49 protein-coding genes (2 of these 49 running past the window's edge) are annotated in these 57,671 nt (G+C 60.2%); 18 read left to right on the top strand and 31 right to left on the bottom strand.

The features are described from left to right. The 7 genes from RA21_RS15945 to RA21_RS22385 all read right to left on the bottom strand — a co-directional run. Positions 1-1,126, bottom strand: the 5' portion of a protein-coding gene (locus RA21_RS15945) for a tripartite tricarboxylate transporter permease (RefSeq protein WP_039150637.1). It extends 401 nt beyond the left edge of the window; 1,126 of the gene's 1,527 nt are visible here — the first part of the coding sequence; the start codon lies at positions 1,124-1,126; its stop codon lies off the left edge, out of view. 7 nt (positions 1,127-1,133) lie between these two features. Then, a complete protein-coding gene (locus tag RA21_RS15940; RefSeq protein ID WP_039150635.1) occupies positions 1,134-1,673 on the bottom strand; it encodes a tripartite tricarboxylate transporter TctB family protein in 540 nt (179 codons plus the stop codon). Between the two features lie 60 nt (positions 1,674-1,733). Further along, positions 1,734-2,663: a tripartite tricarboxylate transporter substrate binding protein gene (locus RA21_RS15935; protein WP_039150633.1), complete on the bottom strand. Its 930-nt coding sequence runs from the start codon at positions 2,661-2,663 to the stop codon at positions 1,734-1,736. A gap of 29 nt (positions 2,664-2,692) precedes the next feature. Beyond that, entirely contained in the window at positions 2,693-3,940 is a 1,248-nt protein-coding gene (locus RA21_RS15930) for a Tm-1-like ATP-binding domain-containing protein (protein WP_039150748.1), read from the bottom strand. Positions 3,941-3,965: 25 nt separating this feature from the next. Then, the gene (locus tag RA21_RS15925; RefSeq protein WP_039150629.1) at positions 3,966-6,428 is read right to left on the bottom strand and encodes an FAD-dependent oxidoreductase; all 2,463 of its coding nucleotides are present in this window, start codon (positions 6,426-6,428) and stop codon (positions 3,966-3,968) included. A gap of 165 nt (positions 6,429-6,593) precedes the next feature. After that, the gene (locus tag RA21_RS22050) at positions 6,594-7,355 is read right to left on the bottom strand and encodes an IclR family transcriptional regulator (RefSeq protein ID WP_193748081.1); all 762 of its coding nucleotides are present in this window, start codon (positions 7,353-7,355) and stop codon (positions 6,594-6,596) included. A gap of 511 nt (positions 7,356-7,866) precedes the next feature. Beyond that, positions 7,867-8,205: a c-type cytochrome gene (locus RA21_RS22385; RefSeq protein ID WP_082008972.1), complete on the bottom strand. Its 339-nt coding sequence runs from the start codon at positions 8,203-8,205 to the stop codon at positions 7,867-7,869. A gap of 276 nt (positions 8,206-8,481) precedes the next feature. On the opposite strand from RA21_RS22385, the gene RA21_RS15910 reads away from it, so the two are divergent. Further along, positions 8,482-9,501 carry an IS110 family transposase gene (locus RA21_RS15910; protein ID WP_039150627.1) on the top strand — a complete coding sequence of 340 codons (1,020 nt, stop codon included), beginning with the start codon at positions 8,482-8,484 and terminating at the stop codon, positions 9,499-9,501. Between the two features lie 229 nt (positions 9,502-9,730). Next, positions 9,731-10,762 carry an IS110 family transposase gene (locus RA21_RS15905; protein WP_039150625.1) on the top strand — a complete coding sequence of 344 codons (1,032 nt, stop codon included), beginning with the start codon at positions 9,731-9,733 and terminating at the stop codon, positions 10,760-10,762. Positions 10,763-11,348: 586 nt separating this feature from the next. On the opposite strand, the gene RA21_RS15900 is transcribed toward RA21_RS15905, so the two are convergent. Both RA21_RS15900 and RA21_RS15895 read right to left on the bottom strand, forming a co-directional pair. Next, positions 11,349-11,897: a hypothetical protein gene (locus RA21_RS15900; RefSeq protein ID WP_039150622.1), complete on the bottom strand. Its 549-nt coding sequence runs from the start codon at positions 11,895-11,897 to the stop codon at positions 11,349-11,351. A gap of 26 nt (positions 11,898-11,923) precedes the next feature. After that, positions 11,924-12,490: a hypothetical protein gene (locus RA21_RS15895; RefSeq protein ID WP_152610573.1), complete on the bottom strand. Its 567-nt coding sequence runs from the start codon at positions 12,488-12,490 to the stop codon at positions 11,924-11,926. Positions 12,491-12,703: 213 nt separating this feature from the next. On the opposite strand from RA21_RS15895, the gene RA21_RS15890 reads away from it, so the two are divergent. After that, on the top strand, positions 12,704-13,687 hold the full coding sequence (locus RA21_RS15890) for a LysR family transcriptional regulator (RefSeq protein WP_039150617.1): 984 nt from the start codon (positions 12,704-12,706) through the stop codon (positions 13,685-13,687). An 11-nt stretch (positions 13,688-13,698) separates the two neighbouring features. On the opposite strand, the gene RA21_RS15885 is transcribed toward RA21_RS15890, so the two are convergent. The 4 genes from RA21_RS15885 to RA21_RS15870 all read right to left on the bottom strand — a co-directional run bounded on the left by RA21_RS15885 (position 13,699) and on the right by RA21_RS15870 (position 17,054). Then, the gene (locus RA21_RS15885; protein ID WP_039150614.1) at positions 13,699-14,169 is read right to left on the bottom strand and encodes a RidA family protein; all 471 of its coding nucleotides are present in this window, start codon (positions 14,167-14,169) and stop codon (positions 13,699-13,701) included. 22 nt (positions 14,170-14,191) lie between these two features. Beyond that, complete coding sequence (locus tag RA21_RS15880; protein WP_052257682.1) at positions 14,192-15,391, bottom strand: MalY/PatB family protein; 1,200 nt, start codon at positions 15,389-15,391, stop codon at positions 14,192-14,194. Positions 15,392-15,468: 77 nt separating this feature from the next. Continuing rightward, on the bottom strand, positions 15,469-16,272 hold the full coding sequence (locus RA21_RS15875) for an amino acid ABC transporter ATP-binding protein (RefSeq protein WP_039150735.1): 804 nt from the start codon (positions 16,270-16,272) through the stop codon (positions 15,469-15,471). A gap of 2 nt (positions 16,273-16,274) precedes the next feature. Beyond that, positions 16,275-17,054, bottom strand: coding sequence for an amino acid ABC transporter permease (locus RA21_RS15870; RefSeq protein WP_152610575.1), 780 nt, complete (start codon positions 17,052-17,054; stop codon positions 16,275-16,277). Here RA21_RS15870 and RA21_RS23050 point away from each other — a divergent pair. After that, positions 17,034-17,186, top strand: coding sequence for a hypothetical protein (locus tag RA21_RS23050; RefSeq protein ID WP_206540063.1), 153 nt, complete (start codon positions 17,034-17,036; stop codon positions 17,184-17,186). The genes RA21_RS15870 and RA21_RS23050 overlap by 21 nt on opposite strands. Positions 17,187-17,313: 127 nt before the next feature. Here the strand turns inward: RA21_RS23050 and RA21_RS15865 are convergent, their stop codons facing one another. Next, a complete protein-coding gene (locus RA21_RS15865; protein ID WP_039150611.1) occupies positions 17,314-18,162 on the bottom strand; it encodes an ABC transporter substrate-binding protein in 849 nt (282 codons plus the stop codon). A gap of 558 nt (positions 18,163-18,720) precedes the next feature. Here RA21_RS15865 and RA21_RS15860 point away from each other — a divergent pair. Then, entirely contained in the window at positions 18,721-20,949 is a 2,229-nt protein-coding gene (locus tag RA21_RS15860) for a hypothetical protein (protein ID WP_039150608.1), read from the top strand. A gap of 106 nt (positions 20,950-21,055) precedes the next feature. Here RA21_RS15860 and RA21_RS15855 read toward each other — a convergent pair whose 3' ends face one another. The 3 genes from RA21_RS15855 to RA21_RS23445 form a co-directional block, all read right to left on the bottom strand. Beyond that, positions 21,056-21,973, bottom strand: coding sequence for a pPIWI-associating nuclease domain-containing protein (locus tag RA21_RS15855; RefSeq protein ID WP_039150605.1), 918 nt, complete (start codon positions 21,971-21,973; stop codon positions 21,056-21,058). Between the two features lie 82 nt (positions 21,974-22,055). Then, positions 22,056-22,322, bottom strand: coding sequence for a hypothetical protein (locus RA21_RS15850; protein WP_039150603.1), 267 nt, complete (start codon positions 22,320-22,322; stop codon positions 22,056-22,058). A gap of 479 nt (positions 22,323-22,801) precedes the next feature. Next, complete coding sequence (locus RA21_RS23445) at positions 22,802-23,092, bottom strand: LysR substrate-binding domain-containing protein (protein ID WP_206540068.1); 291 nt, start codon at positions 23,090-23,092, stop codon at positions 22,802-22,804. A 235-nt stretch (positions 23,093-23,327) separates the two neighbouring features. Between RA21_RS23445 and RA21_RS15845 the strand changes: the two genes are divergently transcribed. The 4 genes from RA21_RS15845 to RA21_RS15830 are packed head-to-tail and all read left to right on the top strand — an operon-like array spanning position 23,328 to position 29,597. Then, entirely contained in the window at positions 23,328-24,296 is a 969-nt protein-coding gene (locus RA21_RS15845; protein ID WP_029204994.1) for a carbon-nitrogen hydrolase family protein, read from the top strand. 50 nt (positions 24,297-24,346) lie between these two features. Beyond that, the gene (locus RA21_RS15840; protein ID WP_237754644.1) at positions 24,347-27,091 is read left to right on the top strand and encodes an aminotransferase class I/II-fold pyridoxal phosphate-dependent enzyme; all 2,745 of its coding nucleotides are present in this window, start codon (positions 24,347-24,349) and stop codon (positions 27,089-27,091) included. Positions 27,092-27,147: 56 nt separating this feature from the next. Next, the gene (locus RA21_RS15835; protein WP_039150600.1) at positions 27,148-28,599 is read left to right on the top strand and encodes a biotin carboxylase; all 1,452 of its coding nucleotides are present in this window, start codon (positions 27,148-27,150) and stop codon (positions 28,597-28,599) included. A 5-nt stretch (positions 28,600-28,604) separates the two neighbouring features. Continuing rightward, complete coding sequence (locus RA21_RS15830) at positions 28,605-29,597, top strand: C45 family autoproteolytic acyltransferase/hydolase (protein WP_193748080.1); 993 nt, start codon at positions 28,605-28,607, stop codon at positions 29,595-29,597. 257 nt (positions 29,598-29,854) lie between these two features. On the opposite strand, the gene RA21_RS15825 is transcribed toward RA21_RS15830, so the two are convergent. Then, positions 29,855-30,376: a winged helix DNA-binding protein gene (locus RA21_RS15825; RefSeq protein WP_039150598.1), complete on the bottom strand. Its 522-nt coding sequence runs from the start codon at positions 30,374-30,376 to the stop codon at positions 29,855-29,857. Positions 30,377-30,582: 206 nt separating this feature from the next. Here RA21_RS15825 and RA21_RS15820 point away from each other — a divergent pair, with 206 nt between their 5' ends. The 6 genes from RA21_RS15820 to RA21_RS15795 are packed head-to-tail and all read left to right on the top strand — an operon-like array spanning position 30,583 to position 36,008. Then, entirely contained in the window at positions 30,583-31,554 is a 972-nt protein-coding gene (locus tag RA21_RS15820; RefSeq protein ID WP_039150596.1) for a TRAP transporter substrate-binding protein, read from the top strand. A gap of 58 nt (positions 31,555-31,612) precedes the next feature. Beyond that, positions 31,613-32,161 carry a TRAP transporter small permease gene (locus RA21_RS15815; RefSeq protein ID WP_039150594.1) on the top strand — a complete coding sequence of 183 codons (549 nt, stop codon included), beginning with the start codon at positions 31,613-31,615 and terminating at the stop codon, positions 32,159-32,161. Between the two features lie 9 nt (positions 32,162-32,170). Beyond that, positions 32,171-33,466, top strand: coding sequence for a TRAP transporter large permease (locus RA21_RS15810; RefSeq protein ID WP_039150590.1), 1,296 nt, complete (start codon positions 32,171-32,173; stop codon positions 33,464-33,466). Beyond that, positions 33,466-34,212 (top strand): 5-oxoprolinase subunit B family protein, encoded by a 747-nt coding sequence (locus RA21_RS15805; protein ID WP_019297914.1) that lies wholly within the window; start codon positions 33,466-33,468, stop codon positions 34,210-34,212. Before RA21_RS15810 ends, RA21_RS15805 begins: the two co-directional genes overlap by 1 nt. Next, entirely contained in the window at positions 34,209-35,225 is a 1,017-nt protein-coding gene (locus RA21_RS15800) for a 5-oxoprolinase subunit C family protein (protein WP_039150587.1), read from the top strand. The genes RA21_RS15805 and RA21_RS15800 overlap by 4 nt, the downstream gene beginning before the upstream one ends. 9 nt (positions 35,226-35,234) lie before the next feature. Then, the gene (locus RA21_RS15795) at positions 35,235-36,008 is read left to right on the top strand and encodes a LamB/YcsF family protein (RefSeq protein WP_019297912.1); all 774 of its coding nucleotides are present in this window, start codon (positions 35,235-35,237) and stop codon (positions 36,006-36,008) included. A 399-nt stretch (positions 36,009-36,407) separates the two neighbouring features. Here the strand turns inward: RA21_RS15795 and RA21_RS15790 are convergent, their stop codons facing one another. Then, on the bottom strand, positions 36,408-38,060 hold the full coding sequence (locus RA21_RS15790) for an ABC transporter substrate-binding protein (protein ID WP_039150584.1): 1,653 nt from the start codon (positions 38,058-38,060) through the stop codon (positions 36,408-36,410). Positions 38,061-38,176: 116 nt separating this feature from the next. Continuing rightward, positions 38,177-39,835 carry a BCCT family transporter gene (locus tag RA21_RS15785; protein WP_039150581.1) on the bottom strand — a complete coding sequence of 553 codons (1,659 nt, stop codon included), beginning with the start codon at positions 39,833-39,835 and terminating at the stop codon, positions 38,177-38,179. A 119-nt stretch (positions 39,836-39,954) separates the two neighbouring features. Between RA21_RS15785 and RA21_RS15780 the strand changes: the two genes are divergently transcribed. Together RA21_RS15780 and RA21_RS15770 are read left to right on the top strand one after the other, a co-directional pair. Next, on the top strand, positions 39,955-40,887 hold the full coding sequence (locus RA21_RS15780) for a LysR family transcriptional regulator (protein WP_082008969.1): 933 nt from the start codon (positions 39,955-39,957) through the stop codon (positions 40,885-40,887). 100 nt (positions 40,888-40,987) lie between these two features. Then, a protein-coding gene (locus RA21_RS15770) for an IS3 family transposase (protein ID WP_152610572.1) occupies positions 40,988-42,075 on the top strand; the annotation gives its coding sequence in 2 pieces (ribosomal slippage) (positions 40,988-41,249 and positions 41,249-42,075; 1,089 coding nt in all). Between the two features lie 341 nt (positions 42,076-42,416). Here RA21_RS15770 and RA21_RS15765 read toward each other — a convergent pair. From RA21_RS15765 to qhpG, 10 genes are all read right to left on the bottom strand, one after another. Continuing rightward, a complete protein-coding gene (locus RA21_RS15765) occupies positions 42,417-44,111 on the bottom strand; it encodes an AMP-binding protein (RefSeq protein ID WP_039150578.1) in 1,695 nt (564 codons plus the stop codon). Positions 44,112-44,179: 68 nt separating this feature from the next. Then, positions 44,180-45,583 carry an aldehyde dehydrogenase family protein gene (locus RA21_RS15760; RefSeq protein ID WP_039150575.1) on the bottom strand — a complete coding sequence of 468 codons (1,404 nt, stop codon included), beginning with the start codon at positions 45,581-45,583 and terminating at the stop codon, positions 44,180-44,182. A gap of 15 nt (positions 45,584-45,598) precedes the next feature. Then, positions 45,599-46,591: a helix-turn-helix domain-containing protein gene (locus tag RA21_RS15755; protein WP_039150572.1), complete on the bottom strand. Its 993-nt coding sequence runs from the start codon at positions 46,589-46,591 to the stop codon at positions 45,599-45,601. Beyond that, the gene (locus RA21_RS15750; RefSeq protein WP_019297903.1) at positions 46,588-47,244 is read right to left on the bottom strand and encodes a hypothetical protein; all 657 of its coding nucleotides are present in this window, start codon (positions 47,242-47,244) and stop codon (positions 46,588-46,590) included. Before RA21_RS15750 ends, RA21_RS15755 begins: the two co-directional genes overlap by 4 nt. Further along, complete coding sequence (locus RA21_RS15745) at positions 47,241-48,977, bottom strand: ABC transporter ATP-binding protein (protein ID WP_052257680.1); 1,737 nt, start codon at positions 48,975-48,977, stop codon at positions 47,241-47,243. Before RA21_RS15745 ends, RA21_RS15750 begins: the two co-directional genes overlap by 4 nt. Continuing rightward, the gene (gene peaD / locus RA21_RS15740; protein WP_039150722.1) at positions 48,974-50,053 is read right to left on the bottom strand and encodes a quinohemoprotein amine dehydrogenase subunit beta; all 1,080 of its coding nucleotides are present in this window, start codon (positions 50,051-50,053) and stop codon (positions 48,974-48,976) included. The genes RA21_RS15745 and peaD overlap by 4 nt, the downstream gene beginning before the upstream one ends. A 13-nt stretch (positions 50,054-50,066) precedes the next feature. Then, positions 50,067-50,390, bottom strand: coding sequence for a quinohemoprotein amine dehydrogenase subunit gamma (gene qhpC / locus RA21_RS15735; protein ID WP_019297900.1), 324 nt, complete (start codon positions 50,388-50,390; stop codon positions 50,067-50,069). Next, positions 50,387-51,811: a quinohemoprotein amine dehydrogenase maturation protein gene (peaB, locus tag RA21_RS15730; RefSeq protein ID WP_039150569.1), complete on the bottom strand. Its 1,425-nt coding sequence runs from the start codon at positions 51,809-51,811 to the stop codon at positions 50,387-50,389. The genes qhpC and peaB overlap by 4 nt, the downstream gene beginning before the upstream one ends. A 17-nt stretch (positions 51,812-51,828) precedes the next feature. Beyond that, positions 51,829-53,352 (bottom strand): quinohemoprotein amine dehydrogenase subunit alpha, encoded by a 1,524-nt coding sequence (gene peaA / locus RA21_RS15725; RefSeq protein ID WP_039150566.1) that lies wholly within the window; start codon positions 53,350-53,352, stop codon positions 51,829-51,831. Beyond that, positions 53,328-54,686: a flavin-dependent monooxygenase QhpG gene (gene qhpG, locus RA21_RS15720; RefSeq protein WP_019297897.1), complete on the bottom strand. Its 1,359-nt coding sequence runs from the start codon at positions 54,684-54,686 to the stop codon at positions 53,328-53,330. The genes peaA and qhpG overlap by 25 nt, the downstream gene beginning before the upstream one ends. A 160-nt stretch (positions 54,687-54,846) precedes the next feature. Between qhpG and qhpR the strand changes: the two genes are divergently transcribed. Then, positions 54,847-55,902: an AraC-like transcriptional regulator QhpR gene (qhpR, locus tag RA21_RS15715; RefSeq protein WP_039150563.1), complete on the top strand. Its 1,056-nt coding sequence runs from the start codon at positions 54,847-54,849 to the stop codon at positions 55,900-55,902. 596 nt (positions 55,903-56,498) lie between these two features. On the opposite strand, the gene RA21_RS15710 is transcribed toward qhpR, so the two are convergent. Beyond that, on the bottom strand, positions 56,499-57,671 hold the 3' portion of the coding sequence (locus RA21_RS15710) for an NnrS family protein (protein ID WP_193748079.1). It continues 63 nt past the right edge of the window; only the last 1,173 of its 1,236 coding nucleotides appear in the window; its start codon lies off the right edge, out of view; it ends in the stop codon at positions 56,499-56,501.

Below are 57,671 nucleotides of genomic sequence, written 5' to 3'. Positions count from 1 at the left end.
GGTTGGTGGAGAACAGCAGGAACACCAGCACAATCACGTTGAGCAGGATCAGGGACAGATAAAGCGCCATTACAAAATCCAACTGGGTTTCAAACAGCTGCGGACCCGGGATCACGTTGTGGACGTAGAACACCGATAGCATCATCGCGGTCAGCGCTTCGCCCGGAATGCCAAGCGCCAGCAGCGGGATCATTGCCGCACCTGGGACAGCGTTGTTTGCTGCCTCAGATGCGACAAGGCCTTCGGGAGAGCCGTTGCCGAAGGCGTCCGGAGTTTTCGAGGTCTTCTGGGCGTAAGTGTAGGACAGGAACTGTGCGGTGAACTCACCGACGCCGGGGATCATGCCCATCAGCACGCCAAGGGAGGACGAGACGGTTGCGATGCGCTTGATCCCCAGCAGCTCCTTCATGCCCGCAAGCATGCTGCCCTGCACATGGGCTTCACCGGGGGCGTGGTCCTTTTCGATCAGCAGCAGGAAGGCCTGGCTGAGGGCAAACAGTCCCAGCACGACGACAATCAAGTCAAAGCCGGAGGACAGCCAGCTTTGGTCGAAGGTGAAGCGTTTGGTGTATTTGACTGGCTCCAGCCCGACAGTGTTCAGGAATATGCCGAAACAGGCCAGCATTCCGGCGGCAAAAGTTTGCCCGCGGTGTGCTACCACCACCAGCAGGATGCCCATAAAGGCGGCGAGAAAGATCTCGCGGCTGCCGAAATGCGGGGCGATCAGCGCCAGCAGCGGTGACAGCACTATCAGGCAGACGACCGAGAAGATGCCGCCGAAGAAGGACGCCGAATAGGCCAGTGACAGCGCCCGGTGGCCTTCCTTGCGCTTGGTCATCGGATAGCCGTCATAGGTAGTCAGTGCATTGACCGGCGTGCCGGGGGTGTTGATCAGGATGGCCGGAATGGCGCCGCCGTACATCGAGCTGCCGTAGATCCCCAAGAGCAGGGTCAGTCCGACGATGGGCTCAAAGGCAAAGGTGGCCGGCAGCAGGATGGCGATGGCAACCGCGGGCCCGACCCCCGGCAGCGCGCCGATGATGACGCCGCCGATGGAGCCGATGGCAAGTGCCACGAAGACTTCCCATTGGGCAAGGATCTGAATACCGGAAAGAAGCGGTTCCATGGCAGCCTCACAAATAGGTCAGCGCAAAGGCGCGCAGCGCATCTGGCAGATGCTGATAGATTTCGCCTGCGGGTATTTTCACCTGCAAAAAGCCCCGGAAGATCAGCGCGACGCAGGTGGCAAACAATGACGCAAGCACCAGATGCTGCGGGCGGCGGAAGCCTGCACGCAAGGTCAGGAACAGGGCGAACAAAATGGTTGAAGGCAAGTAACCGCAAAGCGGGACAATGGCGACATAGGCCAGGAAATAAAGCACGTATTCCAGGGATTGGAGCCAGAACACCACCTCCTTCAGGCGGCCGGGAATGCGGGGGGAGACCATTGAGCCCAGCAAATGGAAGGCGCCGAAAACCGCCATCCCCCAGACCGCAATGCTGGGCCACAGCGACGGCTGGCCGTACCATTTGGTGCGTTTCACCCATTTGGTCTGCTCGCCCAGCTGGCTCAGCAGGAACAGCGCGAACAGCAAGAACGCCACAGCAAAAACCAGATCGCCCGGCCGCCGGTAGCGCTGAAACAGTTCCTGAAAATACTTGGTGCGTGCCATCGCTGCGCCCTCCTCCTGCCGCGGCGGATGCCGGGGCGCAATGAAGCGCCCCTGGCTGAATTATTCGCCGACCAGGGCGTTGACCTCGGCCAGATCGGTGATGTCTTTCTCGATCTGCCGGGCAGAAGCTTCGGCGTCCTTCCAGTAGAGCAGTACGCCGGTTTCCTTCATCAGGTTCTGCGCGGCTTCTGTCCCCAGCGCAGCCTGGGCGGCGGTGGCGATCTTTTCGCGCGCGTCCGCCGGGGTGTCCTTATGAACGAAAAGCCCGTTCCACAGCGACAGCTCCAGGCCCGGAACCACCTCGGCCATGGTCGGGACATCCGGGGTAAGCGAGGTGCGCTCGGAGCCGATGCTGGCCAGGATCTTAATACTGTCCATGCAGGGCAGAAGGGTTTGCAGGGTGCCGTTCACCACATCCACGTCGCCCGAAGCCAGCACGTTGCAATCCAGCAGGTCGTAGGCCGCCTCGCTGGCGAAATCGAAACCGGACTTGATGGCGGCGGCAAAGGTCACCTTGGTTGGTGCCAGGAAGGTGCCGTAGTGGCCCAGCGAGACGTCATTTTCCGCACCATAGGCTGACAGTTCCTCCCAGGTGCCGTAGGGTTTGTCCGCCAGGGTTGCGACCACAAACGGATAGGTCAGGAAGATGCCGACCGGATCGAAGGGATTGGGGTTCAGCTCCGGAATGCCGATTTCAGGGCCAACCACGGGAACCCCGATCACGAAGGAGCCGACCGTATAGCCGTCGGCCGGGGCGCCAGCCACTTCGACGGCGCCAGGGAACGGCCCGCCGCCGCCGCCCGGCTTGTTCACCACTGCCGCGGGAACGCCGTACATTTCCTGGAACTTGTCGGCAATCATCCGGGTCAGCACGTCCTCCAGGTCGCCCGGAGGCCAGGGCACCACGAAGGAGACCGGTTTCTCCGGATACTCCGCCATGGCGGCGGTTGCGCTGAGAAGTGCCGCAGCGGCTGCGAGTTTGAGTTTCATGTAATCCTCCCTTGATGTGTTCCGTTGCTTCAGTTGCTAGCCTTGCCGGGCGGCACGGTCCCCTCCGCCACCCAGCGGTCGAGGATTTCCAGCGCCGTTTGCGCGAAGGCAGGGTCGTTGATATGCGCTTCCAGCTCTGTCGCTTGGACGGCAGGGGCAACTGTCGCGCTCAGTTCGGTGATGAAGGCTTCCAGCCCCTCCGGATCGTGGCAGTCGCCGCCGGGGCGGTCCCATTCCTCGATCCCGCCTTTGGGGATAATCAAATGAGTAGGGGCCTTGCTTTCGCCAATCCGCCGGTTCAGTTCGCGGGCGATGCCGCGGCGTTCTTCGGCGTTGTAGAATGTGTTCTTCACGAGCTTGTTGTGGGTGTGGATCGGGCGGCCCCGGAACCGCTCCGGAATTTCCTGCCAGCCGGCAAAGTCGATCAGGTCCATGCAGCCGGGCGCGACGATCTGCGGAATGCCCGCGCGGCCTGCCGACAGGTGTCGCTCGCGGCCTGCATTGACCACCGAACCGGCCATCAGGTTGCCCAGCTCGCAGCCCGCAAAATCCATGACGCAGACAAAGCCGTTCTGCGCCGCGATCTGCTCAAACGCCATGCCGCCCATGCCCATGGCATGGAACACCGCCACCTCATAGCCGCGCTGTTCCAGCTCCGGCTTCAGGATCTTGATGTATTTGAGGCAGGAGGTGCCAAGCGATGTAACGCCGATCACCGGCCGCCCGCTAACCGCAGGCTCAGCCGCCCGCGCAGCCCCCAGGACAGCCCCCGCCGCCTGGGCCAGCGAGGACCGGCAAATGCTGTTCAGCCCGTAAAGCCCGCCGGCCCAGAGGATCATCTGGATGTCCGGCGACAGACGTTCAGAAGGGATCAGCGCCGAGAAGGAAACGGTGGAAACCACATATTTCGGCACCCCCACCGGCAGGGCCTGGCAAACATCCAGCGCCAGATCGGTGCCCATGGTGCCGCCCAGGATGATCACCCCGTCGATACCGCCGTCGCGGTGCAGCTCCCGGACCAGCGCGCAGGCGCCCGCCGACATGATATTCATCGCCACATGCTCGCTGCCGCTGCCGATCGCCGCCTGGATCGAGCTGCTGCCGGCCTTGGCAACATCGTGCTTGGAGAAATCCGTCGGCTGCTCCGGGTCGCCCAGCACACTGACATCCAGGGTCAGCACGCCGCCGCCCAGGCCGCTGATTTTCTGCGCCAGAAAGTCCAGCTCGGCGTTCTTGGTGTCGTATGTACCGATGACCAGTATGACCTTGTCAGCCATGGTGTTCTCCCTCCCGCTGATGGCTTCAGCCACGCATGATTTCGCCCTTGGGGTCATAAAACGGGGCCAGCTGCACCTTCAGCGGATACATCCGGCCCGCGATCTGCACCTCAAATCCACCCTCATCGATCCAGGCCTTGCTAACGCCGCCATCGCGGTGGAGGCTGGCGAGCCCGACCATCGCCTGCAGCCGGAAGCCCCAGTCGCCGGAGGTCACATGACCCACGATCTCCCTGTTCTTCCAAACCGGTTCGTTGTGGATTAGGTAAGGGCCGTCCTTTGCGCTGACGCCTTCGGCGATACAGGAAACCGTCCTGTACTGGGTCGCCGCTCCACCAGCTTTTTGCGCGGCGAGCCTGGCTTTGCCGAGGAAATCACCCGCCTTGGCAAGCGCCACCGCAAAGCCAAGACCGGATTCATAAGGTGTGTCGTCTTCGGCAATGTCGTGTCCGAAATGGCGGAAGCCTTTCTCCAAGCGGCAGGCATTCATACCGTACATGCCCATATGGCGCAGGCCCAGCGGTTCCCCTGCTTCCATCAGCGCCTCATAGACACCGGCCGTGAATTCCGTCGGCATCATCAGCTCATAGCCGAGCTCGCCTAGGAACGACCGGCGAATGGCCCAGCCGCGGGCATAGCCCATGTCGATCTCCTGCGCCGCGCCAAAGGGGAAGGCTTCGTTCGACAGGTCATCGCCCGAGATTGCAGACAGGATTTCGCGCGACTTCGGCCCGTGGATGGAAATCAGGCCGTAGGCTGAGGTCGCATCGAAGATCTCGAACCGCCACTCCGGGTCCGCATGGTCGCGGATCCAGGCTTGGTCGCGGATCTGGCTGGGGTGGCCGGTGATCACCATGAAGCAGTCCGGCGCGGTGCGGGTGATGGTGACATCCGCCTCAATGCCGCCGCGGGAGTTCAGGAACTGGGTATAGACCGAGGTGCCGGTTTGCACATCCATTTCCGCACCGCTGACCCGGTTCAGCGCACTCACCGCATCGGGGCCTTGCACCTGGATCTTGGCATACATCGACTGATCGATCAGCACCGCCGCGTCCCGCGCCGCCAGGCATTCCGCCTCGACATGCGGCGACCAGTCCTTCCACCACAGGTTCGGCTCCTCGTTCCAGCCCTTGCACTCCGGGTCGAAATACATGGGAACCTCCCAGCCGATCCGTTCGGCAAAGGCGGCGCCCGCCGCCGTGAGGCGATAATGCAGCGGCACCCGCCGCACGCCGCGGGCGCTGTGGATCTGGCGGCCCGCCCAGGAGACGCCATAGTGGAAGCCCACCGATTCCGCGCTGCGGTCGTGGTTGTATTTGGTATTGCGTTGGAACGGGTGCGCCCGGCGCGCCAGCATTGGCCCCATCCCGCGCGAGGGGGAGCCGTCGGTCATCCATTCCGCCATCGTCAGCCCGACGCCGCCGGAGTTGAGGATGCCGTTGGAGTTCATCCCGGTGGCGATAAACAGGCCCTTGATCTCACTGGTTGGCCCCAGGTAGGGGCGGCCGTCGGGGGTGAAGCTCTCAGGGCCGTTGAAGAAGGTCTGGATGCCCATCTCGCCCAGGGGTGGCATCCGCTCGAACATCTTCTCCAAGTTCGGCTCTACGTGCTCCATGTCGAAGGGCAGCTCGTCGAACTCGAAATCCTCAGGGATGCCATCGGCGCCATAGGGCTTGCCCAGCTTCTCGAAAGAGCCGATCAGCAGCTTGCCGGTGTCTTCCTTCCAATAGGTGCGCTCCTCGGCGATGTTCAGGATCGGCTGATCCTTCGGCAACCCCTCGACCGGCTCGGTCACGATATAGAAATGCTCGGTCGCGTGCAGCGGCACGGTGACACCATGCGCCTTGGCAAACAGATGGCTCCACATGCCGCCGGCCAGCAGCACCTTGTCCGTGACGATCACACCCCTGTCGGTTTCCACCCCGGCAATCTTGCCGCCGCGGACAACCAGCCGTGTCACCTTGGTCTCCTCGAACAGCTGCGCGCCCTGCGCCTTGGCGCCCTTGACCATGGCAACGGTCACGTCGAGAGGGTTCACCTGGCCGTTGGACGGCACGAAGAAGGCGGATTTTACATCTTCAGTTTCGATCCACGGCCATTTCTCCTGCAATTCCGCGCGGGACAGCAGAAAGCTCTCGATCCCCATGCGGTGAGCGTGGTCTTGGCTGCGCAGCAGCTGCTCGTGCCGCACATCGCCAATCGCCAGGTTGATGGTGCCATTGGGCTTGTAGCCGGTTGCCTGGCCGGTTTCCTCCTCCAGCTCGCGGAACAGGCGGGCAGTATATTTGCCCAGCTCGGTCTGGGCGGTGCTGTCGCGCAGCTGGCCGACGATGCCGGCAGCGTGCCAGGTGGTGCCGCTGGCGACCTTGCGCCGCTCGATCAGGACAGCAGGCACACCCCGCTTCGCCAAGTGGTACAGCGTCGAGACACCGATAATGCCGCCGCCGATAATCACCACAGGGGCTTGTTCCGGGAGATTGTAAGCCATCAAATCGTTCCTTCAGCCCGCTGGTGCAGGCAATCCGCAGGTTTCAAACCGGGAGCGGTGAGGCGCCGCGGGGCGCAGGCATCAGCCGCTCTGCTGCAAACCTTGTGGCAGAGAGAATCGATTTTCTGAAATTTTTCGCACCAAAGGTGCTATTATCGCACCTTGCTAAAATACCCGCCCGGAGGGCGCACCGGTCAGCGCAGTCTCCAGTTTACCGATGGCGGTCCGCAGCAGCGCCGCCAGTTCCTCCTGCCGGGCTTCGTCCAGGTTCAGGTCGGGAACAGCGATAGCAATGGTGCCTGCCGGGTCTTTGCCATCAGTAAAAAATGGCATCGCGACGCTGGCGACCCCTTCCTCCACCGTGTTGCGGCAGCAGGCATAACCGCGGCTGCGGGTTTCCTCGATAATCTGCAGCAGTTCGTCATCTCCGGTCACCGTGAAACGGGTCAGCTTCCCCCGTTTCAGCTTCAACAGCCGGTCCCGGGTTTTCGCTGAACAGAAAGCCAGAAACGCCAGCCCGGAAGAGGAGGAATGATACGGGTAGGTTTCCGCGGGTCTGAGGTTGATCACATTGCCCCGCGCAGGCAGGGTGAAAGAGGCAGTCGCCAGCCCGGATTCGGCGGGGATGCCAACGTGAACTGTTTCATTTGCTTGCGCTGACAGCCACTGCGTCACCACCTGGGTGGCCTTGACCATCGGCACAGTGGCCTCGCGCAGCCTGGCCAGCGACAGGAAGCCATGACCCAGCCGGTACTTCCGCGTCTCCGGGTTCTGCTCAATGAAGCCATGCTTGCTGAGCGACTGCAGCAGCCTGCGGGTAACAGCCTTGTCCTGGCCGGTGGCGCGGGCCAATTCGTTCAAGCCGATTTCTAGGTTCTCCAGCGAAAACTGGCGCAGCAGAAACATCGCCTTGTCTACGGTTTTCATGGTACGGCTCCCCGCCTGATTTCGGTGGCGGATGCTGTCCGTGTGCCCGTCACCCATCCGGGAGTAGCATATCACCGTCGCAGCTGCGCAATATTCTGTACTTTAAGAGTAGATTGTACACCTTTCAGCAGTAGTGTTTGCAGACCAAAAGCAGGTTTCAGCCCTTTGGGGCTTCACCGCCGGGCATCTGTTCGTACGAAACTAATACTCGAGGAACCCGGAGCGAAAGATCACTTCGCCCTGCAACTTGGTCACACGATGCCAGTTTCATGCTGCACCCACGACGTACGGCAGCTTTTGGTCGCGGATGCGCGGCGAAAATCGTGGCCTGAACTGGCGACAGGACTGGATTTGCAAGGGGAGCTTTGCTGCGCTTCGCTGACGCTCATGCGTTGCGCAGCGATTGATAAAGTGGGCTCAAAGCTGACTCAACAGCAGATGTCCCCAAAAGGCCCATGGCAGTCACCCGGAGCAAGCCATCCATGCTGCGGGGCAACCCGTGAAAGCTGCCTCAATACCGTTTCTGCGCTGCAAAGAATGCAGCAACGTCCAGAATGTCCTGATCACTCATTTCCTCTAGTGCTCTAGTCATCGCAGCGTTTTTGCTGCTGTCATCGCGCGCACCTGCCAGGTAGTTTCGCATCTCCTGAATTAGATAGACCGCGGGCTGACCGGCCAACATGGGAACCGGCTGAAACGACGTCGATCGAGCATTGCCATCTACGCCGTGGCAATGGGCACAGTTGGTGCGCGCAAGAACCCTACCTTGCTCCGGATCGCCCTCCGCAAACACAGGACCTATCACGCCTGCGGCGGTCACCACCAATACCGCCAAAACCCGTTTACCCATGTCATTCCTCCGGGATATCTGTCGTTGTCCAGAGGATAGCACGATCAGAACTCTCTCGAACGGCCAAACGATTCTTCCGTCCGCCTATGGCCGCTATGGGCTCTCCTGAAACCTTCGCCGCCTGATGCACCAGTGACCGAGATTGGATGCCGCTGCCGTTCACTTCGTCTGCATCGAATGGGAATAGAGCGGATGGGGTGGATGACGTCTGCACCCGACTGTCGCGCAATGCGGCATGGTACAGAAGTCACCTTCTGACAGGAAAGGAGCCCCATCATGGAAGTTACGACAGTAGGATTGGATCTTGGCAAGGATGTTTTTCAGGTCCATGGCATTTCGGCCGACGGCACGGTTGTTTTCAATCGTTCGATCCGGCGCAGACAGTTGCTCAGGTTTTTCGAGACGCTGCCGAGCTGTCTTGTCGGCATCGAGGCCTGCGGCTCAGCACATCATTGGGCGCGAGAGTTGAGCGCCGTCGGCCACGATGTGCGCCTGATGCCCGCCGTTTACGTGAAGCCTTACGTCAAACGCGGTAAGACCGACGCTGTCGATGCGGAGGCGATCTGCGAAGCCGTTACCCGACCGACCATGCGGTTTGTGGCCGTTAAGTCGAAGGAACAGCAGGCCCTGCTCACGATGCATCGCGTCCGCCAGCTTGTCGTCCGCCAGAAAACCCAGATGCTAAACGTGATCCGGGGTCTTCTGCGAGAGTTCGGTCATGTGATCGGGAACGGGCCGGTGGCGGCAATGCGCTTCGTCAAGGCGTTCCAGGCCGATGATTGGCCGGACATTCCTGACGTGGCCAGGAGCATGCTCAAGACGCTCTGCGACCAGGTTGTTGATCTCGATGATCGGGTGACCTTCTACGACAAGCTGATCGAATATCATTCCCGGATTGATGAGCGCGCCAAACGCATCAGAACGGTGCCCGGGGTCGGCCCCATCACCGCCTCGGCCATTGTTGCCACCATCGGCGATGGCAAGCAGTTCAAGAACGGACGTGAGTTTGCCGCCTGGCTCGGGCTCACGCCGCTGAATAGGTCGAGCGGTGGCAAGGAACGCCTGGGCCGGATCAGCAAGAAGGGAGATCGATACATACGAAGGCTGCTGGTGATCGGCATGACCTCTCAGGTGCAGCGCGCCCGTGGCTATCCGGAACGTGTGCATCCCTGGATCATGCAGCTTTTGGAACGCAAACCAATGCGCCTCGCAACCATTGCGATGGCGAACAAAACTGCCCGCATCATATGGGCGATCCTCACCAAGGAAACATATTACCGGCAATCAGCAGCATAAGCGGAGGAGCAAAACAAACACGAATTGCAAGACGAATGCAATGATGGCACGTGCGGTCATCCGCGACATTGGAAAACCCGTGGTTTGTCCTGAGCTTAAAGGCTCGCGATGCCGATTGGGACCAAGGTCACGGAACCCATCAGATGGAGTGGTTGCCGCCCTCCCTCGACGGCATCGCAATGTGCCAAATTAGTGGTGTTACAGCCACTGAGACGAAAGGACGGCAACCATGAGAAAAGATATGATGATTGGAGTGGACTTGGCAAAGAGTGTTTTCCAGATCCATGGAGCAACTATGGACGGCACCGTGAAGTTCAGGAAAAAGCTCAGCCGACCACAGTTCCTGCAGTTCATGTCCAAACAAGCCCCTTCTGTCGTCGCAATGGAAGCGTGCGGTAGTTCTAGTTTTTGGGCCCGCGAGTTAACTCGCCTTGGTCACGATGTGAAACTGATCTCGCCGCGATACGTTAAACCGTTCGTCAAACGGCAAAAGAATGATGCCGCTGATGCTGAAGCGATTGTCGAGGCGGCACAGCGTCCGGAATTGCGTTTTGTTGACCCCAAAACAGAAGATCAACAAGCTCGGGCCATGTTGTACAGGGTCCGGGAGAAATTGGTCTGTCAGAGGACAGAGTTGGTGAACGCACTCAGGTCTTATCTATACGAGTTCGGGCATGCATTCCCGCAAGGCATTGCGCATCTGAAACGGATTGAAACGCTTGTCGATGATCCAGACAGCAAATTGCCCGAGCTCGTTTGCAATGAGTGTCGCGATCTTCTCATCCAAATATCTGAGATATCGGAACGCATCGACATCAAGACGCGGCGTATCAAGGACCTGGCGGCCGAAACCGACACCGCCCGGCGATTGCAAACAATGCCCGGGGTCGGCCCAATAACAGCGTTGGCGGTAGAGGCGTTCGCACCATGCATGACGAGCTTCAAACGTGGAAGAGACTTCGCAGCCTGGTTGGGGCTCGTCCCACTCCAGCATTCGTCAGGTGGAAAAGAACGATTGGGACGTGTCTCAAAGGCCGGGCAGGCTGATATCCGCAAACTCTTAATCATGGGGGCAATGTCACGGCTGAACTGGCTGGGGCGAAAATCCATCCCGGATGGGGTCTGGCTGGCAAAACTAATGGAAAGAAAGCCCAAGATGCTGGTCGCAATTGCTTTGGCTAACAAAATGGCACGCGCTATCTGGGCGATGCTGACAAGAAACGAAGACTACCGAGAACTGGCTGGCGCAGTCGCAGTGTAAATGAACTGCTGCACACGCGACAACAGCCGGTGAAAGGGAGGTGAGAAGTCGACGACTGCATGGGCAAAATGATCGTTTAGATCTGGGATGGGAAAACCAGCGCTGGCCTTCGAGCAAACGAGCTCGGTCATCAGATTTGGACCTGTTCCGCGGATCACCATACCGGCCAGCGGCTTATGACAGACCGCACTGCAAAGGCCTGACAGAAGACCGCGCTCGATCACCAGCACACGCGCCAGAAACTTCTTGCATTATTGGCGGCAACCACAGAAGGCCAGCGGCTCAAACGCATGTCGCGATCAAAGGCCGAACACAGGACTGTACTGACCAGCCGCGCAATCAGAGCATTTTTTCCTTGCAAAGCAGACGTCATCCACACAGGACAAACCCGCCATTTGTTGACGCCGCTTTTGCTGACGCAGAGAGCCATCGCGCTTGCAGCAGGGCGTTTGCGGTGGCGCAGAGGATTTCATCGAAGCGGCCATTCACGGGTGTTGAGCTCACCAGATTTCAAACTGCACATTCCCGGCACTGCGACAAAGGTGGTTATCGTACTCGCCGTTGCACTCAGGTGCGAATTGAGGCGTCAGTCAGGTGGTGGAACGATGCCGCGCTTTCGTCCGATATTCATCAGGAATTTGGGCCCGATGACAGTGATTACCCCACCCAGGATCATCGGGACCCAACGGTGGATTGGTGACAACACCTGCCAGTTGGCAAGTGCGAACCACGCGAAGATCATCATCCACATGACGGAAAACATGATGTTCGACTTGATGAATGCCGGATGCGCGGCGAAATCGCCAACGTCCCCGGCAGAAAGCTCGGCCGTCCAGGGTTTGTTTTGCACGACGCTCACCAGTGCGCCGCCAGCCAGGAAGGAAAACACGATTGCAAGTGCGTTGGTTTCCTTGAGGGAAGGCATGACCAGCAGGGCCCCAAGAACGCCAACAACCCCGAGTATCTGGGCCGTCATGAACGCAGGTGGGATCGTGGCACCGTACCGCAGGGCGCTGGTGGCAAGTCCAATAGTGGCGCCGAGTATCGCGCCAAGAAGCGGGAAGCCGAGAGGCGCGAGTATGGTGAAGATCAGAAACGGCGACAAAAGCAAGTGTGCGTGAAGATATGCCTTCATGGTACTTTCCTTCAACTGTGAGGTTTTCAGGGGCGTGTGTTGCGCGGAAACCTGAACAGCCGGGCTTTGAGGTTTGCCAGCACCGCTCCGGTCCAAGGCAAGAAAATGTAGCTAATCAGCAAAACATTGACCGACACGCTCAGGATATTCAGCCAGATCGAACTCATCGCCCCCGGTAACAAGGCTGAGGCGGCAAGGTCGAGAAGCCCGCCCAGGATCAAGATCCAGAAAATAAGGATAGCCACGGTTTCGATCTTGCTGATCAGTGCTTTCGGGGAGGACAGCAAAGTAAGCTCGTCAAACTTGGCTTGAGTCGAGCGGCTCGAAGAGTGCCGGTCCAGTTCATCAACGAATCTCTGCCGAACCGAGGAGAGTTCCCAGTTTTCAAGATTCTTGTGTGAATCAAAGAAGAAGACGGTTACGAGCTCGCACCCGCTGTCACCGTACGAAAGGTTGTCTTGTCGTCCAAGAAAACCCGGTTGTTGCGACACGGCACGCTCGGTTTCTCTGACCAGCTCTTCGATCCTGGCCCAGGACTTTTTCTCAAAACGCCTGACGATCACAGAAAGGATTGGATGGGCATCCCGGGTCATGGAAAGCTCACAATCGATAACGGCTGCCCACGTTCTGGACCTGGCAATCTCGCCCCGCATCTTTGCGGAGCAGGCACGCCGTTCACACCACGTATCTGACGGTGTCTCCTGTCAAAGCCCAGCATCCGGCAACCTGATCGAACGCCATCGACTAAATAACCAACATGCATATAGTTTAGTATCAAATTCATAATCGGCATAAAGGACAGTAGCATGATCTCTGCAAGACCGACGCCGGACGCCCCGGAGTTTTCGCTCAACCAGCTTGATCTCAACTTGCTTCGCGTCTTCGACGCAATCATGCGCGAGCGAAACGTCACGAAAGCTGCAGATCGTATCGGCAGAACACAGCCGTCGGTGAGCCATGCCCTGAACCGCTTGCGTGACATATTCGAAGATGAGTTGTTCCTACGTGTTGGCGGAGAAATGGAGCCGACCCCGCGTGCACTGGAATTGTCTCTGACGATATCCAAGTCCCTGTCAGACATTCGTCAAGCCATAGAACGGCATCTGAGATTTGATCCCATGGAGACGCAAAGGTCGTTCATTCTTTGCGTGTCGGACTATTCCGCCATCGTGGTTTTGCCCAACCTGATCAAGAGCTTTGCCGAACGCGCGCCCAACGCTTCCCTGAATGTTATTCATGCTCAGAATTTTGAAGTAGCCAAGCAGCTTAAACAAAAGGAAATCGATTGCGCGGTCGTCGGGGATTACAAGACGCAAGACGCCCACATTTCCGAGCACCTTCTGTCCGAGGACAAAATGCTGTGTGCTGGATGGAAGGAAAACCCAAGGCTTGGGCAGATGTCTCTCGGTGAATTTCTCAAGTCTCAGCATTTGCAGATTTCATCAGATGGCCGTTCACAGGGCATGATCGACAGGGCTTTGGAAGGATTGGGGCTGGAGAGAAAGAAAGTTGCAACTGCACCGCATTACCTCATGATCCCGTTCATTCTTGAAGGCACTGAGATGCTGACGGCGTTTGGGGATGGCATGCTGCTTGCCCTGTCCGAAGACAGCAGCATCCGCGTTTTTGAACCACCCATCAGAATCCCTCCGCTTCAATTGAAACTGTTGTACGAAAGCGGGACTTCGCCTGATCCGGGCCGGGAATGGTTTCTTGGATTGATAAAAGAGGTTGTTGGCCTGCAGGACAATCGCAAGAAGGCCCTGTATCGCTTACTGTTGGCATCATAGCGGGCGAACCATCACGGATGGACTTCGAAGATCGCTTCGACCTCGACCGTGGCCTGCAGGGGCAGCGACGAAACGCCGACCGTTGCACGTGTGTGGCGTCCGGCATCACCGAAGACTTCGACCATGAGATCTGACGCACCGTTCATGATCGGCGCGTGATCGGAAAAGTCAGCTGGCGCGGCGATGTAGCCCCGCAGTTGAGACACCCCTGAAACGCAATCGAGCGAGCCAAGCGCGGCGCGCGCCTGGGCAAGGATGTTGACCGCGCAGGCACGTGAGGCGGCGACAGCATCTTCTACGGTTGCACCAGCGGTAACAGCACCGGTCGAAATAAGTTTGCCTGCGGGATCAAGGCAAAGCTGGCCAGAGATGAACAGCAGGTTGCCCGAGACCTTGGTGGCGACGTAGTTGGCCACGGATTTCGGAGGTTCCGGCAGGACAAGGCCCAGGTTGGCGATGCGTGTTTCAGCACTGATTGTCATTTTTCAGGCTCCTAAAGTCGTATCAGTCGTTGTTCAGATGTTTCTCGAAAGCGGTCACGAACCTGTCGAGCCCGGCCTGCAGCGTTATGCGCGCGGTGGCCAGGTTGAAGCGGATATGACCCGCGCCGCCCGGACCAAGAGGCTTGCCGTAGGTGACGGCTATTCTCGCCTCGTCCAAGATCCGGATGATCTGTTCGTCCGAAACCCCGAGACCGCGCATGTCCAGCCACGCAAAATAGGTGGCATCAGAGTCGTACACGGTGATGCCCGGAAGCGCTTCGTTCAACGTGTCGCGCAGCAGCACAAAGTTACCGTCGATGTATTCCATCAACGCGCAGCGCCAGGAATCGCCGCCGCGCAGGGCTGCCTCAGTCGCGGCCTGCCCGAACATGCAGCCGCCGAAGTAAAGGTTAGTCTTTTTCTGACTGGCCTCGAACGCCTTCCGGTGTTCGGGATTGTCGATTATGACCAGCGAATGCTTGGTGCCGGTCAGGTTATAGCTTTTGCTGGCGGAGATCAGTGTGGCTGAATTCATCGCCGCCTCTTCGGAAAGCGAAGCAAATGGAGTGTATTTCCTGCCCGCTCTGACAAGGCCGAAATAGACTTCATCTGTCAGCACAAAGATTCCCCTGCCCAGACAGAAGGTGTTCAGCGCCTCGAGCTCATCACGGGTCCAAGCACGGCCAACGGGGTTGTGAGGATTGCACAAAATCAGCATCTTCGTACGCTCAGTTACGATGTCCGCCAGCCCATCCAGATCCATGACATATTGCCCATCGCGAACGACAAGAGGATTGGCAAGAGGTGTTCGCCCGTTCGCCCTAATCACCTCTTCAAAGCAGTGGTGAACGGGAGATTGAAAGACAATCTCGTCGCCCGGCGCGGTCAACTCCTCGATAAACGGCTGCATTGAGGGATATATTGCGACGTGGCTGTAGATCGAAGTGGGGTCGATCGTCCAGCCGTGATTGCGGTCGAAATGGCTGACGATCGCCTCGAAATAGCTGTCACGTTTATGCGGATACCCAAAATGCCCGCTCTGCGCGACACGATTGATCGCGTTTTGAATCGCCGGAGCGGCCCGGAAATCCATCTCGGCGGTGCTGAAGCATAAAACAGAGGGATCGTTCTTGTTGATCTGCTCGATTTCCCATTTTTTTGTGCTCAGCCCGGTGCGGTCGAGCGGCACTTCAAAGCCAAATTCAGAGTAATCGGCTACCATTTGATTGGCATTTGCAGAGGGTTGAAGCATAGCTGGTCCTGTTGGTTTTCGTAGTGTTCGAGTCGTGACGTGAACAATCACAGTACGCGGGCGAGGAACTCTTGGGTGCGTGGGGACTGTGGGTTGGCAATGACTTCCTTGGGATCACCCTGTTCCTCGACAACGCCACCGTCCATGAAGATCAGTTTGTCTGCCACTTCGCGGGCAAAGCCGATCTCGTGAGTGACAACCACCATGGTGATGCCTTCCTTGACGAGGCTTTTCATCACGTCCAGCACCTCACCAACCAGTTCCGGATCCAGTGCCGAGGTCGGCTCGTCAAACAAAAGGACCTTAGGGCGCATAGCCAGCGCTCGGGCGATGGCCACACGCTGTTGCTGGCCACCTGACAGCTGACGCGGATAATTATCGCGCTTGGGTGCCAAACCGACACGCTCAAGAAGCTGTTCGGCATAAGCTGTGGCTTCCTTCACGGATTCACCACGCACCCGCACCGGTGCTTCGATTAGGTTTTCCAGCACGGTCATGTGTGGGAACAAATTGAAGTGCTGGAACACCATGCCAATCTCGGCTCGACGCTGGCAGATTTGTGAATCGTGCAGCTCGTGCAGTTTGCCGCCTTCTAGCCGGTACCCCACAAAGTCGCCATCGACCAGCAGCAGGCCAGAGTTGATCTCTTCCAGGTGGTTAATGCAGCGCAGGAAGGTGCTTTTGCCCGACCCCGAGGGGCCGATGATGCAAGTGCAGGTTCCGGCAGGCACCGAGATGTCCACACCTTTCAGAACTTCCAGGTGACCATAGGATTTGTGTACACCAGCGGCGTAAACCATTGCGTCAGACGGGACACCAAACTTTTCGCGGTGATTAAGAGGCGCAGCCATGATCATTTCCTCCGGTTGAATTTGAAGATCGATTTTAGGAAACCTTCCTTGTCGCCATGGTCCTCCCGGCCGTAGTAGCGCTCCAGGTAACCCTGACCGACGGACATGATAGACACGACGACCAGGTACCAGAAGGTCACAACGATCAGGAGCGGAATGGTTTCAAAGGTCCGGGCATAGATCGCCTGAGCCGAGTATAGAACGTCGCCCACCGCAATGATCGAGACCAGCGAGGTGGTTTTCAATAAGTTGATGGTTTCATTGCCTGTTGGCGGAATGATCATGCGCATGGCCTGCGGAATGACGATCCGGCGGGTTAGCAAGCTGGGTTTCATACCAAGGCAAGCAGCCGCTTCAGTCTGACCCTTGTTCACGGACATCAGGCCTCCGCGGATAATCTCGGCCATGTAACCGGATTCATGCAGCGACAGGGCGAGCGTGGCCGCAACGAAGGGCGTCATGATGTCGTTGGTCGGGATCGAAAAGATCGTACCGATGCCCGGAATCCAAAGCGCGAAATTCTTAACCAGGATAGACAAGTTGTACCACAGGATCAGCTGGACCAGTGCCGGTGTGCCGCGGAAGAACCAGACGAAGACACGGGCAGGAATTGAGAGCAGTTTGCTGGATGACATCATCATCAGGGCCGCAATCATGCCCATGATGGTGGCCAGAGCCATCACCAGTATTGTCAGGAAAATGGTAACCCAAAGCCCCTTCATGATCTGGGGATGGAACAGGTACTTGCCCACGATCGGCCATTGAAGTTCAGGGTTGGTCATGGCGCCACGCGCAAGAAACGCAATGGCGATTACAACCAGAACGGCGGCCACGACACGCCCGGGATGGCGCAATGGAATGACCTTGAGGTTTTCCGGATCGAGATGCGAACCGTGGGTCTGGATATCGGCTGATGAGCTCACTGGAGAACCCTCCTCGTAAGATGAGCGACCCGTACACGCGGATTGGTGTTGGTCAGTTGATGTGGAAGCCGTGGAAACTGGCCTCGCTGAGGGAGCAGTCAGCGAGGCCGGGACTGGCCTAATTCGCCAGTTGCGAGGCGTCGGTATAAAGGATGGGCTTGTCCAGCGATGCAGCTGTCATCGAGTACCCTTCTAGGACCGATTGGTAGGACCCGTTCGCCATCATCTCGTTGAAGGTGGCCAGCAACATGTCGGCCGTCGCTGTGTCCCCCTTGCGGATCGCAACACCCAGCGGAGCCGGCAGCATCGGTGCGCCTACGACAACCTGCTTGCCGCCGCTGGTTTTCTGGTAGTAACCAGCCGAAGTTGCGTCATCAAGGCGAGCTTCGACACGACCCGACAGCAACGCCTGAATAACGTCTTTCTGCTCGGGATAGATCGATTTTTCGATTGCCTCTTTCCCGGCTTCCACACAGCTTTCGGACAGCTGATCGGCTTGAAAATCACCGGCCGATCCGGTTTGAACGCCGATATTTCGCCCGCAATAAGCCATGTCACCTTCGAACGAGGCTGCCAGATCCGGGGTGGTCACGACCACCGAGCCGGTTTGCATGAACGCGACGAAGTCCACCTGACCCAGTCGCTCTTCGGTGACCGTGAAAGTCGCCCAGGCAACTTTGATCCGGTCTGCGGCGAGGCTGGGTATCTGGTTTGAGAACGGAATGACCAGAATATCCAGCTCTACGCCCAGAATATCGGCCGCGGCCTGAGCCGTTTCGATATCGAGCCCGGCCGGATTGCCGTTTTCGTCGACCATATTGAACGGTGCATAAGACAGGCCGCTGGCAATAGTCAGTTTGCCGCTGTCAGCCACATCGTCGGTGACAGGAATGCCGTCAGCGAAAGTGACGGAAGCGGTTGAAGCAAGCGCGACAGCCGCCGCGGATTTGGTCAGGGTCTTCAGCATGGTTTCCTCCCGTAAATAAGCCTTGCTACATCGTAGGGAAGCGTGGAAAATCTGACCAATTCATAATCAATATTATAAAAATGCATCCTGTGCATTTTAAGTACCTTCGGTTTTCGCACTTCGAAAAACAACAAAAGGGGGATGAATCTGTCTTGGGGCGAAACCGTATCTAGGGCAATTCCGCGTTTCGCAGCACTGCGCACGAAATCGCAAGATGCGGATGACTGTTTTCTCTGTCGCGATGCGACACCAAAAACTGCGCGTTTGCAGAGAAATTTGTGCTGCGAGCGCGCGCAGCGAGATATTGGTACTTCCGCGCCGGGCTCCGACCGGGCGTTCGCCGCGCCAGGCGTGAATGACGATAGGCAGCCCAAAGCGGCCCCATGTCTGGCGACCAGCCTGGCGGGCAAGCACCTGTAGGTCGGGCGGTTTCCTGACATTCGCTGCGACGAAGATGAATGGCGGGTGCGCCGATGGCAACAGACTGGACACAGTTTTTTTTGGATTGGATAATACAGCTTCGGACCTACGCCAAAACAACACCGGATTAGCTGACAGTTGCCCACGGATGAGTTCTACGTTCACGGCTATGAGTTTCCGGGAGATGCCAAAGCTGTCGGGACAAACGGTCTCACGGCGGATGAAGCTGATGACGGCCTTGCGCCGCGCGAAGCCTTTGATCTGAACACTCAGAAGCTTTTGAGCTTTCTTGATAGTCGGGATGCACGCCTGGCGCTTTCGAAGACTGCACACCAGTGCATTCTTGAAACGATTGTCATGGGCAAACCTGATCCATCGATAGAGCTCGGCAGCCTTGAAATATTGCAGGCGCTCTATCTGACACGCCCACCGTGTCTGTCCCGCATTCCCACAGCACCGGGCAGTTTCTCGCGCCACTGGCGTGTACTCGGACGCATGATGAGTGCCTTCATGGCGGAGCAGGGCGAGGCACTGGACACGGAGAACAAGACGGACGTGCTTATTTGGAGGGTTCGCCTTCAGACCATGTTCTACCGTTTTCCCTTTGATCAGGACGTGTGCGCCGGGATCATCGGCAATATCCTCTCCCGCGTTGATGTCAAAGTTCCGCAAGTTGAGCCGTTTGCCGCGCAGTATGCCCGGCTCTTGGATGTGTCCCGGCTTGTCAGCGACCGGATCACGGAATTTTACGCGAACTGTGGCGAAATGCTGCGGGCAAAGACGCACGAAGAAGTCATTGCGCGGATCGAATACTTCTGCGCCCGTAGCGCGGTTGCAGCGCGCCTGTGGGCGAGGTGCCGACACCAGGAGCGGTCTGTCAGGGACCTCAGCCATCTCGGCTATCAACTATCGGAACTCGCAACGCCGTGGCTGTTCACGCTTGAGAAGGAAGAACTTGTCTCCAAGTTCGGTGATGAAATCCTGCCTCTGATTGAACGGTTCTCACACACGAGTGGAGAGCTTTCCGGCGCGGACCCCCGACGCTTCCTCATGGACAACCCGGTGTGGCAGAAGCCCTTTATTGCCATGCCTGATGAGACGTATCTGCTGCCGATCCAGTATTTCCCCTACAGCCATCCTTTCCGTATTGCCGAGCACTTGATCGGCAATGAACCGAAGGTGCGTACGGCATATAGTGACGCGCGTGCTGAATATCTGGAAGACTCGCTGGCCGAATTACTGGAACTGGCTATGCCCAGTGCGTCTGTCTATCGGAGCGTGATCTGGGATGATCCGGCAAATGGCGTGCGCTATGAGAATGACGTTGTTGTCGTTCTCGACAACTTCCTGTTCATGTTCGAGGCCAAGTCCGGAAAGATTAGTCCGGCGGCACGTCGCGGCGCTGGGAAAAGTCTTGAGACCAATGTGTCTGACCTATTTATTGAGCCCGCGAAACAGGCGCGCCGACTTCAGGACTATTTGAATGATCGTACTGTCTCGGTAAGCCTACGGGAAAAGAAGACCGGCAAACCGGTTCCACTTAATTTAGACCGGTTGAAGGTTGCCTTCAGCTACAGCATCTGCCTTGAGCACTTCGCCTCGCTTTCCGCAACCCGGGAATTCTTCGCAGAGAGCGGCATTCTCGGTGCGAACGAGCCGTGGGCACCAGTGCTCTCGCTCGGGGAACTCGACATGGTGGCGCGGTTTCTCGATTCCGAAGTTTCGTTTGCGCACTACCTGACGCGACGTCCACTGATCGGTACGCAACTGGACTATGAGGGGGATGAGCAAGACCTGCTTTCAATGTATCTCACAAACGGATTCTGCTTGCTGGGACGCGGTCCAGAGGGCAAGCGGATACTGTTCCACAACTCCGACGCGCAAGTCAGGAAGAAGACCGTTCCGGCAATCAACCGCGCGACGCCGACGGTTGTGGGGATTACCATGCCGCCGTTGTGGCAACGCACCGTCGCGGAAATCTATACGTCAACCATCGGCACAGTGCGGCACCGCTTTGACATCATCTTTACAATCCTCAACCAGGCGCCCCCGGCATTATCAGAACTTCAGAACTACGTGCGAAAATGGCGACGCGGCGGCGGCGGAGCAGGCAAAGGCCCGCAATACAGTAAGTACACAGTCGCGAACCGTCAGTTCGTCGTGGCGACTTGGCTTCTGGCAAAGGGCTTTGAGAGCGAGGAGGCCCTAACGGCCGAGGCGCGCCTTCTCGCGCACGGCGTCGCCAGCGAGTTCGACGGCACATCAGATGTTGTGGTCTTCGTCTATCTGAAGAAGTCGCGCGAGATCACGCATAACGGCGTCTTTTTCTTCCGGCTTGGCCAGGAGGGCATTGGCAGAGTTATCTGAGAGTGGGCGTAAGCGCGGGAAAGCCTTGGCTTCGGATGCTCAACTCGCCGACACGACACGGCGCACGTATCGGATTGGTTGTCTGTCCGAATGATGCCTGAATTCCTTACTCGTACCAAGAGGACGTATCGACCTTAATCGGTTGAGTGGTCTCGAATTTGTCAAGATCAGTCACAGGAGACCGCAAGCTCACCTCGAAGGGAAATGAATCATCCAGCGTTGCGCCTTCACCCCGGCGGAAATCGGACCCTGACCCGTATACGAGTTCGACATTCACGTCACCCGTGACGCCCACATACACATGCGACTGGTCGATCTTTTCGACCGTGATTTCATCCACAAAAGGGTATTCGACACGGGTGTGCGTTGACAGTATGTCGAGTTCATCGAGCACGGCTCCCAAAAATTCTTGAAGAGTATGTTCGGAGATTGCCTGCCGAAGATGCTCTTTTACGTCGTCGCAAAGAAGATCAATTTCTTCTCTGAGACCATCCAGCGCGGATACGCCATCAACAACAAAGTCGCCGACCTCATCGTCTGGGTGATTGATACGATCAGGCCGGACGTGGGTGTATTTGCTGGCCTCGTTATAGAGAGTGATAAGGTCAGCGATCGAGCCAGGCTCATCTACGCCGAGAGTTGTCAGCACTGCATCTGGAAGACCGCCGGAAATTGCGTAGCGGAGACGCTGACGTCTCGTGGCAGCTTTCGCGGTCGGGTCCTGCACGTACCAAGGACACTGCTGAACTACGGCGTGGGGCGCGAGAGTGTCGAGTTGATATGTCAACAACTCCCGAAAGCATGACGCGATGAGGTTGAGCCGCACAGGATTTTGACGATCAGGCAGCAATCTCTCGATGCCGACACACAGGGCTTTCACAAAGTCATCGTTCGAAGTATCAGCGTATTCACGAAGCTTCTGAAATGCGCGCTCGTTGATCATCGCAGGAGTTGAGAACTGATGCCTCAGACTTCTGAATAGCCCTGAAGGTATCGCCGAAATCATCGCGCTGATGCGTTTCATCTGTATCGCTGCCTTCTGGAAAAAATACGGCCAAGTCGCCACGCGCGCGGGTGAGGATCAAGCGGCGGCTAAGGGCCGTGACCTACTGCTTAAACGGGACGACGTTTGAACCACCATTGGCGAAAGCGACTGCGCCTTCACTGCGAATGGTGCTGATTGCCTCCTCGAAGGCGGCTCGGTCGTCTTCAAAGAGATCGTCCCAGACAATGGATGTCCCGTCTTCGGTCACAACTTCCAGCGACCAACCGTCCCCGCCTTCAAGTTTGTAGATGTCCACCTTGAATGGTACCCCATCCTCTACGATGCGCTGCGAGGCGCTGGAAATGACAAGGTTGGGTTCGCGTTCCATCTGAATACCTCTTTGATCTGAGGTAGATGATAGAAGCACTGATCATGAAAGCCAATGTCCGCAAAGCGGGATGCTGTGGCAGCATAATGAGCAATCGACGAAAGGCCGCTCTGGGCCGGTCACGCCGGTTCGGCAGACCTTTAGGTCAATCTTTGCAAAGGTTACTATCTGCGCACAGCGGACGCAAGAGGATAACTAAACAGTGCTTGCAGCGGATGGTGGCTGGCGACGCAGCGGTAAGTTATTGGGCCTGGATGAAACAGTGTCCAAATCCTGCTCCCGCAACCAAAAATTCAAAACAATATCAACGCCTAACGCCCCGCAAAAGCGGGGCTTTCTGCATTGGCACATGCCGCGCTGGAAGCACTGTGAAAGCAGAAGAACGTAAAACGCGCTGGTGCGCAGGGGCAACGCCTTCGCTGCCGGGAATTATTCTGATCGTGAGCTAGCTTCACATTTGCGACGGCTGATCCGAGCCCTCAGCCGTCATTACCTTGGGGGCGAGCGACCTGTTCATCCTGCGCGGTATCCCGGCCTATATCCGGTCTGACAACCGGCCTGAGTTCGTCGCCCAGGCTGTCCGGGACTGGATTGCAGCCGTTCCCGAATCGAATTTCGATATCAAGTTGGCTTGATTGGATCGCGCTAGCCCAAGTACCCATATGCAATTGCATATTGACCTCCGGATATCGCACCCGGAAATCAGGCAACTGCTTTAAAAGCCAGAGCTGCGCGAAGGTCGGAAGGCAAGGGCCGGGCGGACGAATCATGCCTGGTTGCGGACATGATCGTGCTTGCCTGCCAGTATGGCCGCTACGGCTATCGGCGGATCGCAGCATTCCTGGCTGTGAAAAGTCGAGGGCAACGTCTTTGGCCTAGGCCCAGAGATCGAGATCCTGAGAGATCAACTCGCTGCCGGTATCGACTCTGATCGTCTTGGGGTAGCCAAGGCTGTTGAGCGCAAATAGAGTGATAACAACAAAGATAGTTGGAGATCTGCCCAATATGACACCTTTCGCAATTGCTGGTGTTCAGATGCATGTCGCTGCCCTTCACTCGAATGTCGAGGCAATGCGCCATAGGATTGAAATACTGATGGCACGGTTTCCTTGGACGCAGATGGTGCTGTTTTCTGAACTGGCACCTTACGGGCCGCTGGACCAGTTTGCTCAATCGTTTCCGAATGATGCATTGCAGCAGTTCCAGGAAGACGCCCGCCGATTTGGTATTTGGCTGATCCCCGGCTCCATGTTCGAAAAAACCGAAGATGGCCGGATTCTCAACACCTCCGTGGTGATCAACCCGGAAGGTGAGATCGTCGCAAAATACTCCAAGATGTTCCCGTTCAGACCGTATGAGGCGGGGATTTCGGCCGGCACCGAATTCTGTGTGTTTGACGTGCCCGGAGTTGGCCGGTTCGGCCTGTCGATTTGCTATGACATCTGGTTCCCGGAAACCACGCGGCAGCTGACCAGCCAAGGGGTGGAAGTGCTGCTGCACCCGGTGCTGACCGGCACAACCGACCGGGAGGCGGAGATCGCAATCGCACGGGCGACCGCCGCCCAGTTCCAATGCTATGTATTCGACGTCAACGGGCTGAGCGCCGGCGGTGTCGGGCGTTCGCTGGTGGTGGACCCTTCGGCCACCGTGCTGCACCAGTCGGCGGGGCAGGAGGATATGTTCCCGATCGAGATCGACCTGGATCAAGTCCGTCGCCAGCGTGAGACAGGCCTCAAGGGACTGGGGCAGGTTCTGAAGAGCTTCCGCGACCGGGAAGCGGAGTTCACTGTATACGACCGCACCAGCGGGGCTGATGCCTATCTGAAAACGCTGGGGCCGCTTGAGACGCCGGGTCAGGGATCGCAGCGCGGGCTGCAGGCCTCTGATCCGCGCAGTACACTGGAGAATTTTGAGCAGACGTTACATTCGCCGCATCATTTTTCCGTTTTTCCTGGAAAAACGGGTTCTGATTAACCGGACTGGAAGGCGGCGCAGGTCCTGACGCGACAGAAGGGAGGCAGGTTTTGAACTTGCAGCCGCAAAGGAAGGCTTTGCCGTCGATCCGGGATTATTACAGTGCAACCCAGCTGCGGGCGGACAGATGGAGCTCGCTGCGGGAGTCAGCTGAGGGACTGGCCCGGCAGCGTCAGGAGGGGCGGCATAGCGAGAAACTGATGGCCGCGGCAGAGCATCTGTTCGATGTGCTGGCGCCGATTGAACGCTATTGGGCGTTTCCGGGTATCCACGCTTTCGAGCATTTGCGAAAGTTGCTGCAACACGGCAATGTGGAGGATCTGGCGGTTTCGGTGCGCCGTATTGCGCGGGCGCTGACCTCTGGGGCTTACCGGCGGCGGTCTATTCCGCTGTCCTCGGATGAGATCGACAACGAAGACTACGAAGATGAAGCGTCGCTCGCGCCCGAAGCACGGGCGCTGGGACGACCTTATTTCGAGGTGATGATCGTCGATGACGTGTCGGAATCGCAGGAGCGGTTCCTGCGGCAGAACCTTCTGCGGATGCGGCGGATCGAAGACCCATTCATCTACGAGCCGGTGATTGTGCCGTCGCTGGAAGATGCGCTGATTGGCATTCTGTTCAATCACAATGTGCAAGCCGTGGTGGTTCGCCCGGGGCTGTCGCTGAAGTCCAAGATTGAGCTGCCTATCCTGAACCAGTATTTGACCCGCGTAAGCGAGGAGGAGTCGGTCGACTCGATTGATCCGCACCAATACGGCCCCGAGGCCTGCCGCTTGATAGAGAAGATACGGCCGGAACTGGACGCTTATCTGGTCACCGACCGCTCCGCCGAAGACATCGCCGGGCTGGATCTCGGCCGCTGCAGGCGGGTGTTCTATAATCAGGAAGATTTCCAGGAGCTGCATTTAAATATCCTGCGCGGAGTGGACCGCCGCTACAAATCGCCGTTCTTCACTGCGCTAAAGGAATATTCAAAACAGCCCACAGGCGTGTTCCACGCGATGCCGATCAGCCGCGGCAAATCGATCAGCCGCTCGCATTGGATTCAGGACATGGGGGCGTTCTATGGCTCCAACATCTTTCTGGCTGAGACATCCGCCACTTCCGGCGGGCTCGACAGCCTGCTGGAGCCGCGCGGCCCGATCAAGGAAGCCCAGGACATGGCGGCGCGGGCCTTTGGCGCCAAGCACACGTTCTTTGCCACCAACGGCACGTCGACCTGCAACAAGATCGTGGTGCAGTCGGTGGTCCGCCCCGGCGACATCGTGCTGGTGGACCGCGATTGCCACAAGTCGCATCATTACGGGATGGTGCTGGCGGGGGCCAGCGTGGCCTATATGGACAGCTACCCGCTGCATGAGCATTCGATGTACGGCGCAGTGCCGCTGCGCGAGATCAAGCACACGCTCTTGCGGCTGAAGGCCGCCGGCAAGCTGGACCGGGTCCGGATGGTCCTTCTGACCAACTGCACATTTGACGGCATCGTTTACAATGTTCGCCGGGTGATGGAGGAATGCCTTGCCATCAAGAAGGACCTGATCTTTCTTTGGGACGAGGCGTGGTTTGCTTTTGCGCGCTTTGACCCGACCTACCGCCAGCGCACTGCCATGGGCGTCGCCAATACGCTGCGGGAGACGCTGCGCAGCCCGGAGACGGCGGAGGCCTGGGAGGCACAGCAGGAAATGCTGAAGAACGCTGACGAGGAGACTTGGCTGAACACCCGGCTGGTGCCGCCGCCGGACGCAAGGGTGCGGGCCTATGCCACCCAGTCCACGCACAAGACGCTGACCTCGCTGCGCCAGGGGTCGATGATCCATGTCAACGACCAGGACTTTAAAGGTGAAGTAGAGCAGGCGTTCCACGAAGCCTACATGACCCATACCTCGACCTCGCCGAATTATCAGATTATCGCCTCATTGGATGTTGGTCGGCGGCAGGTGGAACTGGAGGGGTTCGAGTTTGTCCAAAAGCAGATCGAAAGCGCGATGTCGATCCGGCGCGCCATATCCGACAATCCGCTGCTGCGGAAATATTTCCGGGTACTGACTGCCGGCGACATGATCCCGGAAACCTATCGCGAAAGCGGTGTTGAGGCCTACTATGACCCCGATCACGGCTGGATCGACACCTGGAACATGTGGAGCCAGGATGAATTTGTGCTGGACCCGACCCGCGTGACCCTTGCGGTGGGAGGCACCGGCTGGGACGGCGACACTTTCAAGACCAAGATCCTGATGGACAAATACGGGATCCAGATCAACAAGACCTCGCGCAACACAGTGCTGTTCATGACCAATATCGGCACCACGCGGTCTTCGGTCGCCTATCTGATCGAAGTACTTGTAGAGATCGCCAACGATCTGGACGAGCTTCTGGACGATGCCTCCAAGATGGAGCGCCGGTCGTTTGACAACCGGGTGTCGGCGCTGGTGGAGCACGTGCCGCCGCTGCCGGATTTCAGCCGCTTCCACGATGCGTTCCGGGCGGGTAAGGACACGCCGGAGGGCGATATCCGTACCGCCTTCTTCCTCGCCTACAACGAGGACAACTGCGACTATATCCCGACAGATGACAGCCTGATGCAGCGGCTGGAGGCGGGCGAGGAACTGGTGTCATCCAGCTTTATCATACCCTATCCGCCCGGCTTTCCGATCCTGGTGCCAGGTCAGGTCATCAGTCCGGAAATCCTGTCTTTCATGCGAGCACTTGATGTTAGCGAGATCCACGGGTTCCGCGCTGATCTGGGGCTGCGCGTTTTCACCAAGGAGGCCCTGAAGTCCGTCAAGAAATAGACGCCTGCCAAGAAACAGAAATCCAACGATAAATTGAATTTACTGGGAGACGATACATGCCGAAGAAAGTTCTGAACAACATTTCGGAGATCCGCCGCTATTTCCACACCAATACGGACCCGGTCTATTTTGTCTCAGCGACCAACTTCAATCTTCTTGGACTCGACGAGTGGGTAAAGAATTTCAAGTATATCTGTTACATGGACTGTTTCGATGGCCGCCATCCCAACGTGCTGGTGCCTTCTGAGCTGCCGCATGATGAATTTCAGTCTATCGAGGACATCAACAACTACTTGCTGCAGCACAAGGAAGTCATCGACTACGTCAAGGCACGCGGCGGCAAGCCGAAATTTGTGTTCCTGATGTTTGATGAGAAGACTGAAAAGCTGGCCAAGGAACTTGGCGGTGAGGTCTGGTTCCCCAAGGCGAAGCTGCGGACCAAGATGGATAACAAGATCGAGACCGTACGTGTTGGCAACAAGGCCGGCGTGCCCTCTGTTCCGAATACGCTGTCAAAGGTCGACAGCTATGATCACCTGAAGAAGATCTGCAAGAAGGCGGATCTTGGCAGTGATCTGGTGCTGCAAAGCGCCTTCGGGGATTCCGGCCATACAACGTTTTTCATCAAGACCGAGGCCGACTTCCGCAAGCACGAGCATGAGATCGTCGGACAGGGCGAAATCAAGATTATGAAGCGGATCGATTGCCGCGGCTCGGCCATCGAGGCCTGCTGCACCTCCGAAGGCACAATCGTCGGCCCGCTGATGACAGAGCTTGTCGGCTTTAAGGAACTAACGCCCTACCGGGGCGGCTGGTGCGGCAATGAGATTTTCTCTACTGCCTTCCCACCCAAGACACGCGAAAAGGCACGCGAGTTGACCTTCAAGTTCGGCGAACAGCTGCGCAAAGAGGGCTACCGCGGCTATTTCGAACTCGATTTCCTGATCGACAAGAAAACCGGCGAAATCTGGCTGGGTGAGCTTAATCCGCGTATTACGGGGGCGTCCTCGATGACCAACCACGCGGCCTTCGCTCACGCCGATGCGCCCCTGTTTCTATTCCATCTTCTGGAGTTCTCGAAAAAGCCGTTCAAGCTGGATGTTGAGGAACTGAACGCCCGCTGGGCGGACCCGGACATGATCGATTCCTGGTCACAGATGGTGATCAAACATACAGAAGACACCGTGGATATCGTGGCCAAAGCCCCGGAATCCGGCATCTACAGGATGCTGCCGGATGGACGGGTGGTATTCGATCGCTTCGACTACCACCGCCGCGCTGTTGAAAGTGAGGATGAGGCCTTTTTCCTGCGTATTTCGAATGCGGGCGACTACCGCTACGAGGGGGCTGATCTGGGCATCCTCGTTACCCGCGGGCGATCGATGACCAAGGGCTTCCAGCTGACAGAGAAGTCGAAACGTTGGATTGACGGAATCAAAAGCTCCTATACTGCGCGGCCGCTTCCGTCAGCACAGGCCTTTGAGGATCCGGCTTTCAAGATTATGTAAGGCGAATGAGACTGAAATTCCGCGCCGTGCAGGAAACGGAGCCGGGGCAAAAACTGGCCGGGCTCTTTTCTGAATACCGCACTGCTTATCTGGACTGGTGGGCTGGCGAGGGCCTCTCTGGTCGGCCTACTTATTCAGAGTGCCGCAGAGCGCTGTTAACACATATGCCCGAGATGGTGGGGCTCTACGACAAGTTGTGCGCCTCGGTCGGAGGTGGTGATATGGAGTCCCGGTTTCTCAGTTTTTTTTGCCCGCCGCGCTATCTGGCCGGCTGCAGCCAGGCAATCTGGCCAGGCAAGGAGCCGCTGCTGGTCCGTAATTACGACTACAACCCTCTCGCCTTTGATGCGGTATTCCTGAAGACCGGGTGGGACGGGAGGGACGTGATGGGCACCTCAGATGGTTTGTTCGGCCTCCTCGACGGAATGAATGATGCCGGGCTGACTGTTTCTCTGACTTTCGGTGGACGCCGTGCGATGGGGGATGGCTTCGGCGTGCCGCTAATCCTCCGGTATCTGCTGCAGGTCTGTTCCACCATCGAAGAAGCAAAAGATGTTCTGCGGCGTGTACCCAGCCACATGAGCTATAACGTGACAGTGCTTGACCGTGACCGGAACTACTTTACCGCTTTCCTTGCTCCAGACCGTCCCACCCTGATCACTCATGCGGCCGTCGCCACCAACCACCAGGAACGCGTCGAGTGGGCAAGTCATGCGCGTCTTACGGCGTCTGTTGAGAGGGAGCGTTTTTTGCTGCAGAGGTTGACGCTACATCCGGAAACAAAAGAAAAGTTTGTCGGAACGTTCCTCAAGCCGCCACTGTATTCCCTTGCCTTCGACAAAGGGTTCGGCACGCTCTACACAGCTGCCTATCACCCTGACGAGTTGTCGGTGGAGTTACTCTGGCCTGGCCGGACCTGGCAGAAAAATCTGGATTGTTTTGAAGCAGACCAATGGCTGATCGGTTATCCCGATCATAAGAATCAGCATGCCGTGTAACAATGGCGTCTAGAGCCTATGGGGCGGCAGCGTTCCACCACTGGTCCTGCACCCGATCTGGCGGCGATAGTTCTACCATTCCGCTAGCATTTCGGTTCTGGCCTGTTGTCGGAAGCCGGGACAACACGGCCAAGTAATAGGACCAGTACTGCAGCACTGCATTTCAAAACCTCAATTGGATTAGCCAAGACATAAGCGCAATTTTCTGGGGCAAGGTTAGCCGAAAAAAGGCTGTTCTTGGCCAATCCAGCAGGAGCTTAGAGTGATGCCGCCGAGCGGCTGGCCTGGTCGTAGTGGCCCGAGAGTGCTCGCAGGCTGCGGGCCAGCTCTCGCAGATCCTTACCCGGTAAGTCGGCGGCGGGCAGTCCTTCCAGCAGGCACTGGCGGCGCACGTCGCGGTAGGCCGCACATAGCTCCGCGCCCTCGGACGAGGTGCGGTAAAACACTTCCTTGCCGCGTTTTTCGGAGGCCAGAAGCCCGGCCTTAAGCAGTTTGCGCAGGCCGTAGTTCACTGTGTGGCTATCCTCGATGTTGAGCAGAAAGCAGATGTCGGACAGGCGCTTGTCCTTGCCGCGGTGGTTGACGTTGTGGAGGATCAGGATTTCCAGCGGGTTCAGATCCGGCTGACCTGCCGCCGCCATGCAGCGGGTCATCCAGCGGGAAAAGGCGTTGGAGGCGATGATCAGGCCAAACTCCAGTTCCGACAGCTCCCAGCCTTCGCCCTCTGCCAGGTGGCGGGAGGAGACGATTCGGCGGGAATCCGGTTTCTTTTCGGCCATTTTTTGCACCTATTTTTGTTGATAAAACCCCGGCGTTTTATCTGCATGTGGTCATAAAAGGGCAAAGTATCAAGAAGATCAAGCAGGCTGTCGGGCCTATGGCCGTTGCCGGACGGGGCAGGGCACCGGCTGCATCTTGACAAAACGTTGACAAATTACCAGCGTAATGTGTACATTGTTGCAATGTTTCGCATTGGGAGGAAAACATGCAATTTTCGCGTATGCTGGGCGGCGCAGCCGTCCTGATCGCCGGGCTGTCGGTGCCGGCCCTTGCTGCAACCTGGGACATGCCGACGCCCTATCCGGACGCCACGTTCCACACCAAGAACATTTCTGAGTTCGCCAGCGACGTGGCCGAGGCGACCGAGGGCGGGCTGGAGATCAAGGTCCATTCGGCTGGATCCCTGTTCAAGCATCCGGAAATCAGCAAAGCCGTGCGCAGCGGCCAGGTGCCCGCGGGCGAGTTCTTCCTGTCGCTGTTGGCCAATGACAACCCGGCGTTCGGCGCAGACTCGCTGCCGTTCCTGGCGACCAGCTATGAAGAGGCCGAGCGGCTGTGGGCGGCGCAGAAGGATGTGATCGACGGGCTGCTGGACGAGCAGGGGCTGATGGCGCTTTATGCTGTGCCGTGGCCGCCGCAGGGGCTGTACACCACCAAGGAAATCAACAGTGTCGAGGATCTGGCGGGGCTGAAGTTCCGCACCTACAACGCGACGCTGGAGCAGTTCGCCAACCTGGCGGGTGCTGCGCCGACACAGGTTGAGGTTCCGGACATTCCGCAGGCCTTCAGCACCGGCCGCGTCGAGGCGATGATTACTTCGCCCTCCACCGGCGTGAATTCGAAGGCGTGGGACTTCCTGACCCATTATACCGACATTCAGGCCTGGATCCCGAAGAACATCGTGGTGGTGAACAAGCGCGCCTTCCGCCGCCTGGACGAGGCCACCCAGACCGCGATCCTGGAAGCCGCGGCAGCGGCCGAGGCGCGCGGCTGGGAGATGAGCCGGGCCGAGACCAGCAGTCAGATCGAGGTGCTGAAGGAAAACGGCATCACCGTGTCCGAGCCGTCGGAAGAGCTGATGGAAGGCCTGCGCGCGATTGGGGCGCAGATGCTGGAAAGCTGGAAAGGCGAGGCCGGGGAGGCCGGTGCCACCCTGCTGAACGCCTACCAGCAGTAATTGCAACATGGCCGGACGCCGGGAGCGGCGTCCGGTTTCCTGGGGAGGAGGAGCAGCCATGCGGGTTGTGCTTGATTTCATCTACCGTGCGGCCGGGGGGCTGGCAGCACTGTTCATCGTGGCCATCGTGGCGCTGGTTTTCGCGCAGGTGTGCCTGAACCTGGCCGACAAGATCGCGGTGGCAATGACCGGAACCGGAGTGGGCCTGACGATCCCGTCCTATGCGGATTTCACCGGCTTTTTCCTGGCGGCCTCGACCTTTCTGGCGTTGGCCTATGCGCTACGCGCAGGCGGCCATATCCGGGTGACGCTGCTGACCAACCGGCTGCCGTCGCGCGGCCGCGCCGTGGTGGAGATGGCGGTGACCCTGCTGGCGCTGGTGATGAGCGGCTATGCCACCTGGTACATGGGGCTGCTGCTGCTGGAGTCGCTGGAGTTCGGCGACCGCAGCGCGGGCATGGTGTCGGTGCCGCTGTGGCTGCCGCAGGCGCCGGTCACCCTGGGCCTTGCGATCCTGACCCTGGCGCTGGCGGACGAGCTGGTCTCCATGCTGCGCGGCGCGCTGCCCTCCTGGGAGGGCAAGGGCGAAAATCTTCTGAGCGAATAGGGGATCATCATGTCGGTTGCCGCGCTTTCCATCATTCTTCTGGTCCTTATGTTCCTGTTCCTGGGCGCCGGCCTGTGGGTGGCCTTTGCCCTGCTGGGCGTGGGCATCGCCGCGATGGCGCTGTTCACCGAGGCGCCGCTGGGGCTGGTGATGGCCACCACCATGTGGGGCCACAGCAACTCCTGGGCGTTGGCGGCGCTGCCGCTGTTCATCTGGATGGGCGAGATCCTGTTCCGCTCGCGCCTGTCGGAGGACATGTTCACCGGGCTGTCGCCCTGGATGAACCGGCTGCCGGGTCAGCTGCTGCATGTGAACGTCTTTGCCTGCGGGATCTTTGCCGCGGTGTCGGGGTCGTCTGCGGCAACCGCCGCCACCATCGGCAAGCTTTCGATCCCGGAGCTGGCGCGGCGCGGCTATCCTGAAAAATTGGTGATCGGCACCCTGGCCGGTTCCGCCACGCTGGGGCTGCTGATCCCGCCGTCGATCATCCTGATCGTCTATGGCGTGGCGACCGAGCAATCCATCGCCCGGCTGTTTGTCGCGGGCGTGCTGCCCGGCGTGCTGCTGGTTGGTTTGTTCGTGGGCTATGTGGTGGTCTGGGCGCTGCTCAACCGCAGCCAGCTGCCGACCGAGGACATTGCCACCACCTTCCGCGAGAAGCTGAAGCGCGCCCGCAGGCTGCTGCCGGTGGTGCTGCTGATCGGCGGGGTGATCGGCTCAATCTATATGGGGATTGCCTCGCCCACCGATGCCGCCGCCGTGGGCGTGGTGCTGGCGCTGCTGCTGTCGTGGCAGTCCGGCTCGTTGACCCGGCAGAGCTTTACCGAGGGGCTGATGGGGGCGACGATCACCTCCTGCATGATCGCCTTTATCCTGGCGGGGGCATCGTTCCTGACCGTGGCGATGGGCTTCACCGGTATTCCGCGCATCCTGGCGGAGTGGATCGGCTCCTTGAACCTGTCGACCTTCACCCTGCTGGCGGCGCTGACCATCTTCTTTGTGATCATGGGCTGCTTCCTCGACGGGATTTCGGTGGTCGTGCTGACCGCCTCGGTGATCATGCCGATGGTGCTGGAGGCGGGCATTGATCCCTTGTGGTTCGGTATCTTCCTGGTGATCGTGGTGGAAATGTCGCAGATCACCCCGCCGGTCGGGTTCAACCTGTTTGTGCTGCAGTCGCTGACCGGGCGGGACATTCTGACCGTGGCCAAGGCGGCGCTGCCGTTTTTCTTCCTGATGGTCGTGGCGCTGGTGCTGATCGTGCTGTTCCCGTCAATCGTGACCTTCCTGCCGGAGCAGATGTGATGGCTGAGGTGAGCGCAGCAACACCCGTCCCCGAAATCCGCACGGTAGGTGTGGACGGGATGCTGGTGAGCTTTGGCAGCCGCCTGAGCGAGCCTGCCAACCGCGCCGCCCTGGCGTTCCGTGCTGCCCTGGCGCAGGAAAGCTGGGACGGGGTCGAGGAAGTCTCCACCTCGCTGGTGTCGGCCTATGTGCGCTTTGATTTGCGGCATCTGGACCATGCGGCGCTGCGGGCGCGGCTGGGGACGCTGCTGGCGCAGCGCGACTGGTACGCGGCAGAGCTGCCCGGCCAGCGCCGCCTGTGGCGGATCCCGGCGGTGTTCGGCACAGAGCTGGCACCGCAGCTGCCGCAGGCGGCGGAGGCTGCGGGCATGACCGAGGCGGAGGCGGTGGCCTCCCTGTCGGCGTCGCGGGTCAGGGTGCAGACCATCGGCTTTGCCCCCGGCCAGCCTTATCTGGGTGAACTGCCGGAGGCCTGGGACATTCCACGCCAGAGCCAGTTGACCTCACGCATCCCGGAAGGGGCGCTGGCGGTGGCGATCCGGCAGCTGGTGCTGTTCTCGGTGGCGGCACCTACCGGCTGGATGCATGCTGGTCAGACGGCAGTGCGGCTGTTCCGCCCCGATGCGGAGGAGCCGTTCCTGCTGCGGCCCGGCGATGAGGTGCAATTCACCCCAGTGACGCCGGAAGAGCTGCAAGGTTTGCGGCGCGACCCGCTGGGCGGTGCCAAGGCGGAGGATCTGTCATGACCGGCACGTTGACCGTACTGCGTACCGGGCCGGGGGTGACCGTTCAGGACGGCGGCCGCCCGGGCTGGTTGGAATACGGGGTTTCGCGCGGCGGTGCTGCCGACCGGCTGGCGCTGGCCGAGGGCGCGGCGCTGTTGGGGCAGGGCGCGGATTTGGCGGCGGTTGAGATGCCCGGCATGGGCGGTGAGTTCCAGGCGGACAGCGATCTGCGCATCGCGCTGACCGGCGCGCCGATGCGGGCCAGCATCGACAGTGCCGCCTTAGCCTGGAACGCCAGCCACCTGCTGCCCGCGGGGGCGCGGCTGATGATCGGTGCGGCCCGCAGCGGCAGCTATGGTTATCTGCACGTAGGCGGCGGCATTCAGACGCCGGAGCATCTGGGCGCGCGTTCAGCGCATCTGGCGGCGGGCATCGGTGCGCCGCTGAAAGAAGGCGACGTGCTGGACACCGGCCCGGACAGCGGCGGCATCACCGGGCTGGGGCTGGCACCGGAGAACCGGTTCGAGGGCGGCACCGTGCGGGTTGTGGCGAGCCTGCAGACGTCGCTGTTCCCGCAGGCCGAGCTGATGCGGTTTGAGCAAACGGCCTTCCGCCGCGGCGCCCGCGGCAATCGGATGGGCGTTCCGATGGAGAGCGATGGCGAGGGCTTCCGTCCAAACGGCGCGCGAACGGTGGTGTCGGAGGTGATTGTGCCCGGTGACATCCAGGTGACCGGCGACGGCACGCCCTATGTACTGCTGGCGGAGAGCCAGACTACCGGCGGCTACCCGCGGATCGGCACGGTGCTGCCTTGCGATTTGCCCGTTTTGGCGCAGGCGGCGGTGGGAGCAGAGCTGCGCTTCCGTTTCATTGCGATGGAGGAAGCGGTAGCGCTGGAGCGGGCAGAGGCGGAGCGGCGCGAGGGGCTGCGCAGCCAGTGCTATCCCTTGATCCGGGATCCGCGCAGCATGTCCAACCTGCTGTCCTTTCAGCTGATCAGCGGAGTGATTGCCGGTGAAGAAGATGTCTTGTGAGGAGATGACATGACCCGAACCGTCGATCTGAATGCCGACATGGGAGAAGGCTTTGGCGCTTGGAGCCTGGGCGATGATGCCGGGCTGCTGGATATCGTGACCTCGGCCAATATCGCCTGCGGTTTTCACGCGGGCGATCCGGATGTGATGGCCGCGACTATGAAACATGCGGTGGCCAAGGGTACCGGCATCGGCGCGCATCCGGGTTTTCCCGACCTGCAGGGCTTTGGCCGCCGCCGGATGTCGGTGCCGCGTGAGACGCTTGGCAATATGGTGCGCTACCAGCTGGGCGCGGCGCAGGCGATGGCGCGCGCGGCGGGCGGCGCGGTGCGGCATCTAAAGCTGCACGGTGCGCTGGCGAATATGGCTGCGGAAGATCTGACGATGGCGCGGGCCTGCTATCAGGCGGCCTTGTCGGTGGACCCGGAAATCATTGTGATGGTGCTGGCGGGCACCGCGCAACAGCAGGCAGCGCGGGAGCTGGGCTGCAAGACAGCGTGTGAGATCTTTGCTGATCGCGCCTATAACGACGACGCCACGCTGGTGGACCGCAGCCTGCCCGGCGCGGTGATCCATGACCCGGCAGAGGCCGGGCGGCGGATGGTAGAGATGGTGCGCGAAGGCGCCATCATTACCGCCAGCGGCAAGCGCATCGAAACCCGCATCGACACCATCTGCCTGCATGGCGACACCCCGGCTGCCCTTGCGATAGCAACAGCCGTTCGCAGAGCGCTGCTGGACAGTGGCACGGATCTTGCCAAAGCCAATGGCGTGGAACTTTGAAATTCCCAAGCAGCCCGGTTTTTGCCTGCCTGGGTTTTCCCTGCGATCAGTTTTACTTTTGCAAACTGGGTGGTGACGGGGCAGTGCAGACGACATGGGGCGATTTCCTGCAGTGCCTGTGAAGGTGGTTCCGCTCATCGGACTGTCCGATGCTTACTACTGATTGCAGATGTTGTTTACTTACCGAAATTCGCCGTGGCGGGGCGGCTTTCCAGTTACCTCGGTTCCCGTATTATTGACGCTCGGAAGTTTCGTCTTCGGCAACCCTTGCAACGGGAATGCCCTAATACAGCCCTTCTTTTGTACCCGTGCCCTTGGCGGTAACATCTATGGCGAAAAAGTATACGCACACCGAGACCGGTGTGCGCAGTTATTGTTTCTGCCAAAGCCCAGCGGCGGTCAGGCCTCCAGCCCCAGCTTGTGAACGTGGATTTCGTTGATCGGATGGCTCTCGGCGCCGATGACGCCGGGGCGGGCGTGGCGGTAGAGCGAGCGCCAGTAGGGCTGGATGATGGTTCCGTCGTCGCGCATGAACTGCTCGATCTTCTCCATATGCCCGCGGCGGGTATCGGCGTCGGCGATCGCTGAAGCAGCTTCGAGCATACTGTCGAACTCGGCGCTGGCGAGACCAGTTTCGTTCCAGGCAACCCCGGTCTTGTAGGCCAGCGTCAGCACCTGCACCCCAAGCGGGCGGTGGCCCCAGTCGGTGGAGCTGAACGGATATTTGTCCCAGTCGTTCCAGAAGGTGTTGCCGGGCAGCACGGTGCGTTTGACGTTGAGGCCGGCATCGCGCATCTGCGCCGCCAGCGCATCGGTGGTGTTGCGCCGCCAGTCGTCATCGATCGAGATCAGCTCATGCTCGAAATCGAGCATCCCGGCCTCTTCCATCAGCTGGCGCGCGGCCTCGGCGTCGCGGACCGGGGCGCCGATGTCGGCGTATTCCGGGTGGATCGGGCAGACATGGTGGTTCTCGGCCAGGGTGCCGCGGCCGTCATAGCCCAGCTCCAGCAGCACCGCGTTGTCGCAGGCCAGCGCCAGGGCGCGGCGCACGCGGGCGTCAGCATAGGGGGAGGCCCCGTCTACAATTGCGTCGCGGTTGGTGCGCAGCACCAGGGTGTTGGCGGACACGGACTCGCTCACGTTCCAGCCGATAGAGGTGAAGATGTCGACGTATTCCCCCACGGTCTCGTAGGTCATGTCAATTTCCTCGGCCTCCGCGGCAGAGAGATGGGTCGATGCATCGGTGCCGAAGTCGATGAACTCGATCCGGTCGAGATAGGCGCCTTCGCCCCACCACTCGTGGTCGGTGTTCTTCTCCAGCGCCACCTTCACGCCGACTTCGTATTCGACCAGCTTATACGGGCCCGTGCCTACGGGATCGGCGCCCGGATCGCCGGACCAGCCGTCCGGCACGATGGCGGCGGGGTATTCGGTCACCGCCGGGATGATGGTGATGTCCGGGCGGGTCAGTTTCAGTTTCAGGGTCAGGTCGTCAACGATTTCCAGCGCGCCCTCAGCCGGGCCGTCGCCGGCCTCGTTCTGCAGGGAGCCCATGCGGGCCGCCATCGAGTTGCCTTCCCATTTGCCATCGCACCAACGGGCAAAGTTATAGGCGACGTCCTTGGCGGTCAGCGTGCCGCGGCCGTCGTTCCAGTTCACGCCGGGGCGGATGTGCAGCAGATATTCGGTGGCGTCTTCGTTGACTTCCCAGCTTTCCAGGAGGCGGGGTTCAAAGGTGCCGTCGGCGTTGTACTGCACCAGATATTCCAGATAGCCGCGCACCAGGTTGCCCAGCTGCGGCCAGTTGAACAGCGGCGGATCCAGCAGCGCGCGCACCACCTGCTGGATGCGGATGGTGCCGCCTTGCTGCGCATTGGCCGCCGCCTGCACCGGCTGGCTGAGGCCGACCATCCCGTAGGCTGCAGAGGCAGTGACCCCCAGTGCGGTTGCCCGGCTCAGGAATTCGCGGCGGTCCAGCTTGCCTTGCGCCGCCTCCTCTGCGTGCATCAGAGCCGCGGGGTGGAGGGTTTCCCTGTTGTAGTATTTGGTCATTTTGCTTCCTGTTATTGCTGTTTATTGCTGTGTCCGGCACACGAAAAGTTGCGGGCAGCAGTCTGGAGAATGGATCGGCAGCCCTGCCCGCTGGCCGCCGCCCCTGGGGAGATGCCTTATTCAGCGGGCTCCTGGGTTACCTTGGCGGCCACGCCTGCTTGGGCTCGGCGGCCGTCGTTGTAGATCGCCTTGATCAGCGCCGCGCATTGCAGCACCATCACCACCGAGAAGGGCAGGGCGCCGATCACCATCGCGGTCTGGATTGCCTTCAGGCCCCCGACCAGCAAGAGCGCTGTGACCACCGCACCCAGCGCCACACCCCAGAACAGGATATGCGGGCGGGCCTTGGGGCCTTCGTCGCCGGCGGCGTTGATGGTGTTGACGATCAGCACCGCACTGTCAGCCGTGGTCACCAGGTAGGTCATCAGCAGAACCACGATCATCACAGACATCGCCCAGCCCAGCCAAGGCGACAGCATGTATTGTACCATGGCGAAGATCTTGTCGCCATCCGGTGCGCCGGAGATTTGGCCGCCTGCGCCGCCCTGCAGTTCCAGGTCGATGGCTGTGCCGCCGGCCCAGGTGAACCAGACGAAACACATCAGCGACGGCACGATCATCGCGCCAAGCACGAACTCGCGGATCGTGCGGCCCTTGGATATGCGAGCCAGGAACAAGCCGACAAAGGGCGCAAAGGCGATCCACCAGGCCCAGTAGAACACCGACCAGCCGCCCTGCCAGCCTTCCAGTTTCGATGCGACGCTGTCCGGGTTTCCGTCACCGGTCCAGACGCGGAAGCTCATGTCCGGGAGAGCAATCAAGTAATCCCAAAGGCCAACGACCAGCGCCTGGAGGCCAAAGAAGGTGGAGCCGAACAGCAGGAAGAAGCTCAAGAGCGCGATGCTCAGCACCATGTTCAAGTTGGACAGCCATTTGATGCCCTTGCCGACGCCCGACAGCGCCGAGGCGGTGGAGGCGGCCATAATCACCACGATGGCCACCAGCACGCCGGTGGTGTTGGCGGTGCCTGCGTCATTGGTCAGCCCGGTAATGCCGATACGGGTAAGGCCGGAGACAAACTGCTCCACCCCGAAGCCCAGGGTCTGCGCCACGCCGAGGATGGTGGCGACAACGGCGACGATATCCACCAGATGGCCGATGGAGCCGGAGAGGCGGGCGCCGAACAGCGGCGTCAGCGAGGAGCGCATGGTCAGCGGCAGGCCGCGGCGGTAGCTGAAGAATCCCAGCGCCAGCCCGGCAATGGCATAGCAGGCCCAGGCGCCCAGGCCCCAATGCAGGAAAGACCACTTGTAAGCCATGCGGATATTGTCCGCGGTGCCGCCATTGGTCAGGCCCTGGATCACTTCCGGGTTGTTGTTCCAGTGGTAGATCGGCTCGGCTACCGCCCAGGTTAGCATGCCGACCCCGATACCTGCGCCGAACATCATGGAGAACCAGGAGAAGTTGGAGAACTCGGGTGCGTCACCCTGCTGGCCCAGCTTGAGCCGTCCGGCAGTCGGCCAGATTGCCAGTGCGATGCAACACAGCACAAACAGCGCCACGGTCCAGATGTACCAGGCGCCGAAGGAGGCAAGTATGAAGCCGTTGATCGAGTTCAGTACTGCTCCCGACTGTTCGGGAAAGGCAATGGCCCAGACCACCAGCCCACCGATCATCAGCTTGGAGGAAATGGTAACGATCTGGCTAAAGCCCCGGTAGAATCCGCTGTCGGATGTGCCGATCGGCAAATCCGTTAAAGGAGGTTTTATTGACATGTATTTTCCCTGTCTTTGTTGATCTGCCGGTTGACGCCGCCGGGGCTACGGCCTTAGCAGAACTTACGCAGGGCATTTTTTGTTATAAAAATTTCCCCTTTTGCAGTAGGCAATAATTTATGAGTGACATTAGCGGAATTAATAGGAAGCTGAGCTATTACTTGGTCGCGCTGCACACCTTCGACCTGGTGGCCCGGCATGGAAACTTCACAGGCGCGGCCGAGGCGCTGGGGCTGACGCAGTCTGCTGTATCCCAGAAAATCAAGGGCTTGGAGACGGAACTGGGCATTGCTCTGTTCCGGCGTGAGCACCGCGGCGTGTCGCTGACCAATGAAGGCGTGCGGCTGTTGAACGTGGTGCGTCCGGCAATGACGCAAATGGGCAACTCGGTCTCTTCTCTGATGGAGCGCAAGTCGCGGCCAAGGGTGCGGATTTCAGCGGATTTTGCCTTTTCCAGTTTCTGGCTGCTGCCGCGATTGTCGCATTTGCGGGCCGAGCTGGGGGATGAGATCGAGATCCAGATCCTTGCGGCACAGGTGCCGCCGGATGATTACGGCGATGATTGCGACATCAAGATCCACGTCGCCCCGCGCAGCAGCATGGCGGACGGCGATGTCATGCTGTTGCAAGAACGGGTCACGGCGGTCAGCAGCCCTGCCTATCTTGAAAACCACGGCCCCATTGCCGCTTCTGCCAAACTGCTGGACTGCCACCTTCTCAGCCTGTCGAAACCGGCCTCAGCGGAATGGCAGACCTGGCAGGGCTGGTTCGACCGGCTTGGCATCGCAGGGGAACGCTCCAAGAACTACATAAGCTTCAACAACTACGACATGGTGGTGCAGTCGGCGGTGGCCGGCGACGGCATTGCGCTTGGGTGGCTGGGATTGATTGATAATCTGCTGGAGGACGGCAGACTGGTGCAGGTAACGAAGGACGTTGTGCCCAGCGATGCGGGCTATGTCATGTCGCGCGATTACTCAAGCCGCCTGCGCGGCCCGAACTTGGTGTTCGATTGGATTGCTGCGCATTCGGCGGGTCTTGCCCTTAAGTAGATTCTGGATCCTAATAATTACGGGCCTTTGGGTAATCCCCCCCGATCTTAAGGGGATGCGGAAGTAGAATTTTCTCAGCAGGATGAACGAGGAGATTCCGATGAAGAAGACACGTTTCCCTGAGGCCCAGATCATGGGTATTCTGCGGCAGATGGAGAACGGCGTGCCCGTATCCGAGCTGTGCCGCGAGCACGGTATGAGCAGTGCCACGGTCTACAAGTGGCGGGCCAAGTATGGCGGGATGGACGCCAGCCTCATCAGTGAGATGAAGGCTATGGCCGAGGAGAACCGCCGGCTGAAGCGCATGTACGCCGACGTCAGCATGCAGAACGACCTGCTGAAGGAGGCGCTCGGAAAAAAATGATACGGCCAGCTCAGCGCCGAGAGTTGGCCGTGAAAGCGGTGGCGATGAAAGGCGTCAGCATTGCGCTGGCCTGCCGGGCATTTGGCGTCAGCGAGACATGCTACCGATACAGCCCGAAGCTAAACGAGGAGAACGAACAGATCGCCGATCTGCTCCTCGGACTGACAACGGCGAGGAAGACCTGGGGGTTTGGCCTGAGCTTCCTGTATCTGCGCAATGTCCAGGGGCATTCATGGAACCACAAGCGCGTTTACAGGATCTACCGTGAACTGGAGTTGAACCTTCGGATCAAGCCGCGCAAGCGTTTGAAGCGGGAGAAGCCGGATGAACTGGCGGTTCCAGAGGTGCCAAACGAGGTCTGGTCGATGGATTTCATGGCGGATCGTCAGGAGGACGGTCGCCAGTTCCGGCTGCTGAACGTCTTGGATGATTTCAACCGAGAGGGTCTGGGCATAGAGGTGGACTTCTCGCTACCGGCTGAACGGGTCGTGCGCGCGCTGAACCAGATCATCGAATGGCGCGGCGCACCCAGGACAATTCGAGTCGACAACGGCCCCGAATACGTCAGCGGAACGCTCATGGAGTGGGCTGAGAACAGGGGCATCACCCTGGCCTACATCCAGCCCGGCAAGCCCCAGCAGAACGCCTATGTCGAGCGTTACAACCGGACGGTCCGGCACGAATGGCTGGACCTCTACATCTTCGAAAGCATCGACGAGGTGCAGCAGATTGCCACCGAATGGCTCTGGTCCTACAACAATGAACGTCCGAATATGGGCAACGGCGGGATGACCCCCGCCCAGAAACTGAGAATGGCCGCGTAAATTCTACGACCAAGCCCCCGCAAAAATGGGGGGATTACCTTTGCATGCCCATTCGAAAATATTCATGTCACCATGTCGCGAACCAAGGTTTGTTGTGGAAGCGATGGCGCTGGCTTCGGAGCTGAATTCTCACATTCCAAACTTTTCGGCGTTACCACTTCCACAGCTTTGATCGCCAAGCGGACTCATGTGAGGCCGGTTTTGACTTACCTAGCTCGCCTCGAAGGCACTTTTCTTCCCTGCAACTTGCACTTCATATCTCTACAAGTTCCAAACCTGTCCTGAGGTCCGCGTTCTGCTGGTCGATTATCAGCTGGCTTTGGTTTTCGTCGTTGCGTGTTTCAAGACAAAGCCAGCTGCTGCACCATGGCTTCGCGCATTTTGAATTTTTGCGGTTTGCCTGTGACGGTCATAGGGAGTTCCGCCACGATCCGCACATAATGCGGGACCTTGAAATGTGCTATCTGGCCACGGCAATGCGTCAGGATTTGATCCTCAGTAAGGCTGGCGCCGGTGGCAGGAACGATCCAGGCGCAAACCTGTTCACCGAATCTTTGGTCCGGCACGCCAAAAACCTGTGCATCACCAACTTCCGGGTGGCGGAGCAGGAATTCTTCGATTTCGCGCGGATAGATGTTCTCTCCCCCGCGGATAATCATGTCCTTGATGCGGCCGGTAATGCTGCAAAATCCCTCTGTATCGATGGTGGCCAGGTCGCCGGTGCGCATCCAACCGTCCGCTTGCGCAGCCTCGGTAGCAGCTGGATCGTCCCAGTAACTCTCCATCACGGAATAACCGCGCACCAGCAGTTCACCCTGTTCACCCGCTGGCACGGTTCGGCCCTCAGCATCCACAGCCTTCACCTCCAAATGCGGATGCACCCGGCCCACGGTGGTGCAGCGTTTCTCTGTTGGGTCGGTGGTGAAGCTTTGAAAGGAGACCGGCGCGGTTTCGGTCATACCGTAGCAAATCGTCACCTCTTGCATGTGCATGTCGCGGTTGACCCGGTGCATAATCTCGATGGGGCAGGGGGCGCCTGCCATGATCCCGGTGCGAAGACTGGCAATATCCCGCGGGTTTTGATCCAGCTCCTGCAGCATGGCGACAAACATTGTCGGCACGCCGTAAAGCGCGGTTGCGTGTTCCGCGGCGGCGGCCTCCAGGACGGAGCCCGGTTCGAACGCTTCCCCTGGAAAAATCATCGTGGCACCTTTTGAAACCGCACCGAGCACGCCCATCACCATGCCGAAGCAATGGTAGAGCGGCACAGGGATTAGCAGCCGGTCGGCTTCGGTCAGTTTGATGCGGTCTGTAACAAAACGGGCGTTGTTGACGATATTGAAATGCGTCAGCGTCGCCCCTTTGGGCAACCCGGTGGTTCCGGAGGTGAACTGGATATTGATCGCCTCCTCCGGTTTCAGCCCCGCACTGATTGTGTCCAGCTCTGCGGTGTCCGCACCCGCACCTAACTCCTGCACGGTTTCAAAAGACAGAACGCCTGGGCCAGTATCTGCCGCCATCACCACCGCATAGCGCAAGGCAGGCAGCCGTACTGGAGACAGCGGACCGGCGGCCAGCTCGGGTGCCAGTTCGCGGATCATGCCCAGGTAGTCGGAATTCTTGAAACTTTCTGCCGCGATCAGCACTTTGCAACCGGTCTTGTTGAGCGCGTATTCCAGTTCCGCCAGCCGGTATGCCGGGTTGATCGTCACAAGTATGGCGCCGATCCGGGCGGTGGCGAACTGGGTCAGCACCCATTCGCAGCGGTTGGGGGACCAGATGCCGACCCGGTCGCCCTTCGCAACCCCGAGCTCCAGCAGGCCCGCGGCCAGTTCATCCGCCTTCCGGGCCAGCTCCGCATAGGTCATCCGGATGCCGGCATCCGTGAACACCAGCGCCTCACGGCTGCCGTGCTGCTCCACCGCCTGCCGCAGCAGCGCCGGGATGGTGATATGCTGCAGCGGCGGCTCATCCGGCCCATGCACATGCGAGAGGCCGTCAATCGGGGCGGTGGGATCGGTTTGCGGGTCAGTCATGGTCAGTCTCTGCTGATGAAGCGGACCGGGCCGCCGCGGCGGCAGCCCGGCCGGGTGTTAAAATGGGATCAGCCGCGGGCGACGTTGATCACCTGCATCTGGGTGTATTCCGCCAGCCCCTCGACCGATTGTTCGACGCCGAGGCCAGAGCCCTTGAAACCCGCCATCGGGATATGCGGGCCGATGTTCAGCTGCTGGTTGACCCAGATGGTGCCGGATTCGATGCGCCCGGCAATCTCGGTCGCCTTGGTGGTATCGGCGGAATGCACCGACCCGCCCAGCCCGTAGTCGGACGCGTTGGCGCGGGCGATCACGTCGCCAATGTCGTCAAAGCGGATCACTGGCAGCACCGGGCCGAACTGCTCCTCATCGACGATTTTCTGCCCGTCGGTCACATCGCGCACAATAGTGGGGGGCACGAAATAGCCCGGACCGTCCTTGGCCGCCCCGCCCGCAATAATCCGGCCGCAGGCGCGGGCGTCCTCCAGGAACCCCTTTATCTTCTCAAACTGCGCTTTGTTCTGGATCGGGCCAATGGTCGTCCCCTGCTTCATGCCGTCATCGACCACTGCCTGTTCGGCCAGCGCCGCCAGCTCGGCGCAGAACTCCTCATAGATTTCGCTGTGCACATAGGCGCGTTTCACCGCCAGGCAGACCTGCCCGGCATTCAGGAACGCCCCGCCATAGACCTTCTCGGCCGCCGCCTTCACGTCCACATCCGGCAGCACGATGGCCGGATCGTTGCCACCCATCTCCAGCGTAACCCGCTTCATGGTGTCCGCCGCACTCGCCATGATCCGCTTGCCGGTCTCCGACGAGCCGGTAAAGCCGATCTTGGCCACATCCGGATGCGCCGTCAGCTTGGGGCCAAGGTCATTGGCATCGGTGATAATGTTCACCAGCCCCGCCGGGAAGATCCGCGCGCAGATCTCGCCCAGCTTCAACGCCGCAACCGGAGTGGTGGGCGCAGGTTTCAAAACAATCGCATTGCCCGCCATCAGCGCAGGCCCGATCTTCCAGCAGCATAGAAGCAGCGGGAAGTTCCAGGCGATGATGCCCGCCACTACGCCCAGCGGCTTGTGCCGGGTCTCGATCCGGAACTCCGCGTCGTCCTGGATCACCCGGTCCGGCAGCTCCAGCGTCGCGGTATGCGCCAGGTATCCTTGCGACCAGGCGGCCTCGCCCTGCGCCTCGGGCAGCGGCTTGCCCTGTTCCATGGTGATCAGCCGCGCCAGCTCATCCGCCTCCTCGCCGATGGCGGCGGCCAGCGCCTCCACCTTGGCGCGCCGTTCCCTCATCGGTGTCTCGGCCCAGGCCTTCTGCGCCGCCTTTGCGGCAGCCACCGCCTCGTCCATCTGCGCCTCGGAGGCATGCGGCACGCGGGCAAACACCTCCTCCGTCGCCGGGTTGATCACCTCGATCATGCGCTCCGCCGAAACCTGTTCGCCGTTGATCAGCATGCGGTATTCCATTGCCGTTCTCCCTGTTTATCCGTCAGCCGGGTTTGATTGAAAAAGACAACCACGCCCCGGCGGCGGGGTCTTGGGGATGGGTGCCAAAGAGTTTGCGTCCTGCGCCAAAAATCCGCCCAGAGTGCAGGTGCTGAGGAAACCCCGCGGCGAGCAGCCGAACTGCTGGCGGAAGGTGCGGTTGAAATGGGAGATATCGCCAAACCCCGCGCCATAGGCGATCTGGGCAATCGGCACCCGCGCCCCCTGCCGCGCCGCGTGGCGCAGCTTAGCCGCCACCACTGCAAGCCTTGCGCGGGTCAGGCAGCCGGTGAAAGTGGTGCCGTTGTCCTGAAACTCGCGTTGCAACTGTCGCCGCGACAGCCCGGTGCGGGCGGCCAGCGCGTCCACTGTCAGCCCCGGGTCGGTGCTCAGCAGCTCCAGCGTCTCGCGCACCAGCCGAAACCGGTTCTTGCGGCTGCCCAAATTGCCCGCCCCCGAGTGAGGGCCGTCGGCAAAGGCCAGCAGCACTAAATCAAAGATATATTCTGCGTTGTCGACTGCGCCCTTTGTATCCAGCAGCCCGCACAGACTGGCGTGCAGCGGATGCGCCGGGGTGATCTTGCACCCTGCTGCGGGTATATCCCTGCGCCGCTCCAGCACCAGCGCCCGCGGCAGATGTGCCGACAGGAAGGCGGCATGTTGGCCGGTTATGCTCAGTTCCGCCGCGCGGGTGGAATCGAGCAGCAGAAAATCCCCGGGTCTCAGTAGGGTCTCGCGGCCCGCGTGCAGGATGCCGGTTTCCCCTTCCAGCTGGCGCAGCAAAAAGAAATGCTCCTGATCGTCGCGCAGAATACCCTTGCGGGTGCGCTCAATCCGGGCCGGCAGGCAGCGGATTTCGGCCACATCAATGCCGCTGCGCCGGTGAAGGTCAAACGATCCCGCCCAATTTCCTGTGGCCCGATCCGGGGTTGCATAATAGTGGCCGCAATTGGCGCGCAGCGTGCTGTTCCAGTTGTCAAAGCAGATCATGCGGCCTGCGGGCCTCCTGTCCCGATGCGTTCCCGGCCGGTGAAGGACGGGTTTTGCAGCATGTTCTCAATGCCGCCGCTCATGCAGGCCCGGGCCAGCAGCCCGGTGAAATGCGCCGCTGCCAGGCTGGCACCCCGGACCGGAACGCCAGAGGTGACGGGGCAGGCGCCGTATTGTGCGCCCGGCAAGTTCAACAGCGACCATTGGCTGCTGTTGCAGCGGGCATCGCCTTGCACTGAAACCACGCCCGCGCACCCTGCCGGATAAACCGGCGTGCCACGCGCCGGGGCAGAGGCGACCAGCAGCTTTCCCGCTGCCAGAACCGCAGCTACCGCCTCATCCATCAGCGGACTGGACTTACCATGACCAAAGGAACAGTGAACGATCTCCGCTTCCGACACCGCGGCCCGGTGCAGCGCCTCCGCCACGTTGGCAAGAGAGGTGGACAAGCGGCCCGCAAAGATGCTGAGCCCAAGGATCCGCGCGCCTGTTGCATTTGCGTGGATGGCAGCGGCCATGCAGCTGGCATGCAGTGCCGCCGGGCTTTCTGCCGCTCTCGGGTGCATGGCGCAGATATCCGCTCGGCCTGCGAAGCCCGGAGCATCCGCAGCCAGCGGCCCGTCAATCAGCGCTATCAACGGTGCGCGTGTCATGACTTCACCTCTGCCAATTCGATCACCAAGTCGAATTTCCCGCTCGCCGCCGCACCGCCGTGGGCGGTCAGGATGCGGGTGGTGCAGGTAAAGGCCTCATCGATATAGGCCAGGATCCGAGTCGCAGTGGCAGGATCCACCTCCGACAGTGCCTCATCCAGGATCAGGATATCAAACGGCGTCAGCAGCGCCCGCAGTAAACACAACCGCTGGCGTTCACCGCCTGACAGTGTCAGCCCGCCTTCGCCCAGCATCGTGTCAAGGCCTTCAGGACCGCGGAACCTGTCCGCCAGGCCGAACAGCTCCAGCAGCTCCCACACCCGCGTTTCATTCTCAGGCTTGGCCCAGAAGGCGCGGCTTTGGAACAGGTTGCCGCGCAGACTGGCCCGCACAGTGAAGGGCCGCTGCCCGGCATGGGCTACACGGTCAGGCAGGCTGTCCCCGCCAAGCAGGCGCAAGTCCGCGCCGCCCAGAGCGACATGTCCGGCCAAGGGCTGTGCCCGCCCGCATAGTACAGCCAGGAGCGACGTCTTGCCCGTGCCACTGGCCCCCTTCAGGGCCACTCTGGCACCCTCGGGAATGCTCAGGGTGAGCGGACCCAGAGGAGGGGTGTTTCCGCGAGAAATGGTTACATTGTCTAATTGCAGACCATAGCCGGAAGGAGAGAAACGGTTAGAAGGGGCAGAGGGTGATTGCATCACCGCATCCAGCCGTGCCGCGGCCACCTTGACCCGCGCCTGTGCGTGCCACAGTCCCAGCAGAGACTGCATCGGCCCGGTCATAAATCCCATATAGGCGATAAAGGCCATCAGCGAGCCCAATGGCCACTGGCCGCGGATCACCATCAGGCCGCCCGCCAGAAAAATCGCGGAGCGTGTCAGCGCCGACAACAGCACTGGTACTGCGCGGGTGAACTCGCTCCAAAGGTTTTGTGAAATCAGCTTCTGGCTCAGTCCGGCATGATCCCGCAGGCTGCGCCGCTGCGCCCATTCTGCACCACGCGCGGCCTGCAGCGCGGGCAGGCCGAACAGCGTCTCGGACAGCCCCGCCGCATACTGCCCCTGCATCTCGCGCACCGCTGCCGCGTGGCGCTCGGTTCGGGGCCGCGCCCAGATCAGAAAGGCCAGCTCCGCAGGTGCCAGAAGCGCCGTGAGTAGCCCCAGCCGCCAGTCCAGCACCATCAGCATCATGGAGCCGCCAATCAGCCGGATCAGTGCCGAGGAGCCGCTCAGCACCGCGTTGAACGCAAATTTCTGTACTTCCGCCGCGTCGCCATCAATCCGCGCCAGTAGCTCACCCGCGCGCTGGCCAGCAAACCAGCCGACCGGCTTGGCGGACAGCCGCGACAGCAGTCGCTGCCGCATCCGCGCCAGCATTCGGACCGAGGCTCGCATGTGCAGTATATTGCTCAGCGCGCCGGTGCCGGTGGCCAGCAGGCCGATCCCGAACAAAGCCAGCGACCAAATCACCAGCTGCGTGGCATCTCCCGCCATTAGCCCGCTGTCAATGACCAGCTTGCTAATATAGGGCGGCAGCAGGCCAAGCGCGGCAGCGGCAAAGCTGATCAGCAGGAGAACCGCCAGCCGCCGCCGGTGCGGGCGCAACAGCGGCAGCAGCCACCTCGCAGTGGCGGGCGTGAAAAGCGCGGCGCCAGCACGTGAAGGCAGGCGCGGCCAGTCCCGGGCAGCAGCACCGCCCGGCTGGGGGGAGAGTTTGGCAGCAGGCCTGTTCATCCCTGCGGCACGACATGCAGGGTGGAGACGGACATATCCCCGCCCGACGGGATCCGGATCTCGCCCACGCGGTCCAGTGTCTCGCTGTCGTAGATGCCAATGTCGTCATTGGTGCCCGCGACATAGATTTCCTTCCCGTCGCTGGAGACATTGATGACGTAATAGGTGTGCGGCAGGTCCACCCGCTTCACCAGCTCCTGGGTTTCCAGGTTGTGCTTGGACAGCTGGGTATAGACGCCATAGAGGTGTTTGGGATCCACCGCGCTGCGCACAGCCGAGAACATCAGCACCTCGAAAGAGGCAAAATCGGCGATCTCGGTCTCTCCGCTGTTCAGATCAACCGACTGGTAGCCCCAGACGAAATCCGCCATTTCCTGCTGAGTTTCGTCGGTAAAGACCGCCGCCGTATACATCAGCAGCATCTCGTTGTTCTGGCTGCCGGTCGGCCAGAACGCCAGCACATCCGGCGGGCTGTAGGTGGGGCGGTCCCAGCTTGCGTTGGCAATCGCCACCTCTGTTTCGCCGTTGGAGGGGTCGACCCGGTAGATGTCATGCCCTGCGACATAGACCTGGCCTTTGCGGTCGCTCGCCATAAGGGTGGAGCGGCGCGGCGCCTCGAAGGTGGCGGACGGTTCCGCTTCCAGCCCGGCACCGGCGTCATAGACGGCAAACTCCGGCTGCATCACCTCGTACCGGTCTGTCAGTTTGCGCACCGGATTGCGCACCGTGTAGATCTGGCTGCCGTCCTTGGAGACTGCCAGCGAGGCCAGCGAGCGGCGGGTCACGTCACCTTCGGACTGGGCAGCGTGAAAGACCTTTTCGCAGGTTTCGATATCGACCCCGACCACATCCTGCCAATGGTTCAGCAGCACGTAGGCAATCCGGTTGTCCGGCGACATCGCAATCACGCCGGGCGTTACATTAGCCCCCAAATCGCAGTCCGACTTTAAGGCACGGGATTCTGCGTCAAAGACATAGAGGTTGGAAGGCCGGGCCACTGTCACCAGAAGGTCGCCAGCGGACAGCGGCAGGGCTGAAGCGCACAGCGCGGCAGCAGCAATAAGCGCGGATTTCATGATGCGGGTCTCCTCAGGTTTCGGCATCGGTGGGATAAGTGGCGCCAAGCGCGCGCCAGTCCTTGGCGGCATTGGGCGCGCCCTCGTCCCAGTTCGGGTGGTTGACCATGATGTCGGGCACCTGCGCAGGCCACCAGCAGGGGTCGGAGCAGCCGTAAAGGTCGGCCTCCATCGGCTGGCACAGGGCGGCCAGCCCGCCAAAGGGATCAACCTCCCAGCCCGGATCGAATGTTGTGGCGCATCCGGCAGTCACGGTTTGCATCGCGCGGACCTCGTCCATCTGGCCTTCGGCCGCGGCCTGCTGAACGCGTTCGGCTTTCTGATTGAGCGGTTTCATTTTCCAAACGCCCTCCTCGGCGCAACATGGTGGTGAAAGAACTGCGGTGCCTGGGTGATCAGCCGGGCATAGGCGGCGACGCCAAAGTCGATCCAGTCGCGCATCAGGTCGCAGTAGTGATAGGTGGGCATCATCGGGTCGCTGAAATGGGCATAGCTCTCGTGGTAGCAGCCGCCCGCGCACAGGTTGCGGATCCGGCAGGTGGCGCAGCCCTTCTCAGTGCGGTCAGACCGCGCCTTGATGAAGCCCGACAGTTCTTTGCGCTTGATGCCCTCGTCGACGGTGCCGAACTGGTCCATTTCCGAGCCGGTGAACCGGTGGCAAAGGTTCAGCGCGCCATCGTGGTTCACTGCCAGCATCCCAACCCCGGCCCCGCAGGGCAGCGCCTTGGAGCGCCCCTCATAGAGGTCGTTCATCATCTGATGCATGTTGGAAAAGCCGATGTTGCGGCCCTGCAGCGCCGCCTCGACATACAGGCGGCCCAAGGATTTCATCCCCTCGAACACCTCCAGCAGCTCGGCGCCGTTGAGGTTGAAGGCATCCATCTCGCCCGAGGTGACCGGCGAGAAGCCTACCTCGGCGAAACCGATGTCGTTCTTCAGATGATCCCAGATTTCCACGATGTTGGTGATCCCTGCGGTCAGGGTGACACGGGCACCCACCGGCTTGGATTTGTACCGCGACAGCAGCAGCCGCGCCTTGGCAGCCACCGTGTCATAGGTGCCCTTGCCGCCCACCGTCTTGCGGTTCAGGTCATGCTGCGCCTTGGGCCCGTCGATGGAAACCGTCAGGCCAAAGCGGTGTTCGTCCAGCCAGTCGATCAGCGGTTCGGTCAGCAGCGTCGCATTGGTGGTGAGGCTGAAGTTCACCTCCTTGCCAAGCGCCGCAAAATGCGGCTCAGCCCAGTCCACCACCTTCCGGATCAACGGCAGGTTCGACAGGGGCTCGCCGCCGAAGAACACGATGTTGTAGCTGTCCCGGTCCGGGTTCTCGGCCAGCAGCATCTCCGCTGACTTCCGTGCAGTGTCAAAGGCCATCTTCTGGCCCTTCGACGGCACCGCCAGATCCTCCTTGTAGCAGTAGGAGCACGCCAGGTTACAGCCGGTGTTGACGTTCAGAACGATGGTCGTAAGCGGGAAGGTCTCGATCTCGATTGGCGGGCGCTCCGGCTGCAGCGGTCGGCCGTCGTTGACGATATCCAGCCGCACCAGCCCGTCGAGCCGCACCGCTGCGTCCTCCGCGGCAAACCGCGCCTCGAACTCGTCCATCGAGAACACCTGCTCCTGCGCCACATAGTCGAGGATATCCCGGTCCACCCCGTCCATCTCGAAGATCGAGGTGGTGGGGACGTGGAACAGAACCTCGCGTCCCTCGACCTCAACCCGGTGCGCATTGGCCGGCTGATAGTGAAAGTCTTTCATGGTCTCTCTCCCCGGTCTCAGCGGATTGGCGGGTCGATGAAGCGCTGCACGGTGACGATCAGCATTGCCTCTGCCTGCTGGCCCATCGCCTCGGCCTGGACTTTCAGCTCACCCGCATTGTTGGCGCTGAAGGGACGGTCGGAATTGGGGCCGGCAACTGCGGGCAGGAAGATGCCGTTTGACTGCATTTCGCCTGCAAATTCAGTGTCCTTCATGTGCGCCGCATGTTCATGCGCGTTGGCCACGTTCCATTGCGCCTCGACCCGGCCAATGCGCACGTCATCCTCGGTTCCGGCCTCGCCGTCGGGGCCGTTCCACATGCCAACCGCGTTGAAATAGGCAGGCACCGCCGCCGGGCCTTCCTCGCTGCCGCCACCCACGCGGGCGATGGTAAACTCAGGCTCCACCCGAAGGCTGTCGACAGAGGTGTAATGGGCGATCTGCCCCTCAGCCCCGCCCGCGCTGAAGGTGACAACGCCGTTGCCCTCCGCTGCCAGCGAAAGCGCTGCGCCAAAGGTGTTCGCAGTGGCCTCACCAGCAGAGGCGTCCAGACCTTCCAGTCCGGTGCCCACCACCTGTACCTGCACTTCTCCTGCCGGAACGGCAGAAGGAACTGTGCCCAGGATGACGCTGCCGGCCCCCTCCCGGACACCGCTCAGCGGCGCGCCCAGGGCATCGTTGCCGCGGTCGAACTGGCGGCCCTGCAGGCTGTTTCCATCCTCCGACAGCGCCAGCACCTGGCGGTAGGAGGTGCCGCCAATGTCCAGAATTGCACGCCATTCATAGCCGGTGTAGAGGTTCATCTGGCCGGACGCGGGATGCACGGTGCCGTCCGCCGTCACGAACTCGCCGCTGACCTGATAGGGCGAGGCATCGCCCGTGACCGACAGCTTCCCATAGGCCTCACCGATGCCGGGCAGATCGGTCATCACCACCCAATCGCCCGCCACCGGCTGCTTCTCCGCAGCCTGCCAATCTGTCCAGGCAGCAGTCTCCAGCGGATTCTGCTCCGCCAGGAAGCCTGCGATCTCGGTCCGGGCGATCTTGTACCACTCCCGGTCGCGGCCAAGCGCCTGGTATTCGATGGTTGGGAAATGGCCGACATGGAAATCCATATGCAGCTCCCACTCCTCCGCGGTGCGGTTCTGCAGCAGCCCCCTCGCGCCGGTATGGCAACGGGAGCACATTGAGGCGAAGGGCTCGTCGAAGCTCTCCTGCGCGTTTGGATCCTTCTCCAGAGCATAGCGGAACGGCGCTGCTTCGGAGGGGGCCAGGCCCTGGGTGTCCGCCAGATGCTGCACGATGGCGCGGCGGTCCTCTGCGCTGATGTCCAGCCCGTGCGATTGCTGCATCCGGACGATGGTCATCATCCAGCCTTCGGGCGTCTTGCGCTGACCGCTGATCCGGCTCAGCCCGTTTTCCTCCGTCGTGTGGCAGCTGGAGCAGATATTCTGCAGCAGCTCCTCACTGGCTAGCGCAGGCATGGCACCCGCCACTGACATCAGAAGTGCAGCTGTCAGGCCGCGGGATTGTAGTTGCATGAATCAGTCTCCCTGTTTGTGGTGTCCCAGGGGATCTGCGCCCCCTCGGTGAAGCCTTGCGATAAAAGCCATTGATGGATCGCCCGCGCCGCCTGGGGCGGCGCCTCGGGCAGAACCGTGCTGTGAAAGCGGGCGGCATCCGGCAGCGGCTGGCCGGTCAGGCGGCGCAGCAGAGGGACGATCTCCTGTCCGGCGGTAAAGGCCGCACCACCGGGGGCGTCCCGGGTGATCAGTACCTCCCGCCGCGCTAGAAAACCGTCTTGCACCACCACGCGCTTGCTCACATGCGGGTGGATGTCCGTGTCATGGGCAGGGGTGTCATCCGGCCAGGCCGCGCGCTGCTGCCAGAATGAGGTGCTGAATCCCGCCTCGCGGTAAAAGTCCCGGCCCACCCGGGCCTGCCGCCAGAAGGTCTCCGCTACCCGATTGCGGTAGAAGTCGCGGGCCAGTTCTGCCTCCCCAGCCAGCAGCGCCCGCGCAATGGGCACCGCCATCAGCGCCGAGGACACCGCCCAGAACATCCCGTGTCCCGACAAAGGGTCCAACGCTACCGCCGCATCGCCCAGCCGCGGGCAGAGCGGGTCCAAATCCGGTGCCGCCAGCCGCGGCGCAATTGCATGAACGGACGGACGGGCAGGCAAGGGGATGTCTGAAAGTACGGTCCCCCACAAAGCAGCCAAGGCAGCCTTGCCGCCTTTACGGCCGAGCGTAGCCGCGCTGCCCACGGCTTGCAGCCATAGGCAGTCCCGTTTCACTGGAACCGACCAGACCCAGCCATCAGGCCGCGCTTCGATCCGGGGTGTCTCTATGCCTCCAGCCTGCGGCGGTGCAAATCCGGCAACTGAGATTGTATCTGGCCCCACTAGATCAGCACGGTCCCTATCCGAGCTCTTGCGCGGCGCGCGGCGGCCGCGGGCCTCAAGCAGCAACCGGGCAGACAGGCGTTGGCCATCGGCCAGGCGGATTTCACCGGCATTCGGCCGAACACTGGACACCGCCGCATAGGTAACGCTGACGCCCGCATCCTGCGCAGCCCCCAGCAGCCCGGCATCAAACGCGCTGCGGTCGGCCAGGTGCTCGCTGTTCTGCCCGCCCTGGAAAGCGCCCCAGCTGACATGGCGTTGGGCTGCCGGGCCAATTCCTTCCAGCGGCAAACCGTGCCGCGCCAGGATCGCAGCGACGCGGCTGGACATGCCCTCGTACCGCGGCCCGCGCGGTGGAAGGGTGGCCAACGCCACGCGGAACCCGGCACGCGTCAGCAGAACCGCTGCCACCGATCCGGCCGGGCCGCCGCCTGCAATTGCGATATCAAAGGTGCCAATTTGAGGTGCCATTTAATCAAGGTGCCCCAGCGGGCCGTTCCTTGTGGCGGACACTTCCGGACAACTATCCGACATTTCCGGACAGATTCGGCCGCTGCGGCCCCGGTTTCGGCAAAATTTCTGGAACAGCGGATTTTTGCGGTATTCTGGCGCAATCCTGAGGAACTGCCCGATGCCACACACCTACCAGCCCCGGATTTCCGCCTCCACTTTGAACGACCCGCTGCGGGCCGTTGAGTTTCTGAACGGAGATGCTGCCCCGGTTTTCCGCAGCGCTGGAATTGGTCCCACGGACCTGGCGGGGGAGATCGGCCTGAAGCAGTTTGTGGATTTCTGCGAGCACGCGTCGAGCATTTTGAAACTGCCCGATTTCGGCTGGCGTGTCGGTTCTGTTTTCAACCTGCAAAACCTTGGCGAGGTTGGAGAATTCATAAACCAGGCGCCAACGCTTGGTGCAGCACTGTCGCTGTTTCGAAATGCTTTCCCTATTGTGCAAAGCGACTCTGAATTGCGGCTGGCAGTGGACGCTGGTCAGGCCGTTTTGACCTATAGAATTTTGGACAACCGAATCTGGCCGCGGCGGCAGGACGCGGAGCTGACGCTGGCGGTTTTCCACAACCTGATACGGTCTGCTGCCGGACCGGATTGGCGGCCAGAGCTGCTGTCGCTGGAGCACGAATCAAGCGCTCTGCAAAGCGGCAGCAAGGCTGGTCCCCGCTGTCCGGTGCAATTTGCATCCCCCGCGAACCGGCTGGTGTTTTCTGCAGGACTGCTGGATCTGCCGCTGCCTGGCGGTGCCAACCCTGCGTTCAAGGAAGCAGCTCAGTCGATTGTTCAAAATGCCAGGCAGAGCGAACGCGCCGCGCCAGTTACCGTGCGGGTGCGCCGCGAGTTGATGATGCGGATCGGCCGAGAAAGTTTTGAGCAAACTGCCATCGCCGCCGCGTTGGGCATGTCCCGGCGCACCTTGCGGCGCCGGCTGGAAGATGAGGGGCAAAAATATTCGCACCTCCTAGCGGGATGCCGGATGGAAATTGCCAAGCGCATGCTGCTGATCCCTGGTGCGCACCTCCAAGACGTCTCTGCATGGCTTGGATATTCTGAAGTCTCCGCCTTTGAACGCGCATTCCGGCAGCAGGAGGGGGTAACTCCCAGCCGTTTCCGGAGGCAGGTCTCGGACTGCGGTCTTGGGGACAATGCAGGTGAGGTCGCATTGGCATCAAATTGAAACAGGAAATCAATTCGTAATTCGTGACACGCCTTACATGCGGCGGTTGGCACCCTCCAGACTTCAGTGAAGGTGTCTATTTACATGGACAGTCGTATGCGCCTGATACAATTTATTGGCTGCTCATCCGAATTGCTTGATGTCCCTTTACAGGCCTTTTTTCTTTTCTGCGGATAGTTCTTGCCTCGTCCTATACATCGCCGGGCGCCGAGTGCCTTTTACCTTAGCTTTTCATTTTCAAATACAGGTGATTTGCGGTGATCATGCCATTGGCTTGTGTCAGCACGGTGGTTTGTTATGATATTGGTTGCGGATGCAAGGTACCGAATTGGCGGGGAGTGTTGTCAGGTTTCTTGCCGCGCACGCGGTTGACAAAAGCTGTTCGCCGACAGCATTCCGGCCCCCTTGCAATTGCCTCCTGCGCCGGCTGGCGCAGCTTGAACACATCAACGGTAAAGGCCCCCGCGAAACGGCGGCAAGTAGCGAGCCGAATTCCGGTGATATCTTGAGGCAAGAAACCACAAGTGATTGGTGCTGGAGCGACTCTGCAACTGGTGCCTCCAGTGTTTTTCCATCTAGGAAATGAGGCAATCTGTTCACTCAGGTGCCTGGGCTGACGGTTCCGTCGGGTCCTGTGCTATGAGGCGCCGTCCGCTCAGGACGGGCCGGCGGGGCGGGCCGGATAGGGCGGGCAGGAAGCCTGCAATGAAGACAAGCCAGCCAGTGCACCACAACAGGGCTGCGCCAACGGTCAATTTGTCTGTAAGAGCTGGAAAGAGCGGAACTGAGAGGCGAATCCAAGCCGCGGCTCCGTTTAGTAACACCCCGATTGAAAAGCTCTTGCTGGCGCGCATCGTCCCGCCGCTGGAATGGGCTCCGGCCCGCCCGGCGATGGCCATAACCAGGCCGGACATTCCACCAATGGTAATGGCATGAATAGCCGTGGAAACCGGGTAACCCGCCAGATCCAGGCCGGTGACGCCAACCAGCAATGCGCCAGCAGGCAGCCACAGAAAGGCAACGTGCAACGCGGCAAGAAGTGGGTTGGAAAGAACAGCCAGAGTTCTCCAGCCTGGTATGGAGCAGAACATTGCCATTGCCGCGGCAACTAGAAGAACATTTGCGGCATTTGCAGCTCCGGCAAGTTTTAAGGCCAGGGCCAGTATGAGCAGAACCTGTGAAACAGCCCGTGTTTTGGGGTATTCCTGTACTTGAAGAGTTGAACGGCCGGACAGCGCCAGCCAATTCCGGGTGAAGGCTGGGATTGCCCGTGCACCGATGAAAAACATCAGCACCAGGAACCCGATCAGAACGGATTGCGCAAGGTTTAGGCAAGTCCAGATATTTCCAGCTTTGGCGTTAACCAGAAAAAATGCTTCCCCCAGTCCCAAGGCAAGCACAGCTCCAGCGTAGCCCAGCTTGCAATGAATCCGTGCAGCAGCCAGTTCGCTAAAGATGTATCCGTAAAGGGCAAGGAAAAATGCGCTGTTCAGGAACAGGGCGGCGGCCAGCGGCAGATCCATGGCGGAAGCAGTACGAGCCAGCAGCCAGACAGAAACCAGAGCTTTAAGTGCCGGGCCGCGCAATGGCTGCCGTCCTGTCCAGCCTGGCAGCGCTGTCAGAAGGTAGCCTGCAATGGCAGCGGCGGCAAATCCGAAAAGCAGCTCGTGGACATGCCATAAAACCGCTGGCTTCAGCCCCGGTTCAGGGAGACCTAACTGAACGCCCAGCGGCCACCAGGCGACAGAAAGAAGCGCGTACAGAAATGC

The sequence above is a fragment of the Leisingera sp. ANG-DT genome, assembly GCF_000813785.1.
In the GTDB taxonomy this organism is placed as follows: Bacteria; Pseudomonadota; Alphaproteobacteria; order Rhodobacterales; family Rhodobacteraceae; genus Leisingera.
Note: the sequence above shows the minus strand (reverse complement) of the source record. Positions and strands in the feature narration are given on the sequence as shown.

Excerpts from the sequence above, each read along its gene's own strand:
- RA21_RS15940 (WP_039150635.1), bottom strand. The coding sequence starts at position 1,673 with ATGGCACGCACCAAGTATTTTCAGGAACTGTTTCAGCGCTACCGGCGG.
- RA21_RS15935 (WP_039150633.1), bottom strand. The coding sequence starts at position 2,663 with ATGAAACTCAAACTCGCAGCCGCTGCGGCACTTCTCAGCGCAACCGCC.
- RA21_RS15930 (WP_039150748.1), bottom strand. The coding sequence starts at position 3,940 with ATGGCTGACAAGGTCATACTGGTCATCGGTACATACGACACCAAGAAC.
- RA21_RS15925 (WP_039150629.1), bottom strand. The coding sequence starts at position 6,428 with ATGGCTTACAATCTCCCGGAACAAGCCCCTGTGGTGATTATCGGCGGC.
- RA21_RS22050 (WP_193748081.1), bottom strand. The coding sequence starts at position 7,355 with ATGAAAACCGTAGACAAGGCGATGTTTCTGCTGCGCCAGTTTTCGCTG.
- RA21_RS22385 (WP_082008972.1), bottom strand. The coding sequence starts at position 8,205 with ATGGGTAAACGGGTTTTGGCGGTATTGGTGGTGACCGCCGCAGGCGTG.
- RA21_RS15910 (WP_039150627.1), top strand. The coding sequence starts at position 8,482 with ATGGAAGTTACGACAGTAGGATTGGATCTTGGCAAGGATGTTTTTCAG.
- RA21_RS15905 (WP_039150625.1), top strand. The coding sequence starts at position 9,731 with ATGAGAAAAGATATGATGATTGGAGTGGACTTGGCAAAGAGTGTTTTC.
- RA21_RS15900 (WP_039150622.1), bottom strand. The coding sequence starts at position 11,897 with ATGAAGGCATATCTTCACGCACACTTGCTTTTGTCGCCGTTTCTGATC.
- RA21_RS15895 (WP_152610573.1), bottom strand. The coding sequence starts at position 12,490 with ATGACCCGGGATGCCCATCCAATCCTTTCTGTGATCGTCAGGCGTTTT.
- RA21_RS15890 (WP_039150617.1), top strand. The coding sequence starts at position 12,704 with ATGATCTCTGCAAGACCGACGCCGGACGCCCCGGAGTTTTCGCTCAAC.
- RA21_RS15885 (WP_039150614.1), bottom strand. The coding sequence starts at position 14,169 with ATGACAATCAGTGCTGAAACACGCATCGCCAACCTGGGCCTTGTCCTG.
- RA21_RS15880 (WP_052257682.1), bottom strand. The coding sequence starts at position 15,391 with ATGGTAGCCGATTACTCTGAATTTGGCTTTGAAGTGCCGCTCGACCGC.
- RA21_RS15875 (WP_039150735.1), bottom strand. The coding sequence starts at position 16,272 with ATGGCTGCGCCTCTTAATCACCGCGAAAAGTTTGGTGTCCCGTCTGAC.
- RA21_RS15870 (WP_152610575.1), bottom strand. The coding sequence starts at position 17,054 with ATGACCAACCCTGAACTTCAATGGCCGATCGTGGGCAAGTACCTGTTC.
- RA21_RS15865 (WP_039150611.1), bottom strand. The coding sequence starts at position 18,162 with ATGCTGAAGACCCTGACCAAATCCGCGGCGGCTGTCGCGCTTGCTTCA.
- RA21_RS15855 (WP_039150605.1), bottom strand. The coding sequence starts at position 21,973 with ATGAAACGCATCAGCGCGATGATTTCGGCGATACCTTCAGGGCTATTC.
- RA21_RS15850 (WP_039150603.1), bottom strand. The coding sequence starts at position 22,322 with ATGGAACGCGAACCCAACCTTGTCATTTCCAGCGCCTCGCAGCGCATC.
- RA21_RS23445 (WP_206540068.1), bottom strand. The coding sequence starts at position 23,092 with ATGATTCGTCCGCCCGGCCCTTGCCTTCCGACCTTCGCGCAGCTCTGG.
- RA21_RS15845 (WP_029204994.1), top strand. The coding sequence starts at position 23,328 with ATGACACCTTTCGCAATTGCTGGTGTTCAGATGCATGTCGCTGCCCTT.
- RA21_RS15835 (WP_039150600.1), top strand. The coding sequence starts at position 27,148 with ATGCCGAAGAAAGTTCTGAACAACATTTCGGAGATCCGCCGCTATTTC.
- RA21_RS15830 (WP_193748080.1), top strand. The coding sequence starts at position 28,605 with ATGAGACTGAAATTCCGCGCCGTGCAGGAAACGGAGCCGGGGCAAAAA.
- RA21_RS15825 (WP_039150598.1), bottom strand. The coding sequence starts at position 30,376 with ATGGCCGAAAAGAAACCGGATTCCCGCCGAATCGTCTCCTCCCGCCAC.
- RA21_RS15820 (WP_039150596.1), top strand. The coding sequence starts at position 30,583 with ATGCAATTTTCGCGTATGCTGGGCGGCGCAGCCGTCCTGATCGCCGGG.
- RA21_RS15815 (WP_039150594.1), top strand. The coding sequence starts at position 31,613 with ATGCGGGTTGTGCTTGATTTCATCTACCGTGCGGCCGGGGGGCTGGCA.
- RA21_RS15810 (WP_039150590.1), top strand. The coding sequence starts at position 32,171 with ATGTCGGTTGCCGCGCTTTCCATCATTCTTCTGGTCCTTATGTTCCTG.
- RA21_RS15805 (WP_019297914.1), top strand. The coding sequence starts at position 33,466 with ATGGCTGAGGTGAGCGCAGCAACACCCGTCCCCGAAATCCGCACGGTA.
- RA21_RS15800 (WP_039150587.1), top strand. The coding sequence starts at position 34,209 with ATGACCGGCACGTTGACCGTACTGCGTACCGGGCCGGGGGTGACCGTT.
- RA21_RS15795 (WP_019297912.1), top strand. The coding sequence starts at position 35,235 with ATGACCCGAACCGTCGATCTGAATGCCGACATGGGAGAAGGCTTTGGC.
- RA21_RS15790 (WP_039150584.1), bottom strand. The coding sequence starts at position 38,060 with ATGACCAAATACTACAACAGGGAAACCCTCCACCCCGCGGCTCTGATG.
- RA21_RS15785 (WP_039150581.1), bottom strand. The coding sequence starts at position 39,835 with ATGTCAATAAAACCTCCTTTAACGGATTTGCCGATCGGCACATCCGAC.
- RA21_RS15780 (WP_082008969.1), top strand. The coding sequence starts at position 39,955 with ATGAGTGACATTAGCGGAATTAATAGGAAGCTGAGCTATTACTTGGTC.
- RA21_RS15765 (WP_039150578.1), bottom strand. The coding sequence starts at position 44,111 with ATGACTGACCCGCAAACCGATCCCACCGCCCCGATTGACGGCCTCTCG.
- RA21_RS15760 (WP_039150575.1), bottom strand. The coding sequence starts at position 45,583 with ATGGAATACCGCATGCTGATCAACGGCGAACAGGTTTCGGCGGAGCGC.
- RA21_RS15755 (WP_039150572.1), bottom strand. The coding sequence starts at position 46,591 with ATGATCTGCTTTGACAACTGGAACAGCACGCTGCGCGCCAATTGCGGC.
- RA21_RS15750 (WP_019297903.1), bottom strand. The coding sequence starts at position 47,244 with ATGACACGCGCACCGTTGATAGCGCTGATTGACGGGCCGCTGGCTGCG.
- RA21_RS15745 (WP_052257680.1), bottom strand. The coding sequence starts at position 48,977 with ATGAACAGGCCTGCTGCCAAACTCTCCCCCCAGCCGGGCGGTGCTGCT.
- peaD (WP_039150722.1), bottom strand. The coding sequence starts at position 50,053 with ATGAAATCCGCGCTTATTGCTGCTGCCGCGCTGTGCGCTTCAGCCCTG.
- qhpC (WP_019297900.1), bottom strand. The coding sequence starts at position 50,390 with ATGAAACCGCTCAATCAGAAAGCCGAACGCGTTCAGCAGGCCGCGGCC.
- peaB (WP_039150569.1), bottom strand. The coding sequence starts at position 51,811 with ATGAAAGACTTTCACTATCAGCCGGCCAATGCGCACCGGGTTGAGGTC.
- peaA (WP_039150566.1), bottom strand. The coding sequence starts at position 53,352 with ATGCAACTACAATCCCGCGGCCTGACAGCTGCACTTCTGATGTCAGTG.
- qhpG (WP_019297897.1), bottom strand. The coding sequence starts at position 54,686 with ATGGCACCTCAAATTGGCACCTTTGATATCGCAATTGCAGGCGGCGGC.
- qhpR (WP_039150563.1), top strand. The coding sequence starts at position 54,847 with ATGCCACACACCTACCAGCCCCGGATTTCCGCCTCCACTTTGAACGAC.